Here is a 50,898-nt window from a genome sequence, read left to right as displayed (position 1 = left end):
TGGCCGTGAACTTACGTAAGTTTACGGCCAACACAGCAAGTGGATCCTAAATTTATACACAATAAAAAGAGAAAGGTGAAATTGTCTTGCTCAATTTCACCTTTCTCTTGGTTAGAGACTAGTTATGTCCCAGCCTCTTTTTGTCTTGATGCTGCGGCTATCTTGGCAGCATGTCCTTGTATTTTTTTCGTAATTGGTTCAATTCTTTTAGCTTTGCGAGCGATTTCTCCTTCTGATAGATGCCAATCCCGATAATTAAATTTTCAATGAGGAAGGTCGGGGCAACCATGGAATGGAATTCCGCCAGTTCCCCCCGGCTTGCATAAAGGGTGATGTCCGCATACGTATGAAAATCAGAAACAAGTCGATCTGTGATGACGATGGATGGGCATTGAATATCCTTCGCATGATTGAGAATCACGCATGTTTCCGGGTGTAAGCGGACGAAGCCGAATAAGAGGACAACATCATCTTTTTCAAGGTGGACCAATGATTCGAACAGTTCATGGCCGCTTTTGGAAAAGATGTGAACCTTCAGGCCGAAGCGCGCCAGCCGGAATTGCAGCAATTGGGCAAGGCCTCCAGATGGGCCAGGGCTGTACACGTAAATGGTATTAGCAGCAGCCAAAGCTTCAACGGCCATTTTGAATGGTTCGGAAGAGGAATGACGGACCGTTTCCTGTAGGTGATGCATGCTCATCGCAAGCAGTTCATCTGGCATGTCATGGGGTTCTGCCTGGTTCATCATGTTTTCCAGCTTGTTGGCAGGGGTGATTTCCATTCTTTCTTTCAGCTGCTTTTTGAACTGCCTAAAATTTTCATAGCCGATGGATTTCCAAAAACGAGATACGGTAGCATTGCTTACTTGAAGCTGCTCCGCCAGCTCCGTCTCCGTCATATACAGGACCGACTCGATATTCTTCTGCAAAAAGTCTGCAATCCTTTTTTGTTTAGGGGTTAGATTTTCGATTGACCAATTTATTTCCACCATTACTTACCTCGACACTCCTTCCTCTGTGAAATTAGTTTACCATAATGAAAAATATTTTTCTTTTAATTTTATATGAAAATATTTTTACGCAATATCTATATAAGGTTGACCATCTCTTAATACTCCGCTGTTATCGTTAAGGTGAACAAAAAAAGGAGGATTGAAGTGGTCATGGCAAAGAAAGTTCCGTATTCACTGACACAGTCTCAAAAAATGATGGTTTTTATTTTGTCGATGTCGTTGTACGGCCTCTCCAACATGTTTACTGAACTCATCCCAAGTGTGCAATTGGGGCCGATCGAACTATCTGTTGAGTATTTTGCTTTTATTCCGTTGACTCTTTGTATTTTGTTCCACCCGCTATACGCAGCAATCGGCGCTTCGTTGGGGGAGATTATTTTCGGTGAGCTGATGCTCGGGCAATTCGGAGGAATCGGGGAAATTGAAAAGTTCATCACCTTTTCTCTCGGCATGTATATCGCGGGAATTTTGGTGAGAAATCCATTGAATAAGCTGCAAGTGGGAGTCGCCGTCATGTCGGGATTGATCGTTCACCACCTTTTGGGAATGATCGTCGACATCGGAAAGGTTTGGGTTGGTATTGAAGAGCTTGAAGCGGTGAAGGGACTTGCGGAAAGTGTCGTCTTGATCGAAAGTGTCGCCTTTTTGAATGATCTGCTATTCTCAGGAATTTTGTTTGCCTTGCTGCCGACGCTTTATCTTGTGCCGCGTCTCTATGGGAAGATCGAGCCATTGCTCGGAATGAAGCCACGGGATAACAAGGTGAGATACTCCATGAATGAAATCATCACGCCGAAATTGGTCGTGGCGGGCGTCGTTTTTTCAGCGATAGCCGTTGCTGCCGAGTTCATGTCAGAAACGGAGTTTAATTTCGGTGAATGGGAAGTGGATTTCCTGGAGATGTTCGGAGAATGGTTCATTTGGATTATGATCGGAGTGGCGGCCCTGATTTCGCTCATCACGATTCTCATCATGACCAGAAAAAATAAGGAAACGAGAAAGGATATGCGCAATGTCAGTTAAACCAATCATCCAGTTGAGAGACGTGTCATTTTCTTATCCGGGGGCAGAGGAACTGATGCTGAAGGAAGTGAACCTGGACATTTATCCCGGAGAGTTCACTGCCATCATCGGCGGCAATGGATCAGGGAAAACGACCCTTTGCAAAACGTTCAATGGCCTGATTCCTCAATTTTACGTTGGTGATTTCCAAGGAGACGTGTTCGTGGATGGACTGCATGCGAATGATCATACGGTCGCTCAGCTTTCGAAAAATATCGGATACGTGTATCAGGATTTTGAAAACCAACTGCTGCGGCCGACCGTTATGGATGACGTTTCATACGTTCCTTTGAATTATGGGTTGAAGGATTATAAAGAACGCGGAGAGTGGGCGCTCGAGGTGACGGGCCTTTCCTTCCTTCGCAATGAATTTATTTGGCAGCTGAGCGGCGGGCAAATGCATCTTCTAAATGGGCGAATCGTGTGATAGTGATGAATAAGGGGAGAATCATTCGCGATGCCGACAAGAAGAGTGTTTTTGAAAGTGAAGAGTTGATGGAGCAGGCGGGGATCGCTCCGCCGCAAATCGTGAAAGTGAGCCGAGAGTTGGGCGTGACGCCGCTCTGCTACACGGTTGATGAATTTGTATCACGCTATCATCCAATTGCCGAGGAGGGCGGGAAAATTGAACTTTTCACAGAGTTTGCGTGACAAACTTTCGATCGAATACGTAAAGGGCGAGCTGTTGAAAACTGCCTACGGAAACAGGGATACGTTCCTCGCATCTCTCGATCCGCGCACACTTTTGGCCTGGTATGCGTTTTTCGGGATTGTTCCCTGGTTCATTCACAACAAAGCGATTTTAAGCGGCTTTCTTTTGCTAATGATTCTTATGACCGCCATTTCCCGGGTCAGCCCGCTGATTTTGATTGTTTTATGCATGGGCCTTTTAGGGGAAGTCGGTGTCCTTCTCATCATTTCCTTGTTTTTCGGAGGTGGTCTTGGGTCCTTGCTGCCGATGTTTTGGCTGACGGTGAAACTGGCAATCATTGCCCTGGCAAGCATTGCCGTCTTTACGAGCATGGATCCCGAACGGTTCAGTGATGCCTTGCTCAGCATCGGCGTTCCAGGCCAGGCTTTCTTTAGCATTGCTTTCGGTTACCGGATTTGGCCGACGTTGATGGAGGAATTCCAACAGGTTTTCCTCTCCTACCGCCTGCGCGGAAAGGCACCCGAATCGAACGGGATCTTCTATTGAAGAATGATTTATTACTATATGAAAATACTGGTCATGTCCTTTTATCCGCTGATTTTAAACAGTGCGAAAAGATCACGGACGACGGTGGAAGCGCTGGAGACAAAGGGCTTCAGCTATGCAAACACCAACAAAGAAGTGAAGAAAATGAAGCTTGCCCATTTTTCATTCGGCAGGAGAGACTATGGATTCCTAGTCGGTTCGGTTTTGTATGTATTATGTGTATTCTGGCTGGGAACGAATTACCAAATTTGTGGGGGACAAAAAGGATGAAAATCGACTTTCATACACATGGGAAACTATCAAAGAAGGTAGAGTTCTCACTGGATTATTTTATCGAGATGGCGGAGTCTGCAAAGGAGAGCGGCCTTGATGCCATCGCACTGACCGAACATTTTAACACGCGTCGGTTTTCGGACGTATACGACACTTTGGACCGTGAATTTCCGTACGTGGACAATTACTATGACGTCAATGGGCTGAAGGTGTTCCCCGGCATGGAAGTGGACATCCAAGAGACGGGGCATATTCTTTTTATCGGCAAAAGAGAAGAAATCCGCAGCCTTCGCGCGGTGCTTGAACCCTTTACGGAAAAAGGCGGCTTCATCCCGTTTGAAACATTGCTGAACGAAGCTTCGGTCTACCCATTTCTCATCATTGGTGCCCATCCGTTCCGCGAAAGCACTCCGCTTTACCAATTGAACAAGGACCTGCTCTCCCGGCTCGATGCTTTCGACTTAAATGGCAAGGATCTGTTTGTCCAGGGAATCCGCAGCAATACCGAAAAAGTGGCCGCGTTCGCTGAGGAAATCGACATTCCCGTCGTCGGCGGCAGCGACACTCATCAATCGTTGCAATACGGAGTGGTCGTAAATGAGCTAGGCGCTCGTTGCGATACAGTAGCGGAATTGAAAAAAGCAATAGCCGACTGCAACTACAAACTCTATGTGTCCCCGTATTTGTATGCGAAAGTGGACGCAGCCCAGAAAAAGAAGGAACAATTAAAAGCACAGATGAAAATGGCGGAGGGGCAGGTTGTATCGGCAGCTAAGTAGATTGATTCTGTCACATATGCCTGACGGCCGGGTCATCAGGTAGCGAGGGTCACTTAGAGCTGTCCAATGTGCCATTCGTGCGGTAATCGGTGAGCGAAGGTCACATAGAAGAGCTCAAAGAGCCCTTCGTGCGATAGTCGGGTATGCGAAGGTCACATAGAAGTGATCTATGTGACCTTCGTGCGGTAATCGGTGAGCGAAGGTCACATAGAAGAGCTCAAAGTGCCCTTCGTGCGATAGTCGGGAGTGCGAAGGGCATATAGAAGAGCTCAAAGAGCCCTTCGTGCGATAGTCGGTGTGCGAAGGTCACATAGAAGTGATCAAAGTGCCCTTTGTGCGATAGTCGGGAGTGCGAAGGGCATATAGAAGTGATCAAAGTGCCCTTCGTGCGGTAATCAGTGTGCTAAGGTCACATAGAAGTGATCTATGTGCCCTTCGTGTGATTGTCGGGTGTGCGAAGGCCACATAGAAGAGCTCAAAGAGCCCTTCGTGCGATAGTCGGTGAGCGGAGGGCATATAGGGCCTTTAGAGTTTTTTTAGGCCCAAACGCCCCAAACGCCCAAGGCGACAGTTGCCACAGGTATGCCATAAAGTTTCGTACGAACAGATATGATAGGCACCAGGAATTCATTCAACTGGATTTTTTGCAATATAGTGGGTGTGACGTAAGGTTCCGACGGCCGTTAGGTTTTCGTTAAGGACTCGTCTGATTGATTTTTTGGATGGGATGATTTGGCACCAGTCGTGTATGAGGGCTGTTGTAATTTGAGCATTCGGAAACAGAAGCTGGTATTGTGTAATGTTTCGGATGATGGCTTCGGCAGCGATTTCTATTTGGCCGCACTGGGCGCATCCGATTGAGCGGCGGCTGATCATGAGAGTAGAAAAGGAGTTGCATGCATTACATGGTATTCCTTTTCGAAGGTCAGAAAAATGATAAGGCGGCAGTCTATTGTAGGGGGATTCGGTTATATGGCTGCTGATCAGTTTTTCGGCGAGCATATGTGCTTTTCTGCCGGGTTCGCGTTGCTGCATTTTCAGTTGATCCATTAGTCGGTTTAATTGCGTTGGCAGGATGAGGGGGAAGTCCAAGGGGGCCTGAAAGAGGGAGAATTCGTGATTGATGAAGATGAGGCGCGCCTCGATCGGGATGGTCAATCGGAGTTCTTGTAGCAACTGGCGGAACATGGATTCAGAGCGAACTAGCTGGAGGACGGGGCTTTTGATTTCTATTCCGGCGGTTGTGTACCATTTGTCCGCTTCCACATAATAGTCACCCTCGAAATTTTTCACTTCAAAAAGATATATTTTCTTTTCGGAAATCAAGAGGGCATCGATCTGGAACATGCTGCCGCTATGCTCAAGCAGCAAGTCGTGAAGGATCAGCCAGCCGCTCGATACGGTTTCCAGCATTTCTGCAAATTTCTGTTCCCCCTCATGGCCTTTCTCCAAGTTCAAGTAACGCTGCAGCTGGTCAGCGCTTTTCTCCTGCCGTGCCATCACAAACTTTAATAATTGCAGCCTTCCAGATGGTTCATACGGTTTAATGATCATTTTTCACTACCTCTCTTAAAGAATCTATTCTCCCTGATTTTACCATATCAACAAGGGCCATCCTCATGATTTCACGAATTTGCGGAATACTGAATGTGAAATGGAGGAATGGCGATGCCTGAATTGCCGGAAATGGAAAACTATAAAAATTTGTTGCAGCAGCTCGTTGCAGGCCAAAAAATCTCTGCTATTGAGATTAATCGAGAAAAGTCGATCAATCTGCCTGTTGCTGATTTTCAACGGCAGGTCACATCCCAGAGAATTATAGCAATTGACCGACGGGCAAAGTACTTGATCTTTCGACTGGAATCAGGTGTCTCTCTGCTTTTGCATTTAATGCTCGGCGGCACGATGTTTTATGGATCACAGGAGGAGAAGCCTGATCGGACGGTCCAGGTTCAATTGTCATTTGGCGGACGCCATTTGTATTTCATCGGGCTCCGCCTTGGCTACTTGCATCTTTTGACACCTGAGCTGTTAAAAAAAGAGCTGGAAAAACTCGGGCCTGAACCGCTCGCTCCTGCTTTTTCCGAAGAAGCTTTCCTCGCAAGGATGAAGAATAAAAGAGGGGGCTTGAAAACAACACTATTGAATCAGGATGTGATCGCCGGGATCGGCAATCGCTATTCCGATGAAATTTTATGGCATGCGGAATTGTATCCGGACAGAAAGTGCAACGAGTTGGATAAAAATCATCTTGTCCGCCTCTATCGATCCATCCGGTTTATTTTGCAGCGGGGAATCGAAAACGGCGGATACATGGGGCCGCTTTACAACGGGGACAACCGGACGGGCCGCTATCAGATGGCCGTTCATGACCGGGAAGGCGAGGCGTGCAGCCGCTGCGGCGCAGCCATTGTCAAAATGGAGCACTCCTCAAGGAACACATTTTTCTGCGAGAACTGCCAGCGATGAAATTCGGTTGCCATCTTTCCATCAAAGAGGGCTATTTCGGAGCCGCACGGCAAGCTTCCTCCATGAACGCCGCCTCTTTTCAATTCTTCCCGAAAAACCCCCGGAGCCTGTCTGTGAAGGATTTCAACAGAGAAGATGCGGCGCTGTGCAAAGCCTTTTGTCTGGAAAAAGGGATTTTGTCCGTCGGGCATTCACCTTATCCCACGAGTTTAACCCCACAGAGCAAAGTGAAGGAAACACAGGTGATCGAGTCATTGCTGAATGATTTGGACATCACGGATGCTTGCGGAGCCATCGGAGTTGTCGTCCATTTCGGGAAGCCGTCGGCAGGATTGGACATCCTCGAGAGCTATAGGCTGATGATCCATGTGCTTGACGAAACATTGGAGCGGTGGGATGGCGAGGCGAAAATCCTGCTTGAAAATAGTGGAGCCTTGCCTGGTGCGATGGGAACAACATTGGAGGAGCTTGTCCAGATCCGCAGCCTATGCCGGCATCCTGAAAAAGTCGGCTTCTGCCTCGATACATGCCATGCGTTCGCAAGCGGTCTATGGGACGGTGACAATTGGACGGAGGTTATGGAAAAGGGGATAGCACTCGGTTATTTTGATCAATTGCTCGCAGTCCATCTCAATAACTCCAAGTATCCAGCCCTTCAAGGCAAGGACCGGCATGCGCCAATATTCGGGAATGGTTACATAGCCGTAGAGCAGTTTGATCAACTGATAACTACTCCTGAACTCGCACAGCTTCCGTTTATTTTGGAAACGCCGAAGGAAGAAATGCCGCATGAGGAGGAGCTTAGGCTTTTGTTTGAGAAATGGCGAGGGTAAGGCCGGAGCATAGCAAACTAGGATTTGGGAATAAAAATAAATGGCTCATCATGAAAAGGAATGGAGTGTACATCGTATGAAAATCAAAGCAGCTGTAACTCATGGGCAAGGCGAAGAGTTCAAAATTGAAGAAGTGGAATTGGCGGAACCGAAGGCCAATGAGGTGCTGGTGAAGATTGTTGCTTCCGGTGTCTGTCACACCGATGCGGTTGCTCGGGATGCGGGATTGACCCCGTACCCAGTTGTATTGGGGCATGAGGGATCGGGAATTGTTGAAAAAGTGGGCGATGGCGTAAAAACAATTCAACCGGGTGATCATGTTGTGTTGTCTTTTGCCCATTGCGGGCACTGTGAAAATTGTTTGACGGGTCATCCGACAGTTTGCACTCAGTTCAATTTGTTGAATTTCGGCGGAAAGATGGAAGACGACACACACCGGCTCCATCAGCATGATCATGGGCTTTCAACATTTTTTGGACAGTCATCGTTTGGAACCTATGCGGTTGCAAATGAAGGAAACGTGGTAAAAGTGGACAAGGATGTGGATCTGGCATTGTTAGGTCCTTTAGGATGCGGAATACAAACGGGCAGCGGAACCGTATTAAACCGCTTGAAACCCGAGTTCGGAAGCTCCATTGCCATTTACGGTACGGGCGCCGTCGGGCTGAGTGCAATCATGGCGGCCGCGATAACGGAGTGCAAACACATCATTGCCGTCGATATCCATGACGGCAGGTTAGAAATGGCAAAGGAACTGGGAGCAACCCATGTCATTAACAGTAAAAATGAAGATGTTGTGGAACGAATTATAGAGATTACAAAGGGGGGTGTCCAGTACGGTGTCGATACGACTGGCGTGCCGGTTGTCGTTAGGCAGGCCCTGCATGCACTTCGTCCGTTGGGCCAGCTGGCGATTGTCGGCGTGACACCTGTTATGGAAATCAATGTCCACGAAGATATCATGGCAGAGGGCAAAACGATGGTCGGGGTCATTGAAGGAGATGCCGTTCCGAAACTGTTTATCCCTGAACTGATTGAGTACTATAAGCAAGGCAGGTTTCCATTCGATAAATTAGTGAAATTCTATGATTTCAAAGATATAAACGAGGCATTTGAGGATTCTAAAAAAGGGATGGCCATTAAACCGATTGTGAAAATTGGCTAATCCCGGAGGTTATAAGCCAATCAGATTAGATGACTGGTTTGGTTCGAATTGGGTTGGGTCTTCAATATTCGTAATCAAGCTTAAGTAGCCGATAGCTGGGGTATCATAAGGATGCTGGGAGTACACCGTAGACAAGGGAACTATTTTTCAAAGGAGGTTTTTTATTTTGGCAGATGAAAAAGACCTGCAAGGGAAGCGCTCACAAGACGTTAAACGCGAAACGTTGACGACACGCCAAGGTCATCCAGTAAAAGACAACCAAAACATCAAAACAATCGGGAATCGCGGACCGGCTACGCTTGAGAATTACCATTTCATCGAAAAGATTTCCCACTTCGACCGTGAAGAGGTGCCGGAACGGGTTGTCCATGCACGGGGAACCGGAGCTTTCGGATACTTTGAGACGTACGGAAAAGTGGGAGATGAGCCGGTCGAGAAGTATACCCGGGCAAAGGTCTTTTCAGGCGCAGGGAAAAGAACACCGCTGATGGTCCGTTTCTCCACTGTGGCTGGATCCAAGGAATCGCCGGAGACGGCTAGAGATCCACGCGGTTTTGCCGTGAAAATGTACACGGAGGACGGCAACTGGGATTTGGTCGGAAATAACCTGAAAATCTTTTTCATTCGCGATGCGATGAAGTTCCCGGATATGATTCATGCGTTCAAGGCAGATCCGGCATCCAATGTCCCGCATCCGCAACGGATGTTCGACTTTGTTTCCAGAACGCCTGAAGCGACCCATATGATTACATTCCTTTTTTCTCCTTACGGAATTCCCGCAACATACCGTCATATGCAGGGGTCTGGCGTCAATACTTATAAATGGGTGAATGACAAGGGTGAAGCAGTCCTCGTCAAATATCATTGGGAGCCGAAACAAGGCATCCGCAACTTAACACAGGAAGAAGCGGATAAAATCCAGGCGAAAAATGTCGGGCATGCGACACAGGATTTGTATGAGGCGATCGAACGGGGCGAATACCCGGAATGGGAGCTGTTTGTCCAGATCATGGAGGACGACTACCATCCGGAACTTGATTTTGACCCTCTTGACGACACAAAGCTCTGGCCGGAAGACAAGTTTCCGTGGCTGCCGCTCGGGCGCATGGTGCTGGACCGCAATCCGAAAGATTTTCACTCAGAAATTGAGCAGGCCGCATTCGGTACAGGTGTCCTTGTTGACGGCATGGACTTTTCTGACGATAAAATGCTGCAAGGGCGTACCTTCTCCTATTCCGATACGCAGCGTTACCGCGTCGGAGGCAATTATCTGCAACTGCCGGTGAATGCACCGAAAGTGCCGGTTCACACGAATCAGCGCCGCGGCCAGATGGATTACCTCAGCGAAGGGGAAAGAGGAGAGGATCCGCATATCAACTATGAACCGTCGATGCTTGGCGGTCTGCAGGAAGTACAGGATCCGCCGCCGCCTCACCACCCAACATACAATGGAGCAACGATGAGTGCGCCGATTGATCGCCCGAACAATTACGGACAAGCCGGGGAAACCTACCGGAGCCTTGAAGATTGGGAGCGCGAAGAACTGATCAAAAACCTGTCGGAGGCTCTCGCTGTCTGTGACAAACGGATTCAGGACGCGATGGTCGGACACTTCACCGAAGCGGATGCAGACTACGGACGCCGGGTGAAGGAAGGCATTGAAATGAAAATGAAAGAGCTCAGTGAAATGAAGAGCGAAAAAAACACCGTCCCTGGCCGCGAATCTGGAAAGACGAAGTACGGCCAAGGATCAGCTGCAGCGAATGAAGCGACTAAGGATGCAGTGAAGAAAAGCCGCGAATCCGATGCTTATTAATAGACAAGCGAAGCAGGGTGAGAAAAACTTATTGTTTTTCTCATCCTGCTTTTTTCTTTTTTATTTCCTGTTATATACGTGCGTCCATCAGCTAAACAACTAAACAAGTTATCCGCTCCTACATAAATTAATAACGACATCATGTAAGGGAGGGTTAGTTAATGAGTCATCCATTTGACATTAATGAAGAAAGTTTACGTTCACAATCAATTGATGAGTTTATTCGTTCGATAGCAAGAATAGAAAATGCATTCGCAAATGTGCTGAACAGTGAAATGGAGTTTCTAAACAGAAACCGTGATCGGTTTTCACCAGAACAGTTATTGGAGTTTAACGAGAATCTGGAAAACATTATCAAGCTCGCAATCAAAAAAGAGATTATATTGGAGCTGCTCCTTGAAGAGGTGAAAAAATGTCCTAAACATTGCAAACGGGAGAAGGAATGTAAGTGTCATTGTAAATCACACCACTGCCATTGCAACGATTGCTGTGACTGTGAACATGATGAGTGGGAAGACGAGGGATGCTTCCACTGCCATGAACCTGAATTTATATGCGAATGCTTCAGGAAAAACAGGCGTAAAAAATATTATTGATAGCGAATAGACAATAATATCATTTTCTACAATGGGTTTAGTTGTAAAGCCAAGCGTCTATACATCATAAGGACATGTGAATATGATGAGCATATAAGAGGAAGGAGGTTTTGTTGATGGTTGAGGCAGCACTAAAAATTGAAAATGCATTGGCTGATGCAGTGAGCTTCGCTGTACTGCATGGTGACCCAGGTTTTCTCGAAAGAATTCTTAAGCTCGTGATTAAAAAAGAAATAGTTTTGGAGCTTTTGATTGAAGAGCTTCGCGAATCTTAGATAGTAGGCAAAGGAGTGCAGATATTCAACCGGCGATTAAGTAATAAACCGTTTGAAATCGTTAGCATTCTACGATCAGTAAGTTTAATAAAGCAAATGTGGCCACCAGTTAAATAAATTGGTGGTCTTTCCGCTTTTCTATTTGTGCTTGTATCCGAGACTCTGGATAGTGCAAAAAGCCCCCACCAAAAGTAGATGGGGACAAATTGGCTTTTCGGGATCAGTCAGTGCAATCTACGATATCTACACGTTGATCAGGATTTTCGGTTTCTGGTGTGATTACTACAGTGAATGTATCAGTTAGATCTTCCTGGTTGACGAAAACAAACGTAATTACTTGTGCGCCTGTTACTGGGTTCGTAACGATCGTAATCGTAACATCATATTCAACGTCATCGATTGTTCCTTCTCCTGTTAATACTGCATTATCTGTTGCGGGATCACAATCTGCAAAGTCAGTAATAGAACCTTCAAAACGGAAGTCGTTCTCAGTACCCTCCGCGTTGAATTGCAATACTACCTCATTGCGATCTGGCTGGTTGCATGGGCAGAAGCGGATCCGTAATGGATCAGCCTGTCCTGTTACTTCAGGAGTTCCAGGGCGTGACAGCACTGCCGGAATCGAGCCCCGGTTGTAGAATATCGAACATTCCTCACAACCCGGAGGTGGTGGTGTCGGCGGGAATAGCTCTTCAAGGAGAAGCTCTAGTACGATTTCTTTCTTGATGATTAATTTGAGAATTCTTTCAAGAAAACCCGGATTCTGATGCGTAACCGCGAATTGTAAAGCCTCGGCCAACGCCGATTCTACTTTCGCTGCTATCTCAACCTTACTATTTGCCATTTAATTAACTCCTTTCTATTGGATTCCTTGCATCTTATTCATTTTTCTCATGGCCTGTATAAACAGTTGTCCAGCTAAGATGAAAATTACGCAGAATGAGTGATTTCCCTAAATAAAGTTGATGAAACTAATCTTTTCGTACTGTATGGGCTTTGACCCCCCATGATGGTTTTTTAGTTATTTAAAAGGGTTATTGCGGAGACATTGGTGGTGCTCGCTAGTCAACAGGTACAATGGGTTCAAATTGGTCTCTCTTTCTAATGAGTAATCTTACAGAGAGGAAATTGTATCTGTTGACAAAATACCTATAGGGGTATATGATTGGTTTTGCAAACAGAAATTATGGGAGGAGGTAAAACATTGGATTATAATTCGCAAATGAAAAATCGGATTAAGCGGATTGAGGGCCAATTAAGAGGGATTTTAAAAATGATGGACGAGAATAAAGATTGTAAAGAAGTAATCACGCAATTATCCGCGTCCAGAACAGCGTTGGATCGGACTATCGGTTTAATTGTCAGTTCAAATTTAGTGGAGTGTGTCCGCGAGGCCGATAAGAATGGCGAGGATACGGAAGCGATGGTAAAGGAAGCCGTAAACTTATTGGTAAAAAGCCGATAAAAGAGGGTGGATACCCTTTTTTGTTTTAAATATTATAATACCCCTATAGGTATAAAGGGATTAGGAGGAATAGAAAGATGACTGCAGATAAATTGCTGGATGCTAAAGGGTTCGCTTGCCCGATGCCAATCGTGAAAACTAAGAAGGCAATGAATGAACTCGAATCAGGCCAAGTTCTGGAAGTCCATACAACAGATAAGGGAGCCAAGAATGATATACCGGCTTGGGCAAAATCTGTTGGAAATGAACTGTTGCAACTGGAAGAGGAAAATGAGGTCCTAAAGTTTTGGATCAAAAAGGGATAATTTTTTTATTCTATCCAATACCCTTGTGGGTATATTAGCTGAAGAAAGGAGGGTGAGAATGGGGTATGCAATTATTGCGATTTTTATAATCATCGTGATGATAAAATCCTTGCCGGCCAGAGGCGTTAACCAGATTACAGCAACTGATCTGAAGCATGAATTACAGGACAAGAACAAGCAATTTATTGATGTCCGGACGCCGGGGGAGTTCAATGGGAACAACATCAAAGGTTTTAAAAATATTCCGCTGCAGCAACTTGCTCAAAAAGCAGATAAAGAGCTCTTAAAGGAGAAAGAAGTAATCGTCATCTGCCAGAGCGGCGCAAGGAGCCAACGTGCATGCAAGATGCTGAAGAAAGCAGGGTTTTCCAATGTCACAAATGTGAAGGGCGGAATGAGTGCCTGGTTTTAAATAGATGAATGGGGGTTCTTAACCATGAAACAAATGACAGCAAAAGAAGTAGAAAAATTATTGGATGAAGGCAGGGAATTACACTTGATCGATGTACGTGAAACAGACGAAGTAGCGGCCGGAAAAATACCTGGTGCTGTCAATATTCCTTTAGGGCTCGTTGAATTCCGCATGCATGAATTGGATAAATCAACGGAATACATCGTCGTCTGCCGCTCTGGCGGAAGAAGCGGAAGGGCAGCACAATTGCTTGAGAGCAGGGGATTCAATGTAATTAACATGAGCGGAGGCATGCTCTCATGGGAGGGCAGGGTTGAGTGATTTTTTTTGTGAAAATATATACCCCACACCGTATAAATGAGGAGGCTGCATGATGAGTAAGATTGAAGCGGATGTAACCCTGGATGCCAAAGGGCTTGCTTGTCCCATGCCGATTGTAAAAACAAAAAAAGCGATGGCTAGCCTGGAGACAGGGCAAGTTCTCGAAGTCCAAGCGACGGATAAAGGATCAAAAGCCGATATCGCGGCATGGGCCGGCAGTACAGGACACCAATATATAGGGACAATTGAAGCTGACGGAGTGTTAAAACACTTTCTCCGCAAGTCTTCCCCTGAGGAAACGGCAGAAAGAGAACATCCTCATGTAATCAGCAATGAAGAGCTGCAGAAGAAGCTTGAAGCTGAGGCAAATATCACCGTGATTGATGTCCGGGAAGTTGCGGAATATGCATTCGGCCATATCCCTCAAGCTGTTTCCATACCAATGGGCGAACTTGAAAATCGCATTAGTGAATTGGACAAGCAAAGTGAAATTTATGTAGTGTGCCGAACAGGAAACCGCAGCGATCTCGCTGCACAGAAGCTAGAGGATCTTGGATTTGGCAATGTGAAAAATGTGGTTCCCGGGATGAATCAATGGACAGGGAAAACAGCAAATATCAATGATGAAAACACAGGAGGAAATGACAATGACTAAAAGAGTAGCGATTATTGCAAGCAACGGCGGATTATTTGATGCATACAAGGTGTTCAATATTGCAACGGCTGCAGCAGCAACCGAGCAGGAAGTGAGCATTTTCTTCACCTTTGAAGGTCTGAATCTGATTCATAAAGAGGCATATAGACAACTACCAATGCCGGAAGGAAAAGAACATTTTGGAGAAGGCTTCGCAAAAGCAAACGTTCCATCCATTCCGGAATTGGTTGAAATGGCGCAAGAATTGGGTGTTACATTCATTGGCTGCCAAATGACGATGGATGTCATGGGATTGGAAAAGGAAGCTTTTGTTGATGGTGTGGAAGTGGGTGGAGCCGTCACATTTTTAGAGTTCGCGAAGGACGCCCAAGTTACTTTAACGTTTTAATTGATTTTTTTTAAAAGAAAAAATACCAGAGGGGGTAATGGAACGATGGCTGTAAAGGTCATGACTTCAAAAGAGGTAACAGAAAAGGTCATCAATAAAGAGAAGCTGTTTATTCTCGATGTCCGTAATGAAAATGATTTTAAAGACTGGAAAATAGAAGGGGCAAATATTGAACACTTGAATATCCCCTATTATGAATTGCTTGATGGCGTGGACGGAATAGTGGAGAGAATTCCTGCCGGTAAAGAAGTATTGGTAGTATGCGCGAAGGAAGGATCATCGGTCATGGTGGCAGAGATGCTGTCAGAAGCGGGTTTGACCGTGTCCTATTTGCAAGGCGGAATGAAAGCTTGGAGTGAACATTTGCAGCCGGTAAAAGTCGGCGACTTGCAAGGGGGCGGAGAGCTTTATCAGTTTGTCCGGATCGGCAAAGGCTGTCTATCTTATATGATCGTTTCGAATGGTGAAGCGGCTGTGATCGATGCAACACGTATGACAGATGTGTTTGTGGACTTTGCCGAAAATCTTGGCGCAACCATCACTCATGTGTTTGATACACATCTTCATGCCGATCATATTTCCGGCGGCCGGGCTATTGCTGAGAAAACAGGTGCAGTCTATTGGCTGCCTCCGAAGGATGCAGCTGAAGTAACATTCGCCTATCAGCCGCTCGAGGACGGGGATGAAGTGATAATCGGCAACACGAAAATCAGCATTGCCGCTCTGTACTCGCCTGGCCATACGATCGGCTCGACATCCTTTATCGTGGATAATAAATACCTGCTCTCTGGTGATATTTTGTTCATCGACTCGATCGGACGGCCGGACCTTGCCGGAAAAGCGGAGGACTGGGTTGGCGATCTGAGAAAGACCCTTTATCAGCGTTATAGAGCATTGTCTGAACAATTGATCGTTTTGCCGGCTCATTTTATGATTATCGATGAGTTAAATGAGGATGGCAGTGTATCAGAAAGATTGGGGACTTTGTTTGAGAAAAACCACGGACTAATGATGAAAGATGAAGCGGAATTCAGGAAACTCGTGACGGAAAACCTGCCGCCGCAGCCAAATGCCTATCAAGAAATCCGTGAAACGAATATGGGAAAAATCAACCCGGATTTGGATAAGCAGCGCGAGATGGAGATTGGGCCAAATCGCTGTGCAGTCCGCTAAAAAACAAAATGCCGACAAAGGGAACCGAATGAGGTTCCTTTTGTCTTGAAGGAGGGGACAACTTGGATTTATACTTTGTCGTTACCATCTTCCTGATCGGGTTGATTGGCTCATTCGTCTCTGGACTGCTTGGGATTGGCGGAGCGATCATCAACTACCCCATGTTGTTGTACATTCCAGCCATGATCGGAATGGGACATTTTACAGCTCATGAAGTTTCGGCCATCACAGCTATCCAAGTGTTCTTTGCGACAATTGGCGGGGTTTGGGCTTACCGCGAGGGCGGTTACTTGAACAAAGCGTTGATCGCTTATATGGGGACAAGCATTCTAGCCGGCAGTTTCATAGGCGGATTTGCTTCGAACAATATGCCGGAAAGCGGAATTAATCTTGTTTATGGACTGCTGGCGATCATCGCTGTTGTGATGATGTTTGTTCCGCGAAAAGCTGTAGAAGAGAAGCACGTTCACTTTAACAGATGGGTGGCAGCGGGTTCAGCGTTCATCGTGGGTATTGGTGCGGGAATCGTCGGAGCAGGCGGCGCATTTCTTTTGGTTCCGATCATGCTGACGTTATTAAAAATACCGACCCGGGTGACGATCGCTTCGTCTTTGGCGATTACACTCATTTCGTCTATCGGTGCTGTTTCCGGGAAAATCGGAGCGGGCGGTATTCCGTTATTGCCTTCTCTCATCATGGTAGTTGCCAGTTTAATCGCTTCGCCTCTCGGAGCCACTGTCGGTAAAAAGATGAATACTAAAATTTTGCAAGGCATTATGGGGATAGTGATATTGGCAGCTGCCGTAAAGATATGGGTAGAGATTTTAGTATAAGCATGACTGAACGAAGAAGTGCATTGCTAATCCAACAGCGGTTGCACTTCTTTTTGCATTTGTTATGAAACTTTTTCGGGTATTGTTCAGCTTAAATAAGCTTCTGCATAGTTTTGGGAATCCGTAGTACATTTTCGCCCGCTCAACAGGTTGGCAAAATTACCTTCGCAAATAGGCTGCGGGACTTCATTGTCTTGGCAGTGTATGCAAATTGTCGTATTCACGATCGATTCGTATGCAATCCGCCATCCTTTCCGCCCAGGCATAGACCGAGATCGCTCTTTGGAAAAGCGGGCGTTTTATATGGCAAACCTTCAAGGAAGATAAGGAAGAATGGTACCCAAACGTTCTGCGAGCGCGCGGATTCCTTTTCGCTTTTCTTTTACTTCGCCGCCGCATAAAACTCCTTTTGTGTAGAAAGATACAAGAAACGGATGATGCGGAGGGAAGGATGTGATTCGGAATATACAGAAATTTCTGCGTGGCAAGAGGAAAGATCAACCTATTCAAGATAGACAACAAAAAGACGCTTCACAAGACACCCTGTCGAAATCATTTGACAAAAATATAGAGTGGTTTAAGCTCATATTTGAAAATTGCTCAGATGTGATATTCCATGAATTCCGTCCTTTTGGAACGATGAAAGCGATAATTATTTACAATGAAGGATTGGTGGATACAGCACTTCTGCAGAATGATGTTCTTCTGCCACTGACGAAAAAGCATTCTGCAGATCAGGAATGGGCCATTGAACATGTGAAAAATAGTATGGCCGTCGCTAATACTAGTCAGACCCGGCTACTTGACGATTGTATTGAATCCATTTCAACTGGAAAAGCAATCCTCCTCATCGAGGGTGAAAAGGATGCGCTCTCTCTTTCTTTAACGAAATATCATTTGAGGGCCATCGAGGAACCGCAGGCCGAAAAGGTGATACGTGGTCCCCGGGCAGGTTTTATAGAATCCATTCAAGTGAATATTTCTTTAATCCGGCGAATCATCAAAAGCCCTGCATTAAAAATAAAATCCGTAAAGCTAGGGAAATACTCAGAGACAACTGTATCTGTGGCCTATATAGAAGGCATCGCCGATTCGAATTTGATTGCAGAGATAGAATCTCGCTTGCAGAAGGTAAGTTTTGACGGCATTTTAGACAGCAACTACATAGAGGAAGTGATTGAAGACAATCCCTATTCTCCTTTTCCTCAACTCTTGTCGACAGAGCGTCCGGATGTGGCCAGCGCCAACTTGCTGGAAGGCCGCGCTGTCATTTTGGTGGATGGATCGCCATTCGTATTGGTCGCGCCTTTTACTTTTTCTTCTCTCATTCAAGCCCCTGATGACTACTATGAGAGGTATATAGTGGGTACATTCCTCCGCTTCCTGCGCTATATATTTCTTGCTGTCGCCCTTTTTTTTCCTTCTCTCTATGTGGCCATCACTACCTACCATCAGGAGATGCTGCCCGATCAGCTACTCCTAAGTCTTGCAACAGCTAGGGAAACTGTCCCATATACTGCAGTGATTGAAGTGCTCATTATGGAATTAATGTTGGAAGCACTGCGGGAAGCGGGAGTCCGGCTGCCAACACAAATCGGCTCTGCGGTAAGTATCGTTGGGGCCCTTGTGATTGGACAGTCTGCCGTGCAAGCGGGTCTCGTTTCTGCACCGATAGTGATTGTTGTAGCAGCGACCGGAATCGCTTCATTTATGATACCTCGCTACACGATAGGGTACTCCATTCGTTTTCTTCGCTTTCCGCTCGTTATTCTAGCCGGATTTCTCGGCTTACTGGGCATCATGCTTGGGTTTTTAGCGATTGTAATCCATCTATGTTCGCTTCGTTCTTTTGGAGAGCCTTATCTGGCCCCTTTTGCACCGCTTAAGAAAAAAGAGTTGAAAGATACATTATGGAGAGCTCCTCTATGGATGATGAACCAGCGGCCGCACCTTACCGGGGATAAAAACATGAAGCGCCAAGGCTCCCAGCAGAAGCCTGGTCTTAACAGCAGGGGAGAGGCAGAAAAGTAAATGCATAAAGCGAGGGACATAGCATGAGAGGAAAATTTCGCTTGTCTGCTGGAAAACTATCCATAATTCTGATTTTTTGCGGGACTATTTTTTTGCTGGCTGGTTGTTGGGATCATCATGAAATCGATGAATTGGCAATCGTAACCTCAGCTGCTATCGATAAAGAGGATGATAAGGTCAAACTTTCTCTTGGAATCTTTATTCCGAAAAATGGAACGGGACAAACAGAGCAGGGGAGCGGCGGATCAGGAAATGAAATGACTTTTACCACTTCCCATACAGGCAGCAATCTTGCGGATGCATTATCTAAGCTCCAGGCGGAAATGCCTCGGAAAGTGTTCTGGGGCTCATGCAAAATATTTATTATCAGTGACAAGGTGGCCAAGGAAGGAGTAAGCGATCATTTGGATTTTCTACTTCGGCATCCCGGACCAAGAGAAAGGGCATTTATATTTGTCGGTGAAGGAGAAGCGAAAAAGTACATTGAATTAAAAACGGATCTGGAACGCTATTCATCTGAAGAGGTTCGCAAGCTGGCAGGCATGGATCATGGGACGGGACTCACAATCATGGAAATGGATAAAATGTTGGAAGGAAGTGACAGGGCATTAACGATGCCTTACTTGAAGAGGGGGAAGGATGGGAACGGAAACGGGAAAAGTGCGACAGCCGACATCGCCGGAACCGCTTTTTTTAAGGGGGACCGGATGCATGGAGTCATTTCTGAATCGAGTACAAGGGGCTTGCTATGGATAAAGAATCGGATGAAAGAGTACACAATCAGCATGAAGCCGGAAGGTGAAAAAGGTGAGGTAACTTTATACCCCATCACCTCGAGAATCAAGATGGAGCCCACCATAAGCGGAGATGATTGGAAGATGAACGTACATGTGAAAGCCGAAGGGACAGTCGTCCAGAATACGACATCTCTCGATCTCAGTAATCCGGATTCACAGAAAAAAATAGAAAAGGAATTACGTAAAGCGATAAAAAACAATATAGAAAAGGTGATTAGAGAAGCCCAAAATATGAGAATTGACGGGGTTCACTATGGCCAAGAATTTCATAGAAAATACCCGCGGCAATGGGAGAAGGTAGAAGCCAGCTGGGAAGAAAAGTTCCCAGAAGTGCGAACTGAATTCCATATTCAGACGAATATACGCAGGGAAGGGTACATCAAAGAAACAAAAAGTCGGATGAAGCAAGGGGAGTAAATTCGTGGAATGGAAATCCTTCGTTTTAACAGCAGGAATCGCCGCAGTCATCGTCTGGTTGCAATGGGGGACAATGAAAAAGAGACCGGTCCGGGAAAAAGGCGCTTTTTTTGTTCTTCTTGGCATCGGGATTCTACTATCTGCATTTGATCTCAAGCAGATGCCAGGAGTGATAACGCTTGAAAAACTGTTGTTCCAGCCGTTTGAAATTTTGCTAAAACACTAACGGAAGGGATAGTTGAAAGGAAGTAAAGATATGGAAAGAGGGAAAATTTCAGCTCTGCAAATGGCTGTACTCTTGTATCCTGCCATTACTGCAACTGCACTGCTCACAGTCCCTGGATTGACAGCCGAGTATGCTAAAAATGACCTGTGGCTTTCTCCGTTATTGGCTTCTTCAGTCGGTTTTGCAGCCATACTGATTGCTGTATGGCTTCACAACATGTTCCCAGGTGAAACAGTCATTCAATACAGCGAGAAGATTCTCGGACGAGCTTTCGGCAAGGTGCTGAGCTTTGGGATGATTTTATTTTATTTGGACACGACAGGCACCTTGATCAGAGATTATAGCGAGTTTATCATTACTTTTTTCTTCCCAAGAACACCACAGATCGTCATTGTCGGCTCAATTGTTCTGCTTTGTGCTTGTTGTGTTTATGCAGGCCTTGAAGTATTAGCAAGATGCGGACAACTCCTCTTACCCTTTTTCATCATTCCGCTCCTTATGTTTATCATATTTTTAGCGCGAGATTTTGAGCCGGAAAATATTTTTCCGATTCTAAGCCATGGAATGATACCGCCGATTAAAGGGGCAATCGTCATAGCCGGATGGTTCAGTGAATTTTTTCTGGTGGCTTTTCTGCTTCCATTCCTGTCTGACCAGAAGAAGCAGGTCAAATATGGAGTTCTGGCTGTTCTGGCGGTTACGATCTCGCTAACTATCGTCAATTTGATTGTATTGTTCATTTTGGGTCCGACCACGTCAGACAGAATATATCCTTTGATGAATGTGGGCCGGTATGCAAATCTCGGAAGTTTCATTGGAAACATGGAGTCGGTTATCATGGCCGTTTGGATTGCCGGTGCTTTTATAAAAATATCCGTATTTTATTATGCGGTTTCACTGGGAACTGCCCAGTGGCTAAACCTGTCCAGCTATAAGCTGATTGTCTGGCCATTGGGCATTATCATTGTTCAATTAGCTTTTTTGAATCTTGATAGTTCAATGGAACTTGAACATTATGTGGTCCGGGTGTTCCCTTTTTCATCAATCACCGTGCAGATTCTTCTCCCGCTTTGTTTTCTCGTAATTGCCCTGATTGTGAAGCGTAAGAAAAAGAACGAAAGTGCATAAATTTGAGCGGGCGGAGAGGAGGAAAGCTACTGGAAGTGATGAAGGTAGAGTTGTTCAATGATACAATGAAAGGAAAAGAAGTGAGAGGGGCGGAGGAGATGTATGTCACGCTTACATATTTTGTGACCCTTTTGGTGATTGTGATTTCGGTATTTGTATCTTTGTTTTTCAAATACGAGCTGGAACGCCTGTTTCGTGAACGGGAAGATGTCTCGGCTTTCCATATATGCAATCTGATTATTGTATTCATGGTTGCCATTGCTGTTTACGGCGTCATGACGCTCTATGTTAGTGGAGGAGAGCTTCATCTGCTGCTCAGTGCCCCGGTTCTTTTTCTACTCATTCTTCCTATTTACTATTGTGGCCATCGTGCTTTTCGAAACTATAAAATCACATACGAAAAATACAGGACGACTGAAAACGACAAGCTGATCGTCCTTAATGAAAGGTATCTGCAGCAAAAAAGGTCCGTAAAATTCAGGAGCTACAATGCAGCTGCCAAAGAGGACAAACGGATGAATCTGAAAAAGCACCGGTTTTGATTGATTGCACTTGCTGTTGTCTACTTCGCTTATCTCGAATATAGCTCTCGTATAAAATCTGCATCATCAGAGAAATACTTGTTGATCATCTCTTCTGTTGGCACCCGTGTCACAAAGAAAGGGATGTTCTTTTTTTTGATATGGGAGTCGATCTTTTCAATCGTCATTGTATTTCCTCCGAGTGTATTCGTCCAAAGCTCGATCTTTTTTCCGTCACGGAAATGGACAATATACATGCCGCTAACATTTTCCCGGTGCGGATTTGATTCAATACTGACACCGTAGGAGATCTCCACCCCTGCTACATCTTTATCCCATTTATATTCCACGTTCTGCAAACTCCAAAATTTGTCCAAGATAATCTTTTCATCCGTCATGACGATCGCATTTGTGACTCCAAGATAGAGGAAAGGAAGGGTAAACAAAATTGGAATAGTGGCCAACCTGAAGACCGTTCTCATGTTCCTTGCAAAGTCCTGAAACGAACGCTGCCGTATACCTTCCCTGATAGAAAAATAGATTGCCCATGTAGTGAGCCCAAAGACAAGTGCGCCGAAGAAAAACGGCCAATAGACTAAATACGGCATACCGAAATAGAAGGAGCCTTCGACATTGTTTATCATCCGATTGATCATGTAGAAAATAAAAAACCAAATGATTGCAAAAGGTCCGAAAACCAGGCAGAACTTCAACCAAGCTTTTTTTCCAGATGTGTTGTTATTCATAACATGTCTCCTAAAAAATAGATATGTATATTAAGGGTATACGGCTGTCATTATTGAAAGTTTCACTGAAATGTCCTTATGAAATTTCTCATCATGTGCTGTATAATGGCACAAGACCAGCACCTATGTATACAAACAGTTCGGAGGTATAGCAATGAAGTTTATTCGAAATCGCTTAACCGATTATGGGGTTGAAGGCGTTTGGCTTGATTATCTCTCAGTGGCAATATTGGTTGTTTTTGTGGCACTCGTTTGTATGATTGCTTACTTCATAACAAAAAAGGTCATCATCCGTTTCCTTACTCATATTATGAGCAAAAACAAGTTCAAGTCGGATCAGATCTTGCTTGAGCGGAAAGTGCTGCATCAAGCGTCACATTTTGTACCGGCTATCATTATCTATTCTTTTGCATCCACCTTTCCTGATCATCAGGAAGCAATTGAAAAAGCGGCGCTCACTTATATCATCATTGTAGCACTGGGCGTGATCAATCGTCTTTTGAGTGCTTTTAACGACATCTATAAAACTTTTGAAATTGCAAAAACAAAGCCGATTAAAGGCTATATCCAGGTGACAAAAATTGTTGTGATCATCTTTGGCACGATCTTGGTGATTGCCAATCTGATGGGGAAAAGTCCGCTCATCCTGCTTAGCGGCGTTGGTGCTCTTTCGGCGGTGTTTATGCTCGTATTCAAGGACTCCCTTTTAGGGCTGGTGGCAGGGATCCAATTGTCTGCCAATGATATGGTCCGAATGGGGGACTGGATTGAAATGCCAAAGTATGGAGCGGACGGGGATGTGATCGATATATCCCTGAATACAGTAATGGTGCGCAATTTTGACCGGACCGTCACAATGATTCCAAGCTATGCCCTTATTTCCGATTCATTTAAAAATTGGCGCGGAATGCAGGAATCGGGCGGCAGGCGAATCAAACGTGCATTGTATATTGATACATCGAGCATCGCTTTCTGCACAGAGGAAATGATCGACCGTTACAAGAAAATCGATTTGCTGAAAGGGTACATCGTTGACCGTCAAAGGGAGATCGAAGAATATAACAGCAAGCTTCAGGTTGAACTGGACATTCCGGTTAATGGCAGGGCGCTCACGAATATAGGGGTGTTCCGCGCCTATATCAGCGCATATCTCAAGCATCACCCCGGCATTCATCAGGAGATGACGCTGATGGTGCGGCAACTCGCCCCGGGAGAAACAGGGCTGCCGATTGAAATTTATGCTTTTACGAACAGCATTCAGTGGGACGTCTATGAAACAGTGCAGGCTGATATTTTTGATCATCTGTTGGCAGTTGCCGGGGAATTCGGCCTTCGTGTTTTTCAGAACCCGGCCGGCAGTGATTTTAAAGGGATTCGGGAAGTACCTGAGGAAGCCTATAAAGCTCACTCAGTAGGATAATACTAATCTGGAGGGGATCGGATGTTCAAGGGTAATAAAAAGGAAGAAGAGGGCAGGTTTCATGTAAAATCAGTAGAGGATAATCCTAAGCTCGGCCGGTTTTCTGTCATTGTCGACCGGGAGACAGGCGTCCACTATCTCCATTCCTGGGTAGGCACTGGCAGCTCAATAACACCGTTGTTGGACCAAGATGGCCAAGTCGTGATCGAGAAGACAGAAAACTGACAAGACAGAGCGCCAGGACTCCGGAAAGAGCCTGGCGCTTGTCTAATTAGGCATCCAGCTTCATTTGCCAGCGCTTGCCGATCTCTTCCAAGAGGTTATCAATCGGATAGGCCAAATTTTTCACAGGAATGTTCACTTGAGAGGGCAGCAGTCCCTGGTTTATTTTGTTCAGCCAGCGTTTGACGCCGCTGGAACGGTTGATGATCAATTTCGGGTCATGAGTGAAAATGGAAAGGAATAGCTGCCCGCTCATTGAAATCATGTCGATACCTTCAATCTCTTCCCACTTCACCAGCCCGGCTCCAATAAAACTGGAGTGATCAATAATTCCTTCATTGCTTATCATCAATGCCGGTTTATTAACGAGTAGCTCCTTAATATAATAAATGAGGCAAAGGCCAAAAAATACAAGTACGATGACCCCTAGTATGCCGATCCACAATGAAGCCTCTCCCTTCATAGCAAGGGTAAGAAAGAGGAATCCAAGAATTGTAAAAATAAGGGAACCGAAAGTCAGACCCACCATCCTTCCCTTTTTCGTATAGATTTTCAGTGTATCCATCGTTCACTCTCCTGTTCAGCTGATTATGAAAAGAGTATACCAACATTTTCGCGAAGATTTCCAGGGTCGTAAGCAATGGCCAGGTAAATTATTGCCCGGGAAAGTGTCGATTTTTGTTTAGAAAAAATACTTGCATACTGAGAAAAGACTCTTTTCATTGCATAAATTATCTATATAATAGTTTTAAAGCAAGGGCACCGCTGCCATCCAGCAGCGCTTGTTTGATATAGCAAAAAGTGGGGGTGAATTTTTTATGTCCAGTGAACCTGAAGTTTTATTTGATCGGGGGAAGCAGGAAGAGCCGAAAGTGAAAGAGGAAAGACGGGAGGGAGAACCGACTGCTGCTTTCAAAGGTGCATCATGGGCGGCGCTGCTGGTCGGGGTTGCAGCCTATCTGATCGGTCTGTTCAACGCATCCATGGAGTTGAATGAAAAAGGGTATTATTTTGCGGTTTTAATTTTTGGGCTTTATTCGGCGGTCTCGCTGCAAAAGGCGGTGCGGGACAAGGACGAAGGGATTCCGGTTACAGCAATCTATTATGGATTGAGCTGGTTTGCGCTGATTGTTGCTATTTCTTTGATGGCAATCGGTTTGTACAATGCCGGAAGCATTGTCCTAAGTGAAAAAGGGTTTTATGCGATGGCCTTCGTTCTGAGTATTTTCGCGGCAATTACCGTTCAAAAAAACATTCGTGACACAAGCAGGGCTAGGGAAAGAGACTGACCCCTCTGACGCTCCGTCCGCACTCCGGACGGGGCGGTGCCGATTACCAGTATCGGCGAGTCAATCGCTGTCCGTCCCTAAAAAAATCGGTTGCGATAAAACAAAGGATTCATTATAATTTTGGTAGAAAGATAATTTTGTCGAAGTTGTGAACAAATATACATATTATCCTTCGACAAGACAAGAGGGGGACAGATGATGAAAGGTCTATGGAATAAGTGGAACCGATTGAGCTTGGTAAAGCAGATCATTATTGGGTTAGTGATCGGTATTGTCCTTGCTTTAACGATTCCTGACGCGGCGCAGCCTGTTACAATATTCGGCTCTCTCTTCGTAGGTGCATTGAAAGCGGTTGCGCCTGTATTGGTATTATTTTTGGTTATGTCTGCAATCGCCCAGCACAAAAGCGGGCGGAAGACGAATATGAAATCGATCATCGGGCTTTATTTGCTCGGTACGTTTTTAGCCGGATTTATCGCAGTGCTCGTCAGCTTTGTGTTCCCCGTTAATCTGATTATGCCGGAAACGGCAGAAGATCTAACAGCGCCTGGCGGTGTCTCGGAAGTGTTGAAGACCTTGCTGATGAATGTCGTTGACAACCCGGCAAGCGCCATTTACAACGCAAACTATATTGGTATTCTAGCATGGGCTGTTCTGCTCGGACTTGCCTTGAAAAATGCCTCGGATACAACGAAAACAGTGATTTCCAACGTTTCTGATGCCGTCTCTACCATCGTAAAATGGGTGATCAAATTGGCGCCGCTCGGAATTTTGGGCCTTGTGTTTGAATCCATCACAACCAGCGGACTTGCGACTCTTAAAAATTATGGAGAATTGTTGGGCGTTTTGATTGGCTGCATGCTATTCGTCGCTTTTGTTGTTAATCCAATCATCGTTTTTGCAGCGACACGTCAAAACCCATATCCGCTCGTTTTCCGATGTGTAAGGCAAAGCGGAATCACCGCGTTTTTTACCCGCAGTTCAGCGGCGAACATACCTGTTAATATGAAACTGTGTGATGAGCTCGGACTGGACAAGGATACCTATTCTGTTTCCATTCCGCTTGGTGCGACCATCAATATGGCTGGGGCAGCTGTTACGATTTCAGTGCTGACGCTGGCCGCAGTCCATACACTCGGCATTCCGGTTGATTTTCCGACAGCACTGATTCTAAGCGTACTCGCTGCGGTTAGTGCATGTGGAGCATCAGGCGTTGCCGGCGGTTCACTCTTGCTGATTCCGCTTGCGTGCAGCCTGTTCGGCATTTCGAATGATGTGGCGATGACGGTTGTCGGCGTCGGCTTCATCATCGGAGTTCTGCAAGATTCTTTCGAAACAGCATTGAATTCTTCAACCGACGTGCTTTTCACTGCAGCAGCCGAAATCCGCGAGAAACGCAAGCAAGGCAAGCCGTTTAAAATTAATCAAAAGGTCGGCTGATCAAAAGGCCAGGTTCCCTATAATAGTGGAACCTGGCCTTTCTTTGTCTTTATGATGAAGTCAAATTTTTCGAAGCTTAATCGTGACAATAACGAGAATGAATGTGAAAAGCGTGACGAAACCTATAGATGGATCTCTACTAGCCAATATAAAGAAAGAGGCTGGCATGAGCCCGGTTCATCACCGTTATCATACCAGCCATAGGGTCTTTATGAGGTCAAATCTATTTCGAACCTTCACTGCTGCTCAGTTCCTCAGCTCTCGGCTGAAGGTCTTTTACGAAAAAGGAAATGATCAGCCCTGCTAGGGATAAAACTGCGACGACAATAAAGGCGACGTTGGCTCCGTAAATATCAGCATGAGCCATTCCTTTATCAGCCATTCTGCTTTCCGAAGTTGTCATCACCGTGACGAGGATGGCTGTGCCGATTGATGCGGCCACCTGTCTCATCGTATTATCCATCGCTGCACCGTGTGGTATGAAGCGTGTCGGCAATTGATTGAGTCCCGCGGTTGCGACCGGCATCATGACCATCGAAAGGCCGAACATCCGGACACCGTACATCACCGTGATGAACAGGAACGAGGTGGTTGTGTCCAGCCGCATGAAGAAGAACGAAGAAACTGTCATGATCACAAGGCCAGTGATGACCAGTTTTCTTGCACCAAACCGGTCGAAAATCCTGCCTGTGATTGGCGACATCAGCCCGGTAATTAGAGCACCAGGCAAGAGTGCCAATCCGGCTTGGAATGGTGTGAAGTCACGCATGTTCTGCATATAGAGCGGGATCAGTGTTTCGAATCCGATCAATCCCATAAACCCGATCATGCCGATGACAACAGCGAGCGGAAAGACAGGGAAGGTGAATACCCTGAACTCGAGCATCGGCTGTTCCAATTTCAGCTGTCTGAGAATAAAGCAGACGAGCGCTATTGCCCCGACAGCCAGGGACAAGATGGTCATTCCTGCAGTCCAACCGTGATTTCCTGCGGACGTAAACCCGTAAAGGAGTCCGCCGAACCCGAATGAGGACAAAATGATCGAAAGCACATCCAACCTTGGTTTCGTTAATTCCGTCACATTTTTCAAAACAAAGAAAGCGGCGATGATGTCAAGGATCGCAATCGGCAAAATGATGAAGAAGAGAACTCTCCATGAATAATGCTCCAGTACCCAGCCGGACAACGCGGGTCCGATTGCCGGAGCGAACGAAATGACAAGCCCGATCAGTCCCATCGCAGCACCGCGCCGATGTACCGGGAAAATCATCAGAAATACCGTCTGCATCAGCGGGAGCATGACTCCTGCCCCGGCAGACTGGATAACGCGGCCGACCAAGATCATCGGGAAATTCGCAGCCAATCCGGCAACAACCGTTCCGACGGCAAAGACGCTCATCGCAGTAATAAATAGCTGCCTCGTTGTAAACCGCATCAATAAAAATGCACTGACCGGAATCATGATCCCGTTAACGAGCATGAATACCGTCGTCAGCCACTGGGCTGTATTGGCCGTAATCTCCATTTCGCCCATAATAGGGGGAATGGCTGTGATCATCAGCGTTTGATTCAAAATAGAAATAAAGGATCCTGAGAGCAAAATGATAACAATCATTTTGCGGTTATACTCTGTCTTTTGCATGATGCCTCCTCCGTGTCTCTTAAACTACTCTCCATCATATAGAAAAAGCGGAGCGAGCGCTAGATAAAAAGATACGAAATGGCATTCGGATGATCATTATGTCATCTTAGAGGGAGAGAAGGAGGGAAGTCCGATGAAAATTTTAGAGAATACACCCTTCATCGAAAATATTTACGTCGGTGTCCCGCAAATGCTCGGTACCGCTGGGGCAGAGGAGCCGATGGATAGGGAATGGCGGAGCTCGATTTTTAAGCAGCCAGTTACAGGAAGCGTCTTTTTAGGCAAGACGAATCTGGCAGGGGATGAGCAGGCCGACATGAAGCACCACGGCGGTCCAGAAAAAGCGGTCTTCGCCTATCCGGGAGAGCATTACGGGTACTGGCAGGAGACTTTAAGGGGAAAGGAGATCAGGCAGGGAGGGATGGGCGAAAACTTTTCCACCGTCAATCTCCTGGAGAAGGATGTTGCCATCGGTGATGTTTATGAAATCGGAGAAGCGGTGATTCAAGTGTCGCAGCCCCGCCAGCCATGCTGGAAGCCTGCCAGGCGTTACCGGGTGAAAAACCTGGCGCTTCTTCTGCAGCATTCGGGGCGTACCGGCTGGTATTACCGGGTGTTGAAAGAAGGAATTGTCGAGGCGGGCCAGAAACTGAAGCTCGCAGAGAGCCCGCATCCCGAATGGACGATCGAGAGATGCAACCAGGTGATGCACTTGGAGAAGAGCGATTTTAAAAAAGCCGCCGAACTTGCCCTTGTAGAAGCCCTGGCGGTCAATTGGAAAGAGACTTTTCATAGGCGGACCAAAAAGGGTAAAGCTGAAAGTATAGACAGGCGGGTCTTCGGGCCGAATGTGGAAGAATAAACAAAATGCCAGGCCGCGGACTGTATCCGCGGCCTGGCATTTTTTAAAAGAAAAGGTTCAGTATTGTATAAAAGATTGCCGCCAGTCCGGCTGAAATTGGCAAGGTGATGACCCATGTAATCAACATTCGCTGGGCAGTTCCCCATTTTACTCCCTTCAGCCGATGCGAGGCTCCGACACCAAGAATGGATGAGGAAATAACATGGGTTGTGCTGACAGGCAGATGAATTAACGTCGAACCGAAAATGACAGCTGCACCCGTAAGATCGGCGGCGACTCCGCTGACCGGACGGATTTTCATGATCTTGCCCCCGACTGTCTTAATGATTTTCCAGCCGCCCATTGCCGTACCGAGCGCCATCGCCAAGGCACAGGCAAACTGGACCCAATGCTGGACGTCTTCAGTGCTTTGATAACCATTGACGATAAGCGCCATCGTAATGATTCCCATCGCCTTTTGCGCATCATTTGTTCCGTGGGAATAGGACTGCAAAGCGGCGGTGAGAATTTGAACTCTCCTGAATCTTTTATTTGTTTTTGACAAATTGCTATTTTTAAATATGACTTTGATGATGCTATAGACAATGAATCCAATCGCAAAGGCAAGAAGCGGAGAGAGAAGGAGCGCCTTTATAATGTTCAGAAATCCGCTGTAGTTCAATGACTGGAAACCTGCGGCAGCTATGGCTGCACCTGCGATCGAGCCGATCAACGCATGGGAAGAACTGCTCGGAATGCCGTAATACCAAGTGACGAGGTTCCAAATGATCGCTGCGAGCAGTGCAGCGAGGATGACAAGGGAACCATTGCCCAAAGTGAACGGATCGACAATATCCTTCGTTATTGTTTTTGCGACACCTGTGAAAGTCATCGCTCCGACGAAATTCATAATGGAAGCGAGCAAGATGGCATGCCTCGGCTGCAGCGCCTTTGTTGAAACGGAGGTTGCAATCGCGTTTGCTGTATCGTGAAACCCATTAATAAAGTCAAATACAACAGCAAAAACAACAATGAGGATGGTTAGAATCAGGATTGTATCCATGCTTTTATGTACCCCTTATGCATTTTAAAGTATTTTTCTATGTGCCGGAAACCGTGCCATATATGTATAGTTAAAATCCCAAATACACAGAAACCCAGCCCTCCTATAATATCGTAAAATGTCGAACAATAGCCATTCCTTAACAAATGCTTTACACAATCTTAACAATTGAAGTCGCAAATAAGGAATGGCCGATGTTACTTTCTTCCTGTTTTTCTTTGCCAGCCAATTAGTTAGAGTGACTGCGGACCTGGTTTCCAATTACTTGCATACGAAAGTCGGATTACGCGGACACAGGCCTTTTGGATGGTTTTCCAATATCTTACGTTTTTACGCGTGTATATCAGTATAATCAAACTAATTAGTGGATTTTCATAAATTTTACCAAATGAAAGGGAGTTGAAATACATATGTATAAGCGCTTGCTCATCCTGTTGGCGGCGATGATGCTCATACTTGGTGCATGTTCATCAGCTGTCGAACAGGAAGCGGAGAAGGTGGAAGCGGAGGAGAAAGGGAAGTCCGGTCAAAAGGATGGGAAAACAGAGGAAGCAGCAGCGGATGAAGCTAAAGAATCGGAGGAAGAGGAACCGGAAGAGATAACGCCAAAGGAGCTGTTTAGGCTGGCGATCGATGCGTTTGAAGAGATTCAAAGCTTTAGTGCTGAGAATGTTGAAAAGACAGTGTATAAGGGTGAGGAATTGGAACTTGAAATGGAAGAGAAGAATGAAATCGACTTTACAGCAGACCCGCGTGAGCTCGTTTTGCATACTGCTTCCACAAGCTCAAACTCCATTGATTGGTCTGAAATTTTCGGGGACGAAGAAGAAAGTGAAGACAAAAGTGCAGAAGATAGTGAAGAAATACGCGTGAGTTATTATACGGAAAATGGACTGTATTTATTATTTCCAGAAGATAATGTATGGGTAAAGCTGACGAAAGAGGATGAAGGGAAAGTTTTGGATTTAGATAACTTTGAAAACAGGTATGGTCCTTCACAACGGGTAAAGGAGCTTCAGGATTTTAGCGAAGATTTTCTGGTTGAGGAAGATGAAGAGAATTATATGCTAAAGTTGTCTTCTCTCAGTGATCGCTTGAAAGCCCATTTGACAGAGCAGTTCCTGGAAGACTTTGGGCATATGTTATTTCCGGACGAAGAAACTGGAGAACTAACGTTTAAAGACATTGCATATGACATATATCTGGATAAAGAAACGCTATATCCGTCAAAAATCCACTTTTATGGAGATGTTATTGCCGAGGGTACGTATAACAGCGCCTTTACTTTTGAAAGTGAAAGTGAATATGAGAATTATAACAATGTCGATATGATAACCTTAACGAAAGAAGATTTGGAATTGGCAGAAGAAGTGACTGCGGAGGAATTGGCCCATTATGAAATATTTGGAGATGCATTCGAAAGCATAGAAAATATCGCCAATTCATTAGGGCTTTGATCTTCTCTTTTTCTCTTGCAAATTCCGTCAGTCCAATGTATATTATTGTAATTGGATTACAAAACATATAGCAACGTTGTATAACCTCCGAATATGGCTGGAGGGTCTCTACCAGGAACCGATAAATCCTGACTACAAAAATGGAACGATCATTTTGCAGTCAGGTTTTTTTATTTCCTCCATCACCCTGCACTGAAAAGATCCGTTCCTTTCATATTTTTAAAGGAAAGGGTAAGAAGCTATGAATTACAAAGTGTTTATATTGGCAATGGCGACGGTCGCGGTCGGCCTGGTTGAGTTAATTGTCGGCGGGATATTGCCTGCCATTGCTGAAGATGTTGATATTTCACTAAGTACGGCAGGACAATTGATCACCGTGTTTGCCCTTGTATACGCAATTGCGGGTCCGGTTCTGCTCGTGGTGACAAGCCGAATAGAGCGGAAGAAGCTTTATCTTGCTTCCTTGTTTGTCTTCTTTCTTGGGAATGTCCTTACGTATTTTAGCCCAAACTTCACTCTAATGATGATTTCGCGGGTTTTGACGGCGATGAGCACCGCGCTTGTTGTTGTGTTATCGCTGACGATTGCGGCCAAAGTTGTTGAGCCGAAGCATCGTGCGAAGGCGCTCGGGCTGATTTACATGGGGATCAGCTCGTCGCTTGTTCTAGGTGTTCCGGTCGGCATCTTGATTTCCGAAACGTTCGGCTGGAGAATCATTTTCCTGCTGATTGCAGCGTTATCGATCGGCTCGATGGTTCTGATTGCTCTGTTTTTGGAGCGGATTCCCAGTGAAAAAGCAGTCCCGCTCTCCGTACAGCTAAAAGCGGTCGCGAGCGGAAAAGTCGGCGCTGCCCATCTCGCCACCTTGTTTATGCTGGCTGGCCACTATACGTTGTACGCCTATTTTACGCCGTTCCTAGAGACGAATCTTCACTTGAACTCCGGCTGGATCAGTGCTTGCTATTTCTTGTTCGGCATTGCCGCAATCAGCGGTGGCGCGCTTGGCGGAACGATTTCCGACAAGTTCGGCCCGCAGAAAAGCATTGTCATATTCATCAGTTCATTTGCGATTATACTGCTCCTGCTCCCGTTTTCGACATTTTCACTTGTCGCCTTCATCCCGATGATGATGGTTTGGGCAGCGCTCAGCTGGAGTCTTGCTCCGCCGCAGCAAAGCTACTTAATTCAGACATCACCGGAGACAGCGGATATACAGCAGAGTTTCAATAACTCGGCCTTGCAGGTCGGCATTTCCCTTGGCTCCGCAGTCGGCGGTGTTGCTCTCGGGCAGACTGGCAACTACGCCAGCATGTCCTGGGTCGGCAGCGTACTCGTCATCATCTCGCTCGTCTGCGCCGTCTACTCCATCACGAGAAAAACAGAAACACACACATCATCGATTAAAAATGTGTGATATTTAGGCCAGTCCCCGTCTAATTAACGTGTTAGCGCGTTAATAGGACGGAGACTGGCTGTTTTTTTGTCCCTGTAGGAAGTTATAAAATGCCGTGTCACTCCAATAGAGAATTGGAAATGGTTCATGAGAATAAGGGAAAACCAAGAAAACAAGCAAAAACAAATAAAAACAAATATTAAAAATGTTGATTTGTTTTGTAAAATCTGTTTATACTACTTATATAAAATAACTAAAAAGACTAATAGTTTCAGTCTAGCTAAAAGGAGGGAAGGAAATCATGATTCGAAAAGGGAGCATAATGCAAGTTCACCAAGATTGCTATGAAGAGTACATTAGGCGGCATGCTCAGTTATGGCCTGAGATGAAGGAGATGCTAAAGGCCTGTGGTGTGAGTAATTATTCTATATTTCTTGACCGGGAATCAGGCAAACTCTTTGCTTATTTGGAAGTCGAGAATGAGCAACTTTGGGCAAACATTGCCAATACGGAAGTTTGTCAAAAATGGTGGGAGTACATGGAACCTCTGATGTTAACAAATCCTGACAATAGCCCGGTTACAGTCGATCTGGAAGAAGTCTTTTACTTGGCATAAGAGCTGGTTCTTATTTTACGGTTTGAGGAAAGCGCATTCATTTATCAGAGAATCAAACAATCGTTAATTCAGTATTATCTATAATTTGGAGGGGTTCAATTGGCAACAAACACTAAAGGTTGGCGGTCGACCATTTCCGTCGCCATGGCAAACTATATTGAAGCTGGTTCTATTATCGCTGCGGCCAGTAGTCTCACACTCTGGCAAAGTTATTTGCATTTTGACAATATCGGGATGGGGCTGCTCAGCGCCCTGAGTGCAAACGCATTTGGAGCAGCGATTGGCGCATTAATCGGCGGTCCATTGACGGATAAGCTGGGGCGGAAGTTTATTTTCACCTATGATTTATTAGTCTATATGGTTGGGATTCTGCTGATTGCTTTCTCATTTAATTTCCCGATGCTGCTCATAGGGACTGTTATCACAGGAATCGCTGTAGGGGCGGGGGTGCCTGTATCGTGGACGTATATTGCTGAAGAATCGCCAAACGATAAACGGGCGGCTCACGTGGGGACAGCCCAGTTAGCCTGGTCGATCGGGCCAATGGTTACGTTTGCCCTTGCAGTCCTTCTGGCACCCCTCGGATTACTGGGGTCAAGAATCATCTTTTTGCATCTTTTTGTAATAGCCGGAGTGGTTCTATATTTAAGAAGAGGGCTGGAGGAATCCAAGTTGTGGGAGGAGCAGCAGAGGTTTGAAAAGAAGGAGCGCTCTGCTGGTATAAAAAGTAAAAATGCGTTTAAAGAACTGTTCACTCTGAAAGTAAACCGTCAAGCGCTCGTTCTATTGATGGGAATCTACTTATTTTGGAACTTAACAGCTGGTGCAATGGGCTATTTTATGCCGTATATATATGAAAATGTTGGAGGGTTGAGTACAGGGCAGGCGAATTTGCTCCAATCATTCCTTTGGCTGTTCACAGTGCTCACAACTTATTTTGTATTTATGAAGTTCGCCGATAGAGTCAGCAGGAGGGCTTTGTTTGGGACAGGAGCAGTAATGGGCATTGTGGCATGGATTTTGTTGACTTTCATGCCAATGACCTGGCCAACATTGATAGCGTTTGTCATCCTGTGGGGTCGGCTGCGGGAATCGGTGCCCAAGCGTTCTTCGCTTTATGGACGAGTGAATTATTCCCTACCCGATATCGTGCAAGTGCACAGGGTGCAATGTATTTTGCCGTCCGGACTGGCATTGCAATCTGGTCATTCATTTTGCCGACTCTTATGCTCACACTAGGCTTTAAAATTGCAGGGATAGTCATGATTACTTTCTTGGTTATTCATGCAGTAATTGGGATCATGCTAGCTCCAAAAACAGAAGGGAAGACACTCACACAAATTGAGCAGGAACGTTACGGAAGTACGGAAGATAAGAAAGTACAGGCCAAGATAGTCAATTAACCAAACAGAAACAAAAGTAAACAAAAATAAGTAAAGAAAATTTCTTTGATTTTGGAGTAGGAACCATATATAATCAACATAAAAGGTGAGGTGGAGGGAATAAAATGGTTAAGAATCTTTGGGATAAACAAAAAGCATCAAAACTAGAAAAAGGATTAGAGGAACTCGTTTACCGGTCAAATTTACTCGGTACGGACCGTTCTGTCTGCAATTGGGGCGGAGGAAACACCTCTATGAAGACTTTGGAAAAGGATTTTCGCGGCCAGGATGTTGAAGTTATGTGGGTAAAAGGAAGCGGGTCGGACCTTGCTACGATGGGTGCCAGAAATTTCACGGGTCTCAAACTGGAAGATGTCCTGCCGCTGATGGACCGTGAGGAGATGTCTGATGAAGAGATGGTTGCCTATCTTGGGCATTGCATGATAGATAGCACTCATCCCAGGGCTTCGATAGAAACGCTTCTGCATGCCTTCTTGCCTTTCAAACATGTCGATCATACCCACCCGGATGCCATCATCAGCATTTGCTGTGCGGACAATGGAAAAGAGATTGCGTCTGAAGTGTTTGGTGATCGGTTTGTGTGGGTTCCATACATCCGACCGGGGTTTAAATTGTCAAAAATGATTGCCGAAGGCGTTAAGCAAAAACCGGGGGCCGAGCTTGTATTAATGGAAAAACACGGTCTCGTTACGTGGGGAGACACTGCTGAAGAAAGTTATGAGAAGACTCTGGAAACAATCCAGCTTGCTGAGGACTATATTAAAAACAAAATAGATGAAAAGAAAGTATTCGGCGGTGAAAGGTTCCAAAGCTTATCTGACGAAGAAGCGGAAAAAATCTTGGCCAAAGTGATGCCGGTGATTAGAGGTGCCGTCAGCGATAATAAGAAAATGCTGCTTAGTTTCGACCGAGGAAAGGATGTCTTGGAATTTGTGAACAGTAAGGACGCACCATCACTGTCGCAGATTGGAGCTGCTTGCCCTGACCACCTTGTACATACAAAGAGAGTGCCGCTTTTTGTCGAGTGGGATCCTGAATCAAAAGATACGGATACTCTGATCCTACAAGTAAAAGAAGGAATTGAAAAATTCAAAAGAGAATACGAAAACTATTTTGAGCGGAATAAACATGAGGGCGATCAAATCTTTGAACCTGCACCAAGAGTGATATTGATCCCAGGTCTCGGAATGATCAACACTGGAAAAGATGCGGGTAATGCCAAAGTAAGCGGTGCATTGTATCATCGGGCTATTGCCGTCATGAAAGGCGCTTCCGCTTTAGGGAGTTTTGTATCACTAAGTGAAAATGAATCATATAATGTCGAATATTGGCCGCTTGAACTGTATAAACTCACTCTTGCCCCTGCAGAAGCAGAATTCTCCAGACATATTGCTTTTATAACAGGAGGAGCCGGCGGCATCGGCAGTGCCACAGCAAGAAGATTGGCTGCGGAGGGCGCTCATGTAGTACTTGCGGATTTGAATGCTGAGGGAGCTGAAAAAGTTGCTTCAGAAATTAATAACAAGTTCGGCACGGGCCGAGCAATATCACTTAAAATGGATGTAACGATTGAAGAAGACGTTTTGACTGCCTTCGAAAAAACTGCTTTAGAATTTGGCGGAGTAGACATTATTGTGAACAACGCCGGGCTGGCAACCTCCAGTCCAATTGATGAAACTACCCTCTCCGAGTGGAATTTAAATATGAATGTGCTGGGGACGGGTTACTTCCTCGTAGCCAGAGAAGCATTCAAGCAAATGAAAGTGCAGGAAATGGGCGGAAATATGATATTTGTTGGGTCCAAAAACTCAGTTTACGCAGGGAAAAATGCGGCGGCTTACAGCTCTGTAAAGGCATTGGAAACTCATTTGGCCAGATGTATCGCTGCGGAGGGAGGAACTTATGGAATACGGGTAAATTCTGTCCTTCCTGATGCAGTGCTTCAAGGGTCAGCAATTTGGGGTTCCAGATGGCGTGAAGAACGGGCAGCAGCCTATGGAATCGAGCCAGATCAATTGGAAGAACATTACAAAAAACGTACAACGCTCCTGGTAAATATTTACCCGGAAGACATTGCTGAATCTATCGCATTTTTTGCATCTTCCAAATCAGCTAAAACAACCGGCTGCATGTTGACTGTTGATGGAGGAGTTCCCGCTGCCTTCACTAGGTAATATAGGGCTTGCAAGCTTTCATTAACAAGCTTGCAAGCTATCATTTTACTATGAAATAGATGACGACTTGCAGAAAGGTGAGAGGCAATGCCGGTTACAAGTATTGCAGTAGATATAGGTGCCTCGAGCGGTCGCTTGATTGCTGGCACTCTGGAAAATGGAAAATTGGATTTAAAGGAGATCCATCGTTTTGAAAATAAGATAGTGAAAAAAGGCAACTATTTTTGCTGGGAGCTTGACCAGTTATATCAGGAAATCATAACAGGATTAAAGCTATGCAAGAAGGAAGGCATTAAGCCTGCCAGTATTGGAATTGATACGTGGGCGGTAGATTTTGTTCTGTTGGATGAGCGTGATCAGCTGCTATTAGACGCTGTTTCATACCGTGACCCGAGAACAGATGGAATGATGGAAGAAGTATTCAGCCTGTTTTCCAAGGAACGGCTGTACTTGGAAACCGGTATTCAGTTTCAAAGATTCAATACTATATATCAGCTATACTCGATGAAAAAGCAACACCCCGATATACTGGAAAAGGCAAATGCATTTTTAATGATCCCGGATTATTTGAATTTCCTGCTGACCGGCAAAAAGGTCAATGAATATACTAATGCGTCAACTACACAACTTGTTAATGCCTTTACTAAGAAATGGGACAAGGACATACTCGATTCATTAGAAATAGACAAAGGGATATTCCAGGAAATAAAGCCTCCTGGAACCAGCCTAGGGGCGCTGTCAGATAAGCTTGCGAAAGAGCTTGAAATGGACATGGAGGTAATTTTACCGGCTACGCATGACACAGGTTCCGCAGTTCTTTCTGTACCTGATAAGGATGATTGCATCTACATCAGTTCAGGCACGTGGTCCCTGATCGGAACTGAGAATCATTTTCCGATTTGCGTGACAAAAGCACTCGATTATAACTTTACAAATGAAGGCGGAATGGGGTATCAGTATCGTTTTCTTAAGAACATTATGGGGCTTTGGATGATCCAAGAAGTGAAGCGTAATTATGATCATCATTATTCATTTGAAGAGCTGGTTGTCTTGGCGAAGAAGGAAACGAGTTTTCACTCGATAGTCGATGTCAATGACGATTGCTTTTTAAAGCCGGATGATATGATCAAAGAGATTCAAGAATTCTGCAGAAAAACAAGCCAGCCAGTGCCAGCCAGTCCGGGTCAGGTTGCTAAATGTGTCTTTGACAGTCTGGCGGAAAGCTGTAGGATTGCAGTTCTTGAAATCGAGGATATCTTTGAAAGAGAGTTTAGGAGCATTCAAGTTATAGGCGGAGGAAGCCAAAATGAACTGTTGAACCAGATGATTGCGGATGTAACCGGAAAAACAGTGTATGCAGGCCCGGCTGAAGCAACAGCAATCGGTAATTTAATTGCCCAGTTTATTGCTCTTGGAGAATTGAGAGATCGTTCTGAGGCGGGCCCAATCATTAAACGTTCTTTTGATGACACCAAATATATTCCTGCTGAAAAAAAGTGAGGAGGAGAATGAAATGTCAATCCGTGAGAATTATGAGGCGGCAAAAAGTACATATGCAAAATGGGGAATTGATGTAGAAGCAGCAATGAATAAGTTGAAAACGGTTCCGATATCAATCCATTGCTGGCAGGGGGATGATATTCGGGGGTTTGAAGTGAATCCGAGTGAGCTGTCTGGCGGGATTGATGTAACAGGAAATTATCCGGGCAAGGCAGAAACACCCGAACAGCTCCGGAGCGACTTGGATAAGGCGATGTCCCTCATACCTGGCAAACATCGCGTCAATCTGCATGCCATTTATGCTGAAACAGGCGGGGAGGCCGTAGAAAGAGACGAACTGGAGCCGAAGCATTTCGAGAACTGGGTAAATTGGGCGAAGGAAAGGGAATTGGGGCTGGATTTCAATCCAACGTTATTTGCCCACCCGAAAGCTGAGGATGGGCTGACCTTGTCCCATCCGGATAAGAAGGTGCGCCAATTCTGGATAGACCATTGCAAAGCGAGCAGGAAGATTGGAGCCTATTTTGGCAAAGAGCTGGGGACGCCCGCTTTGACCAATATATGGATTCCCGACGGTTACAAAGATATTCCAAGTGACCGACTGACCCCGAGAGTAAGGCTAAAGGAATCATTGGACGAAATTTTTTCAGAAAAAATAAATGCAAATGAAAATGTCGATGCAGTCGAAAGCAAATTGTTTGGCATCGGGTCCGAAGCCTATGTAGTCGGCTCCCATGAATTTTACCTGAACTACGCAATGAAGAACGATACACTATGTTTATTGGATACGGGCCACTATCATCCGACGGAGACGGTCTCCAATAAAATCTCTTCTATGCTTCTATTCAGTGAAAAGGTTGCACTGCATGTTTCTCGACCGATTAGATGGGACAGTGACCATGTCGTCATCTTGGATGATGAATTAAGGGAGATTGCCCTTGAAATCGTCCGCAACGATGCCCTTGATCGAGTTCTTATCGGCTTGGATTTCTTTGATGCGAGCATCAATCGTGTTGCTGCCTGGGTGATTGGCACTCGAAACATGATCAAGGCGTTATTGTACGGTATGCTCATCCCTCACGAACACTTGAAAAAGCTGCAGGAAGATGGAAACTACACAGAAAGGCTAGCGTTAATGGAAGAGTTTAAGACTTATCCGTTTGGAGCGGTCTGGGACTATTATTGCGAGGAAATGAAGGTGCCTGTACGGGAGACTTGGCTGGATGAAGTGAGGAAATATGAGCAGGAAGTGCTTCACAAGCGGTGATTGACTGAAAAAAGATGAGGCTTATGAAAGGAAGCGAGTGACCTTTTATAAGCTTTTTTTGATCGGCTCAGCTGTCTGCAAAAGAACGAATATGATATATTATGGTTAAATCAACGATTAACCAAACACAATTCAACATAAAACAAAACGTCCTTTGGGGAAGGAGCTTGGCAGTGCTTGTTGCAGAAAGACAAAAAAAGATTGTGGAAATGATCAATGAGCGGGCGAGTATGCGCGTGTCTGAATTAAGTCGGTTATTTGCGGTTACAGAAGAGACGATCCGACGTGATTTGGAAAAACTAGAGAAAGAAAATCGGCTGAAGAGAAGCCATGGCGGAGCGGTAAGTATTATGGAGGAACAATCGGAGATTTCCTATGCAGACCGCGAAATAACAAACGTAAAAGAAAAGATGGCGATCGCAAAAAAAGCTGCCAGTCTGGTTGAACCAGGTGAGCAAATTGTTCTGGATGCCAGTACGACCGCCTGGTATGTGGCAAAAGAGCTGGAAGATATGCCGCTGATTGTGTTGACGAACTCGATTAAGGTTTCATTGGAACTTAGTAAGAAAGAGCAAATTAAAGTCATCTCCACAGGCGGAATCTTATTATCAAAGTCCCTCTCCTATGTGGGACCGCTCGCCGAACGCTCTTTAACGATGTATCATGTGAATAAAGCTTTTCTGTCATGCAAAGGCGTCCATCTGGAGAAGGGACTAAGCGATTCTAATGAATCACAAGCTCTCCTGAAAAGAATGATGATTGACATTGCCGACCGGACGATTTTAATGGCAGATTCCAGCAAATTCGGCATTCAGGCATTTTCCCAAATTGCTCCGCTCTCTAAAATGGATACGGTTATATCCGATATAAACTTAAGTGAGGGGACAATCAAGCAGTTGGAAGATCAAAGGATCCGATGGGAAATTGCTGAATGAATAGATATTTGTAAGTCGCTTGAAAATTATTTTTTAGCCGTACCGGATTTTAAAATTGTCTCTTGTTAAGTAGACAGTGGAAATAAGTAAATCGATTAGGCGGTCTTGGCCCAGTATTTAAATGGGATGAGGCTGCCTTTTTTTTATTGCGTTTTGAATATTTTCTAATGCAGAAAATGCTTTTTACGTGTAAGTGAACTTCAAATGAACTTCAGCGGACTGTTATCGAAACATTGGCCTACACGTGACACGCTTTGCGCCTGCATCTATCCACAATTTATCCCTATCATCGGGTAAGTTCCACATTTTCTTGTAGTATCCCCATTTATCTTTCAAGTGCTCTGCCCGTTTTTTTTCATACTTCCTTACCCATTGATAGATCAGTTGTTTCCCGATAGTCTTTACCGCCGGAAAGAACTGTAATGTCTCTACTTTCATCTCCAACGATATTGCCTTTTTGAAAAAAAGGCTCATCCTAAGCAATATTTATCCGTCTACTTTAGGGGGAGCATATCAGTTTTGAGCGGTGCGTTGTTTAGGAGTTTATACATCTTTATAGAAAGTCCGGTTAATCAAACGCCTATTAATGGCAGCTCGTTATTTTTTTCAACATTATTCTGGAATCAAAACAAAATGATTGGTAAGCGTTTTCATGATAAGTTAAAAGCAGGTTTTGATACAGAGAAAGGGGGACAGAGACTTTATGTTAGTTTCGTCGAAAGAGTTATTTTCCATTGCGTTAAAAGGAAAATTTGCAATCCCTGCAACAAATTTTGTCGATCAGAACACGCTGCGTGCGTATCTGGCTGTTGCTGAGAAAAGAAAACTTCCGCTCATTGTTTCTTTTGCCCAAGCTCATGAGGAGGTAATGAGCCTGGAAGAAGCAGCGTTATTGGGAAAATATTATGCAGAAAAAGCGAGTGTGCCTGTAGTCTTGCACTTGGATCATGGCGAGGAGATATCTTTTGTTAAGAGGGCGGTTGACCTTGGCTTTACCTCTGTAATGATTGATGCGTCTCAAGATCCCTTTGATGAAAATGTCCGCAAGACTAAAGAGATTATCGCGTATGCCCGCCCGAAAGGTGTGGTGGTAGAAGCGGAAATCGGCCATGTTGGTTCAGGAGAAAACTATGAAAATCACGATCATAGTGAATCTTTCTACACGAGTGTGGAAGATGCCAAGAGGTTTTATGAAGAAACAGCTGTAGACTCCCTGGCCATCTCCATCGGAACTGCCCATGGCAATTACGTGGGAGAACCAGAGATCCACTTCAGCCGTTTGGAGGAAATAGGCTCGGCGGTGTCTGTCCCGCTTGTGCTGCATGGCGGATCCTCCTCAGGAGATGACAACTTAAGGCGCTGCGCAGCGAGCAGGATTACAAAAATCAATATATTCACTGACTTGATGAACTCGGCGGTTAAGGACTTAACGAGTGAGGATCGGAATTACTTTGAAGTACAGGAATACTTGCGCTCAGGTATAGAGGCATGCCTGGATCATTATTATCAAGTATTCAACACTCAGAAGATTTCCCAGTGAAGAGAAAGGAAGAAAAAGAAGTGAAAAAAATCACAGCTCCTTTTTTTGTAGTCAATCCAAAAAGTTTTCTCTTTGGGGAAGCCCTGATGGATCTGGCCCACTATGCGGATCGATTGGCAGCGAAGTACCCGATAGATTTATTGTTTACAGCTCCTATGTCAGAACTGGCATTGATTGCTAAAGAGTGTCCGAATCTCATTGTAACTGCTCAGCATATGGATCCCATTGAACCTGGCGACTCAATGGGAAAGGTGCTGGCAGAGTCTTTAATGCAAGCGGGAGTAAGGGCGATTGTCATAAACCATGCGGATAATCCAATGCCCGTTTCAGTTGTGGCGAGAACAATCCAGCGTGCGAAGGAGGTCGGGCTGCAATCGATTGTATGTGCCGATTCCGTACAGGAAGGGCAAGCACTGGCAATGCTGCATCCCGATATTGTGCTGGCCGAGCCGACAGAGCTGATCGGTCAAAATCAGATCAGTGACCGGGATTATGTGACTGCTACTGTAAAGGAAATCAAAAAAGTTAATGCGGCTGTACTCGTGGAACAGGGAGCGGGGATCCGCTCAGAGCGAGATGTTGCAGCATTGCTGGAGCTTGGGGCCGATGGAGTTGGCGTGACGAGCGGAATTGTAAAGGCGGAAAATCCTAAAGAAATGTTGGAAAAAATGGTGTTGGCAGTGGCAAAGCATAAAAAGAAAGGAAGTAGCTTATGACCGTCTACTCAGGAAAAATCATTCTCACATCTCATGGAGACCGGGTAACATACCATGAAATTACCGAAAGAGTGAAAGAGCATGTTATAAAAAGTAATATTAAAGAAGGAATCTGTGTTGTAGCTTCCCAGCATACAACCTGCTCAGTCATCTTTGAAGAATTGTCCTACGATACAAACTACTATGGCTATGAATACTTGCAAGTAGATTTGAATAATGTTCTGGATAAGCTTGTGCCACGCTGTACGACGGAGGGACAGTACTACCATCCGGGACCGAAACATATTAAAGTCGGGCTCGAGGATTTCAAGGGATCGATCAGCCCGGATGCTTATACGATGCTGAACACAGATGCGCATTTGAAGAGCACATTGCTTGGAACAAGTGAAACGTTTGTCATCGGTGATGGGGAGTTGCAGCTCGGCTCTGTAGGCTATATTTATTTTATCGACTGGGACCAAATACGAAAAAGAGACCGGATTTGCCATATCAAGATTATCGGAGAATAAAAGGCAAATTCGATCAAACAGAAAACAAAAGGGGAAGTGTCAATATTGTTTGATATTACAAAGCGTCAAGCAAAATTGATCAAGGCGATGTCCAGCCAGAGGGATTATAAGCCTGCTAAATATTATGCCGAGTATCTGAAGGTATCTGAAAGAACAGTTTTTAACGACTTGGCGAAATTGGAAGAGATTTTTAAAGTGTTCAATCTTTCAATTGACAGGAAACCGAATCAGGGAATCAAGGTGCATGGTGAAATCCGTTCTTCAGAGGATTTCATCCGAGAGATTGTCAGCAAACTTAAAGAGGAGAAGGCGTATTCTCCCCTTGATCGGCAAATATTGATTGCCAAGAAATTATTAATAGAGAATGAGACGGTCACCTATCAGTCATTATCCATGGATCTGTTCATCAGCACGACTTCCATCATTAAGGATGTCGACCGGATCCGAAGCTTCATGGGTGATGAAGTAGAGCTTGTTTCAGATGTCAAAGGCACGAGAGTCTATGGGTCAGAAATCGGCATCCAGAAAACATTGAAACGATTTGCCTATTATTTGATAGAGAAGGGAATGCACCATTCCTCCCTAACCTCTTACGCACGTGTTTTAGAGCCTCTTTTTGAAAAAAGGGTCATTGATACCGTTTACCAGGCTGTTCAAGATTTGCTGGCAATCTTGGACATGAATGTATCTGAACAATATTTAAAATCTCTTTTTATATCTTTATTAATATTGACAGAGCGGTCTTACAACGGACAGCATCTTGATGATCTGCCGGAAATTCAAATTGAGGGAACAGAGTATTTGACCAATTATCCTCTGGCCGTTCAAATATGTCACTGCATTACGTCAAAACTTGGCTTTGTTTTTACAGATTTGGAGCACAGGTATATTAGCAATCAATTATTTGCTCATCGTATAGAAGTGAAAATCAATAATAGATATGTAGAGGCTCTTTTCTCGAACGACATCCGGCGTCTGATCGGTGATGTAAGTGCTGCTGCAGACATTGATTTAACGGATGATGAGAAATTGTATGATTCATTGATCTACCACGTGCTCCCGATGATTTACAGGTTGAAATCGGATATCGATGTCTACAACCCTCTATTGAATGAAATAAAAAACAACTATGGGGTGCTGTTTCGGATTATTTGGTATGTCATCGAGCAATTTGAAGAAAAGTATGGCATCAAGCTGACAGATGATGATGTCGCTTTTATTACGATACACTTCCAAGTGGCAATTGAACGGAAAGAAAAGATGGCGAAAATTTTGATCGTTTGCCAGACCGGACTTGTTACCTCTGACCTGATTATCAACCGGATAAAGAATCTCTTGCCTGCGAACATCCAATTTAAACTGATCGCTAAACCGAATTTGCAGGAAGAATGTTTAATGGACGTAGATTTTATTATCTCCTCTGTTCAGCTGGATGACGTGGCCAAACCGATCGTCTATGTCTCTCCGCTAGTTGGGGATGAGGATTTACTGAAGATTTATTCTTCCTATTTAAAACACTCCGCTGCGGCGAAACGAAAAGAGCAAGGTGGTCTGGAACCGGACTTGTTCGCTCAATACGTAAGCGGCCGCTACTTCTTTCTGAATGAGGAGGCAGCTACGAAGGAAGAATGTCTGGATAAAATGATTGGCCGGTTTGAAGCCGATGGGATTGTAAAAGAACAATTCAGGCCTTCCGTATACGAACGGGAAAGATTGGGAAATACGCTTATTCAAGGCTGGGTTGCTGTCCCTCATGCCATGACATCGATGGCCAATCAAACGAAAATTGCGATTATGACAACCAAACGACCGATAAAGTGGAATGGCGATTCTTCGGCTTCCTTAATTATTTTACTGGCGGTTGCAGAGGAAGATATGGTTAATGTGCGAAAACTGCTTGGCCATATTTACAAGTTGATTTTTACACCAGACAGCCACGAAATTATGCATGTTATCAAATCTATTAGCCGCCCGGAAGAACTGATCTCTTTGCTCCATGGCAATCATGCCATCCCGCAACCTTAATAACAGATTACATCGGAGGAAATCAAATGTATGTGGAAGAGGATCTAGTTTTTTATCATCAGCCCTTCGCCGATCAGAACGAGATGTTTGATTTTATGGCGGATAGATTGGAGAAGAAAAATTATGTTACTGAAGGATTTAGAGCTGCGATCAAAGAGAGGGAGCAGAACTATCCGACAGGGTTGAAGTTAACTGGCATGAATGTAGCGATCGTCCATACGGAGGCTGAATTCTCGAAGACTGAGAAACTTGTAGTATTAAAGCTCGAGAACCCGGTGAGGTTCCGAGATATTGAGAGCCTGCAGCCGCTCGATGTGCATCTCGTATTTGGGCTGATTCTAAGTGACAGTAACAAGCATTTGGAGATTTTGCAGAAGATCAGTCAGTTTTTACAAGACCCGCAAAAGATGAGAGAAATCGATGGTTTGAAATCCCAACAAGAATTAGCTTTGTTCATGAAACGATATTTCGATGAGGGGGAGAATGGTCAATGAGTAAAAGAATTGTCATTGCATGCGGCGCAGGCCTGGCTACATCAACCATGATTTTAAACAAAGTGGAAGAGCTTCTGCAGGGAACAGGGATCAAATATTCAATCACTCAATGCCAAATTTATGAACTGGATTCATATGACGGAAAGGCAGATCTATTTGTCACATCCATGAAGATGGACGAGACGAAATATAAAACCCCTATTGTCGTTGGAACCCCGTTTTTAATCGGTATCAATGAAGAGGCAGCTAAAGAAAAAATCATTGAGTTACTTTCAAAATAAGGAGGAAAAGCCATGTTCGTGATTGATTATTTCTTATCGCTCGGCTCAACGGTTTTTGTGCCTCTCGTTTTGATCTTGATCGGGCTGATTTTAGGGCAGGGTATACTGCGCTCTATCCGAAGCGGCATCACCGTTGGAATTGGATTTATTGGTCTTAGCCTGGCTATTTCCTTGATTTCTGATCGGCTGGAGCCCGCTGTCAGCCAAATTGTTGAACGTTTTTCCTTTAACCTGACCGTGATTGATATCGGGTCAGGAGCAGCGGCCGGTGTTGCATTTTCTACATTGGTAGGTGCGCTGATTATTCCATCTGTCTTTGTTTTGAACCTTCTCCTGCTCTTGGTCGGCTTCACGAAGACGATGAACATCGATATCTTCAATTACTCGCATTATGCATTTACTGGGGCCGTCGTTCATTTAATGACGGGCAGCCTCGTATTGGGAATCGGAGCGAGTCTCATCCAAGCCACCTGGTCACTGCTATCAGCCGATTATTCCGCCCGAAAAGTTCAGGATGCGCTCGGTGTGGAGGGCATTTCCATCCCGCAAGGATATGCAGCAAGCACGGTCCCGCTCTTTACTCTGCTGGATAAACTATACGATCGCATTCCATTTTTGAGAGATTCAAAGCTGGATTTGTCCTATTTGCAAGGACGGATCGGAATGTTTGGAGATCCGGTTATTATCGGAGCCGCTCTTGGCGTAATTCTCGCGCTCCTGGCAGGTTACAACTTCGCTGACGGAGCGAATTTGCTTATGAGTGTCGTTGCCATCATGGTCCTTTTCCCGAGAATGGTGAAAATCATCGTCGAAGGTCTGCTTCCGATCTCTGATGCAGCTAAAACATTTTTTAATAAGCGGTTTAAAGGAAAGGAAGTATTTATTGGCCTTGATTCTGCGTTGACCCTCGGTTTGCCGACGACACAAATTGTAGGGACTATGCTTATTCCGATCACACTTGTCTTAGCCGTCATCCTTCCGGGGAATACAGTACTGCCACTCGGTGACCTGGCGTTTGCCGCGTTCTTCACTTGTATGGCGACGATTATCCACAACGGGAATATCTTGAAGACAATCATTAGTGGAATCATCAATATGGTCGGAATTCTTTATATCGCTAGCTGGTTTGCCCCGCACTTCAGTAAGCTTGCGGCTAATAGCGGAGCCACGGATATAAAAGGACAGACAACTGCCCTCTGGAATGGAAATGTGTTTGACTTTATTATCGCCCAAATCGGCAGGTTTGGTGTTATCGGGCTTATCATCCTGGTTATCATTACAATTCCGATTGGTCTCTATGTGAAGAAAGTGACATCCACACCGAAACCGGCTGAATAAAAAGGAAAGTGAGTGTATGAGGTGCAAATATCGCCATCAATATTAAGTGCAGATTTTCTTAACCTGGAAAGAGATATTAAGAGATTGGAAGAGGCGGGAGCAGATTCCATTCACATTGATATAATGGACGGAGTTTTTGTCTCCAACATAACATGGGGGCCGCCTACCGTTGCTGCCATCCGGAAGGCAACAAATCTGCCTCTTGATGTTCATTTGATGGTCAATCAACCCGAAAGATGGATAGATGACTATTTAAAAACAGATGCGGATGTGATAACGATCCATCCGGAAAGCACAGTGTTTTTGAGAAAGCTTCTGCTGGAATGTAAAGGACATGGGAGGAAAGCTGGCGTCGCTTTGAAATTGGAAACCCCCGTGCAGTCGATAGAGAATTGTCTCGATCTGTTGGATGTCATTCTTGTCCTTACTTGCGATGAGGGATTTGGCGGGCAATCCTTCCACCCGCTTGCGCTGGAAAAAATAGCAGCACTTAATAGAACACGATTGCAGCAAGGATTATCCTACCAAATTCAAGTGGATGGGGGTATCAATCCGGAGACTGCGAAGCTATGTAAGGATGCGGGTGCCGACATACTAACTGCCGGTTCCTATGTCTTTGCAGGGGATATTCAGAAAGCGATAGAGACATTGAATCACTTATAAGTACAATTAATTGAATATTGTAAAAATGATTGGAGGTTTTAACAATGGTCAAGACAATCGAACTATCAAATAAAGTACAAAATTTCTTAAAGGGTACGAAAAGACTTTTTATTGACGGGGAATATAAGGATTCTGTATCAGGCATGACATTCGACGTCTTCAATCCTGCCACAGGGGAAAGGCTGGCGATCGTCAGTGAAGGCGGCAGGGAGGACATCGATAGAGCTGTTCTGGCAGCAAAAAAGGCATTCGAGGAAGGGCCATGGCAAAAAATGAGTGCCGCTGCGAGAGGGCGGATCATGTATAAACTTGCTCGTCTGATTGAGGAAAATAAACAGGAATTAGCAGAAATCGACTCATTGGATAATGGAAAGCCAATCCGCGATCTGTTGGAAAATGATATACCCAATGCAATCGGCCAGTTTGAGTATTATGCCGGATGGACAACAAAAATCCTTGGACAAACGATTCCGGTCTCTGGTCCTTATTTCAACTATACGAGACATGAACCAGTTGGGGTTGTCGGGCAGATCATCCCGTGGAATTTCCCGCTGATGATGGCTGCCTGGAAACTGGCACCTGCATTGGCAACCGGCTGTACCGTCGTGTTAAAACCTGCTGAACAGACGCCTTTATCCGCACTGTATTTGGCAGAACTTGCAACAGAAGCAGGATTTCCTGACGGGGTCATTAACGTTGTACCGGGCTTCGGGGAAATAGCAGGAGACGCGCTTGTCAAGCATCCCCATGTGAACAAAATTGCCTTCACCGGTTCGACAAGCGTAGGGAAGAGCATTATGAAAGAAGCAGCCAATACGCTAAAACGGGTAACCCTCGAACTAGGAGGGAAATCGCCGAATATCATCTTGCCGGATGCAGATTTGTCAAAGGCAGCCCCAGGTGTGTTCTCAGGCATTATGGCCAACCAAGGAGAGGTTTGCAGCGCCGGCTCAAGGGTCTATATCCAGAAAAAGCATTTTGACAATGTTGTCTCAGACCTTGTATCATACGCTAAAAATGTCAAGCTCGGAAGCGGTTTATCGCCTGACACTGATATGGGGCCGCTCGTCTCGAAAGAACAGCAGCTGAGAGTGTCAAGTTATATTGAAAAAGGACAAAAAGAAGGTGCAGCCATGCTAGTCGGAGGCGGACACACAGACGAAGGATATTTTGTTGAGCCGACTGTATTTGCAAATGTGACCGACGAGATGGCGATTGCCAGAGAAGAAATCTTTGGGCCGGTTGTAGTGGCTATGCCTTTTGAAGACTTGGATGAAGTCATTGCACGCGCAAACGCCTCTTCATTCGGGCTCGCTGCCGGTTTGTGGACAGAGGACCTGAGAAATGCACATTATGTGGCTAGCCGACTGAAAGCGGGCTCTGTCTGGGTGAATTGCTACAACGTGACAGACCCAGCTTCCCCATTTGGGGGCTACAAGGAATCCGGTTTTGGCCGGGAGATGGGCTCCTATGCGCTGGACAATTATACAGAAGTGAAGAGTGTGTGGATAAACCTGAAGTAAGAAATATGAGGCTGGGACATAACTAGTCTCTAATCAAGAGAAAGGTGAAATTGAGCAAGACAATTTCACCTTTCTCTTTTTATTGTGTATAAATTTAGGATCCACTTGCTGTGTTGGCCGTAAACTTACGTAAGTTCACGGCCATTAACGCGAATCCCATTTCATTTTCCACTTTCGATTTTCCACGTACCGAAAATCGAGTGAACGCCAAATTAGCCTTCAGGAATCCAAAAAATGGTTCTACGTCGATT

General features: G+C 45.2%; 54 protein-coding genes, 1 pseudogene and 1 riboswitch. Of the genes and pseudogenes, 47 read left to right on the top strand and 8 right to left on the bottom strand.

The window, feature by feature from the left end:
• Positions 1-157: 157 nt before the first annotated feature.
• Complete coding sequence (locus AC0TWI_RS00690; RefSeq protein ID WP_488124412.1) at positions 158-991, bottom strand: MurR/RpiR family transcriptional regulator; 834 nt, start codon at positions 989-991, stop codon at positions 158-160.
• Positions 992-1,162: 171 nt separating this feature from the next.
• Here AC0TWI_RS00690 and AC0TWI_RS00685 point away from each other — a divergent pair, with 171 nt between their 5' ends.
• The 6 genes from AC0TWI_RS00685 to AC0TWI_RS00660 are packed head-to-tail and all read left to right on the top strand — an operon-like array spanning position 1,163 to position 4,324.
• Positions 1,163-2,035, top strand: a complete 873-nt coding sequence (locus tag AC0TWI_RS00685) for a DUF8171 family membrane protein (protein ID WP_488124411.1) — start codon at positions 1,163-1,165, stop codon at positions 2,033-2,035.
• A complete protein-coding gene (locus tag AC0TWI_RS00680; protein ID WP_488124410.1) occupies positions 2,025-2,501 on the top strand; it encodes an energy-coupling factor ABC transporter ATP-binding protein in 477 nt (158 codons plus the stop codon). Before AC0TWI_RS00685 ends, AC0TWI_RS00680 begins: the two co-directional genes overlap by 11 nt.
• A complete protein-coding gene (locus AC0TWI_RS00675; RefSeq protein WP_488124409.1) occupies positions 2,498-2,725 on the top strand; it encodes a hypothetical protein in 228 nt (75 codons plus the stop codon). The genes AC0TWI_RS00680 and AC0TWI_RS00675 overlap by 4 nt, the downstream gene beginning before the upstream one ends.
• Entirely contained in the window at positions 2,700-3,272 is a 573-nt protein-coding gene (locus tag AC0TWI_RS00670) for an energy-coupling factor transporter transmembrane component T family protein (protein WP_488124408.1), read from the top strand. The genes AC0TWI_RS00675 and AC0TWI_RS00670 overlap by 26 nt, the downstream gene beginning before the upstream one ends.
• Positions 3,273-3,275: 3 nt before the next feature.
• Positions 3,276-3,542 (top strand): hypothetical protein, encoded by a 267-nt coding sequence (locus AC0TWI_RS00665; protein ID WP_488124407.1) that lies wholly within the window; start codon positions 3,276-3,278, stop codon positions 3,540-3,542.
• The gene (locus tag AC0TWI_RS00660; protein WP_488124406.1) at positions 3,539-4,324 is read left to right on the top strand and encodes a PHP domain-containing protein; all 786 of its coding nucleotides are present in this window, start codon (positions 3,539-3,541) and stop codon (positions 4,322-4,324) included. The genes AC0TWI_RS00665 and AC0TWI_RS00660 overlap by 4 nt, the downstream gene beginning before the upstream one ends.
• Positions 4,325-4,951: 627 nt before the next feature.
• On the opposite strand, the gene AC0TWI_RS00655 is transcribed toward AC0TWI_RS00660, so the two are convergent.
• Positions 4,952-5,878: a nuclease-related domain-containing protein gene (locus AC0TWI_RS00655; RefSeq protein ID WP_488124405.1), complete on the bottom strand. Its 927-nt coding sequence runs from the start codon at positions 5,876-5,878 to the stop codon at positions 4,952-4,954.
• Positions 5,879-5,992: 114 nt separating this feature from the next.
• On the opposite strand from AC0TWI_RS00655, the gene mutM reads away from it, so the two are divergent.
• From mutM to AC0TWI_RS00625, 6 genes are all read left to right on the top strand, one after another.
• Positions 5,993-6,793 carry a bifunctional DNA-formamidopyrimidine glycosylase/DNA-(apurinic or apyrimidinic site) lyase gene (gene mutM / locus AC0TWI_RS00650; RefSeq protein ID WP_488124404.1) on the top strand — a complete coding sequence of 267 codons (801 nt, stop codon included), beginning with the start codon at positions 5,993-5,995 and terminating at the stop codon, positions 6,791-6,793.
• A complete protein-coding gene (locus AC0TWI_RS00645; protein ID WP_488124403.1) occupies positions 6,790-7,626 on the top strand; it encodes a deoxyribonuclease IV in 837 nt (278 codons plus the stop codon). Before mutM ends, AC0TWI_RS00645 begins: the two co-directional genes overlap by 4 nt.
• Before the next feature lie 76 nt (positions 7,627-7,702).
• Positions 7,703-8,791, top strand: a complete 1,089-nt coding sequence (locus AC0TWI_RS00640) for an NAD(P)-dependent alcohol dehydrogenase (protein WP_488124402.1) — start codon at positions 7,703-7,705, stop codon at positions 8,789-8,791.
• Between the two features lie 166 nt (positions 8,792-8,957).
• Positions 8,958-10,607, top strand: a complete 1,650-nt coding sequence (locus AC0TWI_RS00635; RefSeq protein ID WP_488124401.1) for a catalase — start codon at positions 8,958-8,960, stop codon at positions 10,605-10,607.
• Positions 10,608-10,768: 161 nt separating this feature from the next.
• Positions 10,769-11,203 carry an alpha-helical endospore appendage domain-containing protein gene (locus AC0TWI_RS00630; protein WP_488124400.1) on the top strand — a complete coding sequence of 145 codons (435 nt, stop codon included), beginning with the start codon at positions 10,769-10,771 and terminating at the stop codon, positions 11,201-11,203.
• 116 nt (positions 11,204-11,319) lie between these two features.
• On the top strand, positions 11,320-11,478 hold the full coding sequence (locus AC0TWI_RS00625) for a hypothetical protein (protein WP_488124399.1): 159 nt from the start codon (positions 11,320-11,322) through the stop codon (positions 11,476-11,478).
• Between the two features lie 220 nt (positions 11,479-11,698).
• Here AC0TWI_RS00625 and AC0TWI_RS00620 read toward each other — a convergent pair whose 3' ends face one another.
• Entirely contained in the window at positions 11,699-12,322 is a 624-nt protein-coding gene (locus AC0TWI_RS00620; protein WP_488124398.1) for a hypothetical protein, read from the bottom strand.
• Between the two features lie 360 nt (positions 12,323-12,682).
• Between AC0TWI_RS00620 and AC0TWI_RS00615 the strand changes: the two genes are divergently transcribed.
• The 13 genes from AC0TWI_RS00615 (at position 12,683) to AC0TWI_RS00555 (ending at position 22,171) form a co-directional block, all read left to right on the top strand.
• Positions 12,683-12,943 carry a metal-sensitive transcriptional regulator gene (locus tag AC0TWI_RS00615; RefSeq protein ID WP_488124397.1) on the top strand — a complete coding sequence of 87 codons (261 nt, stop codon included), beginning with the start codon at positions 12,683-12,685 and terminating at the stop codon, positions 12,941-12,943.
• Positions 12,944-13,020: 77 nt separating this feature from the next.
• The gene (locus AC0TWI_RS00610; RefSeq protein WP_488124396.1) at positions 13,021-13,248 is read left to right on the top strand and encodes a sulfurtransferase TusA family protein; all 228 of its coding nucleotides are present in this window, start codon (positions 13,021-13,023) and stop codon (positions 13,246-13,248) included.
• A 58-nt stretch (positions 13,249-13,306) separates the two neighbouring features.
• Positions 13,307-13,660 carry a rhodanese-like domain-containing protein gene (locus AC0TWI_RS00605; RefSeq protein WP_488124395.1) on the top strand — a complete coding sequence of 118 codons (354 nt, stop codon included), beginning with the start codon at positions 13,307-13,309 and terminating at the stop codon, positions 13,658-13,660.
• A 24-nt stretch (positions 13,661-13,684) separates the two neighbouring features.
• Positions 13,685-13,981 carry a rhodanese-like domain-containing protein gene (locus tag AC0TWI_RS00600; RefSeq protein ID WP_488124394.1) on the top strand — a complete coding sequence of 99 codons (297 nt, stop codon included), beginning with the start codon at positions 13,685-13,687 and terminating at the stop codon, positions 13,979-13,981.
• A gap of 52 nt (positions 13,982-14,033) precedes the next feature.
• Positions 14,034-14,636, top strand: a complete 603-nt coding sequence (locus AC0TWI_RS00595; RefSeq protein WP_488124393.1) for a sulfurtransferase TusA family protein — start codon at positions 14,034-14,036, stop codon at positions 14,634-14,636.
• Entirely contained in the window at positions 14,629-15,024 is a 396-nt protein-coding gene (locus AC0TWI_RS00590) for a DsrE/DsrF/DrsH-like family protein (RefSeq protein WP_488124392.1), read from the top strand. Before AC0TWI_RS00595 ends, AC0TWI_RS00590 begins: the two co-directional genes overlap by 8 nt.
• A 45-nt stretch (positions 15,025-15,069) precedes the next feature.
• Entirely contained in the window at positions 15,070-16,197 is a 1,128-nt protein-coding gene (locus AC0TWI_RS00585; protein ID WP_488124391.1) for an MBL fold metallo-hydrolase, read from the top strand.
• Between the two features lie 62 nt (positions 16,198-16,259).
• Positions 16,260-17,030, top strand: a complete 771-nt coding sequence (locus AC0TWI_RS00580; RefSeq protein ID WP_488124390.1) for a sulfite exporter TauE/SafE family protein — start codon at positions 16,260-16,262, stop codon at positions 17,028-17,030.
• Positions 17,031-17,483: 453 nt separating this feature from the next.
• On the top strand, positions 17,484-19,061 hold the full coding sequence (locus AC0TWI_RS00575; protein WP_488124389.1) for a spore germination protein: 1,578 nt from the start codon (positions 17,484-17,486) through the stop codon (positions 19,059-19,061).
• 23 nt (positions 19,062-19,084) lie between these two features.
• A complete protein-coding gene (locus tag AC0TWI_RS00570; protein ID WP_488124388.1) occupies positions 19,085-20,275 on the top strand; it encodes a Ger(x)C family spore germination protein in 1,191 nt (396 codons plus the stop codon).
• Between the two features lie 4 nt (positions 20,276-20,279).
• Entirely contained in the window at positions 20,280-20,501 is a 222-nt protein-coding gene (locus AC0TWI_RS00565) for a hypothetical protein (RefSeq protein WP_488124387.1), read from the top strand.
• A gap of 30 nt (positions 20,502-20,531) precedes the next feature.
• Positions 20,532-21,629, top strand: a complete 1,098-nt coding sequence (locus tag AC0TWI_RS00560) for a GerAB/ArcD/ProY family transporter (protein ID WP_488124386.1) — start codon at positions 20,532-20,534, stop codon at positions 21,627-21,629.
• A gap of 38 nt (positions 21,630-21,667) precedes the next feature.
• The gene (locus AC0TWI_RS00555; RefSeq protein ID WP_488124416.1) at positions 21,668-22,171 is read left to right on the top strand and encodes a hypothetical protein; all 504 of its coding nucleotides are present in this window, start codon (positions 21,668-21,670) and stop codon (positions 22,169-22,171) included.
• A 29-nt stretch (positions 22,172-22,200) separates the two neighbouring features.
• Here AC0TWI_RS00555 and AC0TWI_RS00550 read toward each other — a convergent pair whose 3' ends face one another.
• On the bottom strand, positions 22,201-22,896 hold the full coding sequence (locus AC0TWI_RS00550; RefSeq protein WP_488124385.1) for a hypothetical protein: 696 nt from the start codon (positions 22,894-22,896) through the stop codon (positions 22,201-22,203).
• A 154-nt stretch (positions 22,897-23,050) separates the two neighbouring features.
• On the opposite strand from AC0TWI_RS00550, the gene AC0TWI_RS00545 reads away from it, so the two are divergent.
• Positions 23,051-24,316 carry a mechanosensitive ion channel family protein gene (locus AC0TWI_RS00545; protein ID WP_488124384.1) on the top strand — a complete coding sequence of 422 codons (1,266 nt, stop codon included), beginning with the start codon at positions 23,051-23,053 and terminating at the stop codon, positions 24,314-24,316.
• 21 nt (positions 24,317-24,337) lie between these two features.
• On the top strand, positions 24,338-24,541 hold the full coding sequence (locus AC0TWI_RS00540) for a DUF6440 family protein (RefSeq protein ID WP_488124383.1): 204 nt from the start codon (positions 24,338-24,340) through the stop codon (positions 24,539-24,541).
• Positions 24,542-24,587: 46 nt separating this feature from the next.
• On the opposite strand, the gene AC0TWI_RS00535 is transcribed toward AC0TWI_RS00540, so the two are convergent.
• A complete protein-coding gene (locus tag AC0TWI_RS00535; protein ID WP_488124382.1) occupies positions 24,588-25,103 on the bottom strand; it encodes an STM3941 family protein in 516 nt (171 codons plus the stop codon).
• Between the two features lie 253 nt (positions 25,104-25,356).
• Between AC0TWI_RS00535 and yiaA the strand changes: the two genes are divergently transcribed.
• Positions 25,357-25,827 carry an inner membrane protein YiaA gene (yiaA, locus tag AC0TWI_RS00530; RefSeq protein ID WP_488124381.1) on the top strand — a complete coding sequence of 157 codons (471 nt, stop codon included), beginning with the start codon at positions 25,357-25,359 and terminating at the stop codon, positions 25,825-25,827.
• A 198-nt stretch (positions 25,828-26,025) separates the two neighbouring features.
• Positions 26,026-27,267: a serine/threonine transporter SstT gene (gene sstT / locus AC0TWI_RS00525; RefSeq protein WP_488124380.1), complete on the top strand. Its 1,242-nt coding sequence runs from the start codon at positions 26,026-26,028 to the stop codon at positions 27,265-27,267.
• Between the two features lie 223 nt (positions 27,268-27,490).
• Here sstT and AC0TWI_RS00520 read toward each other — a convergent pair whose 3' ends face one another.
• Positions 27,491-28,909 (bottom strand): DHA2 family efflux MFS transporter permease subunit, encoded by a 1,419-nt coding sequence (locus tag AC0TWI_RS00520; RefSeq protein WP_488124379.1) that lies wholly within the window; start codon positions 28,907-28,909, stop codon positions 27,491-27,493.
• Between the two features lie 133 nt (positions 28,910-29,042).
• Between AC0TWI_RS00520 and AC0TWI_RS00515 the strand changes: the two genes are divergently transcribed.
• Positions 29,043-29,771 (top strand): MOSC domain-containing protein, encoded by a 729-nt coding sequence (locus AC0TWI_RS00515; protein ID WP_488124378.1) that lies wholly within the window; start codon positions 29,043-29,045, stop codon positions 29,769-29,771.
• Positions 29,772-29,814: 43 nt separating this feature from the next.
• On the opposite strand, the gene AC0TWI_RS00510 is transcribed toward AC0TWI_RS00515, so the two are convergent.
• Positions 29,815-30,813, bottom strand: a complete 999-nt coding sequence (locus AC0TWI_RS00510; protein ID WP_488124377.1) for an anion permease — start codon at positions 30,811-30,813, stop codon at positions 29,815-29,817.
• 410 nt (positions 30,814-31,223) lie between these two features.
• On the opposite strand from AC0TWI_RS00510, the gene AC0TWI_RS00505 reads away from it, so the two are divergent.
• The 17 genes and pseudogenes from AC0TWI_RS00505 to AC0TWI_RS00425 all read left to right on the top strand — a co-directional run bounded on the left by AC0TWI_RS00505 (position 31,224) and on the right by AC0TWI_RS00425 (position 50,647).
• Positions 31,224-32,270, top strand: coding sequence for a DUF6612 family protein (locus tag AC0TWI_RS00505; protein WP_488124376.1), 1,047 nt, complete (start codon positions 31,224-31,226; stop codon positions 32,268-32,270).
• A 56-nt stretch (positions 32,271-32,326) separates the two neighbouring features.
• Positions 32,327-32,425: riboswitch (purine riboswitch) on the top strand.
• A gap of 86 nt (positions 32,426-32,511) precedes the next feature.
• Positions 32,512-33,684, top strand: a complete 1,173-nt coding sequence (locus tag AC0TWI_RS00500; protein WP_488124375.1) for an MFS transporter — start codon at positions 32,512-32,514, stop codon at positions 33,682-33,684.
• Between the two features lie 280 nt (positions 33,685-33,964).
• On the top strand, positions 33,965-34,279 hold the full coding sequence (rhaM, locus tag AC0TWI_RS00495) for an L-rhamnose mutarotase (RefSeq protein WP_488124374.1): 315 nt from the start codon (positions 33,965-33,967) through the stop codon (positions 34,277-34,279).
• A 144-nt stretch (positions 34,280-34,423) separates the two neighbouring features.
• A pseudogene (locus AC0TWI_RS00490) lies at positions 34,424-35,682 on the top strand (MFS transporter).
• Between the two features lie 104 nt (positions 35,683-35,786).
• On the top strand, positions 35,787-37,856 hold the full coding sequence (locus AC0TWI_RS00485; RefSeq protein WP_488124373.1) for a bifunctional aldolase/short-chain dehydrogenase: 2,070 nt from the start codon (positions 35,787-35,789) through the stop codon (positions 37,854-37,856).
• 87 nt (positions 37,857-37,943) lie between these two features.
• Positions 37,944-39,356 (top strand): rhamnulokinase, encoded by a 1,413-nt coding sequence (gene rhaB, locus AC0TWI_RS00480; RefSeq protein WP_488124372.1) that lies wholly within the window; start codon positions 37,944-37,946, stop codon positions 39,354-39,356.
• 13 nt (positions 39,357-39,369) lie between these two features.
• Complete coding sequence (rhaA, locus tag AC0TWI_RS00475) at positions 39,370-40,623, top strand: L-rhamnose isomerase (protein ID WP_488124371.1); 1,254 nt, start codon at positions 39,370-39,372, stop codon at positions 40,621-40,623.
• Between the two features lie 173 nt (positions 40,624-40,796).
• Positions 40,797-41,558: a DeoR/GlpR family DNA-binding transcription regulator gene (locus AC0TWI_RS00470; protein WP_488124415.1), complete on the top strand. Its 762-nt coding sequence runs from the start codon at positions 40,797-40,799 to the stop codon at positions 41,556-41,558.
• Between the two features lie 703 nt (positions 41,559-42,261).
• The gene (locus tag AC0TWI_RS00465) at positions 42,262-43,098 is read left to right on the top strand and encodes a class II fructose-bisphosphate aldolase (RefSeq protein WP_488124370.1); all 837 of its coding nucleotides are present in this window, start codon (positions 42,262-42,264) and stop codon (positions 43,096-43,098) included.
• On the top strand, positions 43,095-43,814 hold the full coding sequence (locus AC0TWI_RS00460) for a triose-phosphate isomerase (protein ID WP_488124369.1): 720 nt from the start codon (positions 43,095-43,097) through the stop codon (positions 43,812-43,814). Before AC0TWI_RS00465 ends, AC0TWI_RS00460 begins: the two co-directional genes overlap by 4 nt.
• The gene (locus AC0TWI_RS00455) at positions 43,811-44,323 is read left to right on the top strand and encodes a YjbQ family protein (protein WP_488124368.1); all 513 of its coding nucleotides are present in this window, start codon (positions 43,811-43,813) and stop codon (positions 44,321-44,323) included. The genes AC0TWI_RS00460 and AC0TWI_RS00455 overlap by 4 nt, the downstream gene beginning before the upstream one ends.
• A 45-nt stretch (positions 44,324-44,368) precedes the next feature.
• Positions 44,369-46,348, top strand: a complete 1,980-nt coding sequence (locus AC0TWI_RS00450; protein WP_488124367.1) for a BglG family transcription antiterminator — start codon at positions 44,369-44,371, stop codon at positions 46,346-46,348.
• A gap of 26 nt (positions 46,349-46,374) precedes the next feature.
• Positions 46,375-46,842: a PTS sugar transporter subunit IIA gene (locus AC0TWI_RS00445; RefSeq protein ID WP_488124366.1), complete on the top strand. Its 468-nt coding sequence runs from the start codon at positions 46,375-46,377 to the stop codon at positions 46,840-46,842.
• On the top strand, positions 46,839-47,123 hold the full coding sequence (locus tag AC0TWI_RS00440; RefSeq protein WP_488124365.1) for a PTS sugar transporter subunit IIB: 285 nt from the start codon (positions 46,839-46,841) through the stop codon (positions 47,121-47,123). The genes AC0TWI_RS00445 and AC0TWI_RS00440 overlap by 4 nt, the downstream gene beginning before the upstream one ends.
• 12 nt (positions 47,124-47,135) lie before the next feature.
• Complete coding sequence (locus AC0TWI_RS00435) at positions 47,136-48,461, top strand: PTS galactitol transporter subunit IIC (protein ID WP_488124364.1); 1,326 nt, start codon at positions 47,136-47,138, stop codon at positions 48,459-48,461.
• A gap of 21 nt (positions 48,462-48,482) precedes the next feature.
• Positions 48,483-49,124: a ribulose-phosphate 3-epimerase gene (gene rpe / locus AC0TWI_RS00430; RefSeq protein WP_488124414.1), complete on the top strand. Its 642-nt coding sequence runs from the start codon at positions 48,483-48,485 to the stop codon at positions 49,122-49,124.
• A 44-nt stretch (positions 49,125-49,168) separates the two neighbouring features.
• Positions 49,169-50,647 carry an aldehyde dehydrogenase family protein gene (locus tag AC0TWI_RS00425; RefSeq protein WP_488124363.1) on the top strand — a complete coding sequence of 493 codons (1,479 nt, stop codon included), beginning with the start codon at positions 49,169-49,171 and terminating at the stop codon, positions 50,645-50,647.
• Between the two features lie 94 nt (positions 50,648-50,741).
• On the opposite strand, the gene AC0TWI_RS00420 is transcribed toward AC0TWI_RS00425, so the two are convergent.
• The coding region (locus tag AC0TWI_RS00420) for a transposase (RefSeq protein WP_488124413.1) at positions 50,742-50,898 on the bottom strand (157 nt) is incomplete at its 5' end.

The sequence above is a fragment of the Lederbergia sp. B243.17 genome (assembly GCF_057657925.1).
Note: the sequence above shows the minus strand (reverse complement) of the source record. Positions and strands in the feature narration are given on the sequence as shown.

What these genes read in the sequence shown, in the direction of transcription:
- AC0TWI_RS00690 (WP_488124412.1), bottom strand. Translation starts at nt 991, where the DNA reads ATGGTGGAAATAAATTGGTCAATCGAAAATCTAACCCCTAAACAAAAA.
- AC0TWI_RS00685 (WP_488124411.1), top strand. Translation starts at nt 1,163, where the DNA reads ATGGCAAAGAAAGTTCCGTATTCACTGACACAGTCTCAAAAAATGATG.
- AC0TWI_RS00680 (WP_488124410.1), top strand. Translation starts at nt 2,025, where the DNA reads ATGTCAGTTAAACCAATCATCCAGTTGAGAGACGTGTCATTTTCTTAT.
- AC0TWI_RS00665 (WP_488124407.1), top strand. Translation starts at nt 3,276, where the DNA reads ATGATTTATTACTATATGAAAATACTGGTCATGTCCTTTTATCCGCTG.
- AC0TWI_RS00660 (WP_488124406.1), top strand. Translation starts at nt 3,539, where the DNA reads ATGAAAATCGACTTTCATACACATGGGAAACTATCAAAGAAGGTAGAG.
- AC0TWI_RS00655 (WP_488124405.1), bottom strand. Translation starts at nt 5,878, where the DNA reads ATGATCATTAAACCGTATGAACCATCTGGAAGGCTGCAATTATTAAAG.
- mutM (WP_488124404.1), top strand. Translation starts at nt 5,993, where the DNA reads ATGCCTGAATTGCCGGAAATGGAAAACTATAAAAATTTGTTGCAGCAG.
- AC0TWI_RS00645 (WP_488124403.1), top strand. Translation starts at nt 6,790, where the DNA reads ATGAAATTCGGTTGCCATCTTTCCATCAAAGAGGGCTATTTCGGAGCC.
- AC0TWI_RS00640 (WP_488124402.1), top strand. Translation starts at nt 7,703, where the DNA reads ATGAAAATCAAAGCAGCTGTAACTCATGGGCAAGGCGAAGAGTTCAAA.
- AC0TWI_RS00630 (WP_488124400.1), top strand. Translation starts at nt 10,769, where the DNA reads ATGAGTCATCCATTTGACATTAATGAAGAAAGTTTACGTTCACAATCA.
- AC0TWI_RS00625 (WP_488124399.1), top strand. Translation starts at nt 11,320, where the DNA reads ATGGTTGAGGCAGCACTAAAAATTGAAAATGCATTGGCTGATGCAGTG.
- AC0TWI_RS00620 (WP_488124398.1), bottom strand. Translation starts at nt 12,322, where the DNA reads ATGGCAAATAGTAAGGTTGAGATAGCAGCGAAAGTAGAATCGGCGTTG.
- AC0TWI_RS00610 (WP_488124396.1), top strand. Translation starts at nt 13,021, where the DNA reads ATGACTGCAGATAAATTGCTGGATGCTAAAGGGTTCGCTTGCCCGATG.
- AC0TWI_RS00605 (WP_488124395.1), top strand. Translation starts at nt 13,307, where the DNA reads ATGGGGTATGCAATTATTGCGATTTTTATAATCATCGTGATGATAAAA.
- AC0TWI_RS00600 (WP_488124394.1), top strand. Translation starts at nt 13,685, where the DNA reads ATGAAACAAATGACAGCAAAAGAAGTAGAAAAATTATTGGATGAAGGC.
- AC0TWI_RS00595 (WP_488124393.1), top strand. Translation starts at nt 14,034, where the DNA reads ATGAGTAAGATTGAAGCGGATGTAACCCTGGATGCCAAAGGGCTTGCT.
- AC0TWI_RS00590 (WP_488124392.1), top strand. Translation starts at nt 14,629, where the DNA reads ATGACTAAAAGAGTAGCGATTATTGCAAGCAACGGCGGATTATTTGAT.
- AC0TWI_RS00585 (WP_488124391.1), top strand. Translation starts at nt 15,070, where the DNA reads ATGGCTGTAAAGGTCATGACTTCAAAAGAGGTAACAGAAAAGGTCATC.
- AC0TWI_RS00570 (WP_488124388.1), top strand. Translation starts at nt 19,085, where the DNA reads ATGAGAGGAAAATTTCGCTTGTCTGCTGGAAAACTATCCATAATTCTG.
- AC0TWI_RS00560 (WP_488124386.1), top strand. Translation starts at nt 20,532, where the DNA reads ATGGAAAGAGGGAAAATTTCAGCTCTGCAAATGGCTGTACTCTTGTAT.
- AC0TWI_RS00555 (WP_488124416.1), top strand. Translation starts at nt 21,668, where the DNA reads ATGAAGGTAGAGTTGTTCAATGATACAATGAAAGGAAAAGAAGTGAGA.
- AC0TWI_RS00550 (WP_488124385.1), bottom strand. Translation starts at nt 22,896, where the DNA reads ATGAATAACAACACATCTGGAAAAAAAGCTTGGTTGAAGTTCTGCCTG.
- AC0TWI_RS00545 (WP_488124384.1), top strand. Translation starts at nt 23,051, where the DNA reads ATGAAGTTTATTCGAAATCGCTTAACCGATTATGGGGTTGAAGGCGTT.
- AC0TWI_RS00540 (WP_488124383.1), top strand. Translation starts at nt 24,338, where the DNA reads ATGTTCAAGGGTAATAAAAAGGAAGAAGAGGGCAGGTTTCATGTAAAA.
- AC0TWI_RS00535 (WP_488124382.1), bottom strand. Translation starts at nt 25,103, where the DNA reads ATGGATACACTGAAAATCTATACGAAAAAGGGAAGGATGGTGGGTCTG.
- yiaA (WP_488124381.1), top strand. Translation starts at nt 25,357, where the DNA reads ATGTCCAGTGAACCTGAAGTTTTATTTGATCGGGGGAAGCAGGAAGAG.
- sstT (WP_488124380.1), top strand. Translation starts at nt 26,026, where the DNA reads ATGAAAGGTCTATGGAATAAGTGGAACCGATTGAGCTTGGTAAAGCAG.
- AC0TWI_RS00520 (WP_488124379.1), bottom strand. Translation starts at nt 28,909, where the DNA reads ATGCAAAAGACAGAGTATAACCGCAAAATGATTGTTATCATTTTGCTC.
- AC0TWI_RS00515 (WP_488124378.1), top strand. Translation starts at nt 29,043, where the DNA reads ATGAAAATTTTAGAGAATACACCCTTCATCGAAAATATTTACGTCGGT.
- AC0TWI_RS00510 (WP_488124377.1), bottom strand. Translation starts at nt 30,813, where the DNA reads ATGGATACAATCCTGATTCTAACCATCCTCATTGTTGTTTTTGCTGTT.
- AC0TWI_RS00505 (WP_488124376.1), top strand. Translation starts at nt 31,224, where the DNA reads ATGTATAAGCGCTTGCTCATCCTGTTGGCGGCGATGATGCTCATACTT.
- AC0TWI_RS00500 (WP_488124375.1), top strand. Translation starts at nt 32,512, where the DNA reads ATGAATTACAAAGTGTTTATATTGGCAATGGCGACGGTCGCGGTCGGC.
- rhaM (WP_488124374.1), top strand. Translation starts at nt 33,965, where the DNA reads ATGATTCGAAAAGGGAGCATAATGCAAGTTCACCAAGATTGCTATGAA.
- AC0TWI_RS00485 (WP_488124373.1), top strand. Translation starts at nt 35,787, where the DNA reads ATGGTTAAGAATCTTTGGGATAAACAAAAAGCATCAAAACTAGAAAAA.
- rhaB (WP_488124372.1), top strand. Translation starts at nt 37,944, where the DNA reads ATGCCGGTTACAAGTATTGCAGTAGATATAGGTGCCTCGAGCGGTCGC.
- rhaA (WP_488124371.1), top strand. Translation starts at nt 39,370, where the DNA reads ATGTCAATCCGTGAGAATTATGAGGCGGCAAAAAGTACATATGCAAAA.
- AC0TWI_RS00465 (WP_488124370.1), top strand. Translation starts at nt 42,262, where the DNA reads ATGTTAGTTTCGTCGAAAGAGTTATTTTCCATTGCGTTAAAAGGAAAA.
- AC0TWI_RS00455 (WP_488124368.1), top strand. Translation starts at nt 43,811, where the DNA reads ATGACCGTCTACTCAGGAAAAATCATTCTCACATCTCATGGAGACCGG.
- AC0TWI_RS00445 (WP_488124366.1), top strand. Translation starts at nt 46,375, where the DNA reads ATGTATGTGGAAGAGGATCTAGTTTTTTATCATCAGCCCTTCGCCGAT.
- AC0TWI_RS00440 (WP_488124365.1), top strand. Translation starts at nt 46,839, where the DNA reads ATGAGTAAAAGAATTGTCATTGCATGCGGCGCAGGCCTGGCTACATCA.
- AC0TWI_RS00435 (WP_488124364.1), top strand. Translation starts at nt 47,136, where the DNA reads ATGTTCGTGATTGATTATTTCTTATCGCTCGGCTCAACGGTTTTTGTG.
- AC0TWI_RS00425 (WP_488124363.1), top strand. Translation starts at nt 49,169, where the DNA reads ATGGTCAAGACAATCGAACTATCAAATAAAGTACAAAATTTCTTAAAG.